General features: G+C 64.2%; 53 protein-coding genes and 1 pseudogene (1 of these 54 cut by a window edge). 24 read left to right on the top strand and 30 right to left on the bottom strand.

Going from position 1 to position 55,924, the window contains the following annotated elements:
* The 4 genes and pseudogenes from JNA92_RS16325 to JNA92_RS16340 all read left to right on the top strand — a co-directional run.
* Positions 1-107, top strand: a pseudogene (locus JNA92_RS16325) (IS110 family transposase); the annotation flags it as partial.
* A gap of 198 nt (positions 108-305) precedes the next feature.
* Positions 306-1,955 carry an MFS transporter gene (locus JNA92_RS16330; protein WP_241805707.1) on the top strand — a complete coding sequence of 550 codons (1,650 nt, stop codon included), beginning with the start codon at positions 306-308 and terminating at the stop codon, positions 1,953-1,955.
* Complete coding sequence (locus tag JNA92_RS16335; protein WP_241805708.1) at positions 1,952-3,085, top strand: HlyD family secretion protein; 1,134 nt, start codon at positions 1,952-1,954, stop codon at positions 3,083-3,085. The genes JNA92_RS16330 and JNA92_RS16335 overlap by 4 nt, the downstream gene beginning before the upstream one ends.
* 128 nt (positions 3,086-3,213) lie before the next feature.
* A complete protein-coding gene (locus JNA92_RS16340; protein WP_241805709.1) occupies positions 3,214-3,846 on the top strand; it encodes a hypothetical protein in 633 nt (210 codons plus the stop codon).
* A 34-nt stretch (positions 3,847-3,880) separates the two neighbouring features.
* On the opposite strand, the gene JNA92_RS16345 is transcribed toward JNA92_RS16340, so the two are convergent.
* On the bottom strand, positions 3,881-4,756 hold the full coding sequence (locus JNA92_RS16345; protein ID WP_241805710.1) for an AEC family transporter: 876 nt from the start codon (positions 4,754-4,756) through the stop codon (positions 3,881-3,883).
* Between the two features lie 438 nt (positions 4,757-5,194).
* Here JNA92_RS16345 and JNA92_RS16350 point away from each other — a divergent pair, with 438 nt between their 5' ends.
* The 5 genes from JNA92_RS16350 to JNA92_RS16370 all read left to right on the top strand — a co-directional run bounded on the left by JNA92_RS16350 (position 5,195) and on the right by JNA92_RS16370 (position 9,239).
* Positions 5,195-6,487 carry an MFS transporter gene (locus JNA92_RS16350; protein ID WP_241805711.1) on the top strand — a complete coding sequence of 431 codons (1,293 nt, stop codon included), beginning with the start codon at positions 5,195-5,197 and terminating at the stop codon, positions 6,485-6,487.
* 111 nt (positions 6,488-6,598) lie between these two features.
* Positions 6,599-6,910, top strand: coding sequence for a hypothetical protein (locus JNA92_RS16355; RefSeq protein ID WP_241805712.1), 312 nt, complete (start codon positions 6,599-6,601; stop codon positions 6,908-6,910).
* Between the two features lie 48 nt (positions 6,911-6,958).
* Positions 6,959-7,510 carry a YbhB/YbcL family Raf kinase inhibitor-like protein gene (locus JNA92_RS16360; protein ID WP_241805713.1) on the top strand — a complete coding sequence of 184 codons (552 nt, stop codon included), beginning with the start codon at positions 6,959-6,961 and terminating at the stop codon, positions 7,508-7,510.
* A 44-nt stretch (positions 7,511-7,554) separates the two neighbouring features.
* Positions 7,555-8,226, top strand: a complete 672-nt coding sequence (locus JNA92_RS16365) for a class I SAM-dependent methyltransferase (RefSeq protein WP_241805714.1) — start codon at positions 7,555-7,557, stop codon at positions 8,224-8,226.
* Positions 8,227-8,402: 176 nt separating this feature from the next.
* A complete protein-coding gene (locus JNA92_RS16370; protein ID WP_241805715.1) occupies positions 8,403-9,239 on the top strand; it encodes a bifunctional allantoicase/(S)-ureidoglycine aminohydrolase in 837 nt (278 codons plus the stop codon).
* Between the two features lie 99 nt (positions 9,240-9,338).
* Here the strand turns inward: JNA92_RS16370 and sodC are convergent, their stop codons facing one another.
* Entirely contained in the window at positions 9,339-9,854 is a 516-nt protein-coding gene (gene sodC, locus JNA92_RS16375; protein WP_241805716.1) for a superoxide dismutase [Cu-Zn] SodC, read from the bottom strand.
* Between the two features lie 200 nt (positions 9,855-10,054).
* Here sodC and JNA92_RS16380 point away from each other — a divergent pair, with 200 nt between their 5' ends.
* The 4 genes from JNA92_RS16380 to JNA92_RS16395 all read left to right on the top strand — a co-directional run bounded on the left by JNA92_RS16380 (position 10,055) and on the right by JNA92_RS16395 (position 13,429).
* On the top strand, positions 10,055-10,972 hold the full coding sequence (locus JNA92_RS16380; RefSeq protein WP_241805717.1) for an AEC family transporter: 918 nt from the start codon (positions 10,055-10,057) through the stop codon (positions 10,970-10,972).
* Between the two features lie 48 nt (positions 10,973-11,020).
* The gene (locus JNA92_RS16385) at positions 11,021-11,632 is read left to right on the top strand and encodes a cell wall hydrolase (protein ID WP_241805718.1); all 612 of its coding nucleotides are present in this window, start codon (positions 11,021-11,023) and stop codon (positions 11,630-11,632) included.
* A 245-nt stretch (positions 11,633-11,877) separates the two neighbouring features.
* On the top strand, positions 11,878-12,729 hold the full coding sequence (locus JNA92_RS16390) for a CAP domain-containing protein (RefSeq protein WP_241805719.1): 852 nt from the start codon (positions 11,878-11,880) through the stop codon (positions 12,727-12,729).
* A gap of 88 nt (positions 12,730-12,817) precedes the next feature.
* On the top strand, positions 12,818-13,429 hold the full coding sequence (locus tag JNA92_RS16395; protein ID WP_241805720.1) for a LysE family translocator: 612 nt from the start codon (positions 12,818-12,820) through the stop codon (positions 13,427-13,429).
* Between the two features lie 3 nt (positions 13,430-13,432).
* Here the strand turns inward: JNA92_RS16395 and JNA92_RS16400 are convergent, their stop codons facing one another.
* Positions 13,433-14,641, bottom strand: coding sequence for an MFS transporter (locus tag JNA92_RS16400; protein ID WP_241805721.1), 1,209 nt, complete (start codon positions 14,639-14,641; stop codon positions 13,433-13,435).
* Between the two features lie 113 nt (positions 14,642-14,754).
* Positions 14,755-15,654, bottom strand: coding sequence for a LysR family transcriptional regulator (locus JNA92_RS16405; protein ID WP_241805722.1), 900 nt, complete (start codon positions 15,652-15,654; stop codon positions 14,755-14,757).
* Positions 15,655-15,771: 117 nt separating this feature from the next.
* Here JNA92_RS16405 and JNA92_RS16410 point away from each other — a divergent pair, with 117 nt between their 5' ends.
* The 3 genes from JNA92_RS16410 (at position 15,772) to JNA92_RS16420 (ending at position 17,647) form a co-directional block, all read left to right on the top strand.
* Entirely contained in the window at positions 15,772-16,125 is a 354-nt protein-coding gene (locus JNA92_RS16410; RefSeq protein WP_241805723.1) for a cupin, read from the top strand.
* A 41-nt stretch (positions 16,126-16,166) separates the two neighbouring features.
* Positions 16,167-16,811, top strand: a complete 645-nt coding sequence (gene alkB, locus JNA92_RS16415) for a DNA oxidative demethylase AlkB (RefSeq protein WP_241805724.1) — start codon at positions 16,167-16,169, stop codon at positions 16,809-16,811.
* 113 nt (positions 16,812-16,924) lie between these two features.
* Complete coding sequence (locus tag JNA92_RS16420; RefSeq protein WP_241805725.1) at positions 16,925-17,647, top strand: ribonuclease T2 family protein; 723 nt, start codon at positions 16,925-16,927, stop codon at positions 17,645-17,647.
* Positions 17,648-17,736: 89 nt separating this feature from the next.
* On the opposite strand, the gene JNA92_RS16425 is transcribed toward JNA92_RS16420, so the two are convergent.
* The 19 genes from JNA92_RS16425 to mnxG all read right to left on the bottom strand — a co-directional run bounded on the left by JNA92_RS16425 (position 17,737) and on the right by mnxG (position 39,027).
* The gene (locus JNA92_RS16425) at positions 17,737-18,588 is read right to left on the bottom strand and encodes a CsgG/HfaB family protein (RefSeq protein ID WP_241805726.1); all 852 of its coding nucleotides are present in this window, start codon (positions 18,586-18,588) and stop codon (positions 17,737-17,739) included.
* Between the two features lie 33 nt (positions 18,589-18,621).
* Complete coding sequence (locus JNA92_RS16430; protein WP_241805727.1) at positions 18,622-19,035, bottom strand: curli assembly protein CsgF; 414 nt, start codon at positions 19,033-19,035, stop codon at positions 18,622-18,624.
* On the bottom strand, positions 19,032-19,439 hold the full coding sequence (csgE, locus tag JNA92_RS16435) for a curli production assembly/transport protein CsgE (RefSeq protein WP_241805728.1): 408 nt from the start codon (positions 19,437-19,439) through the stop codon (positions 19,032-19,034). Before csgE ends, JNA92_RS16430 begins: the two co-directional genes overlap by 4 nt.
* Positions 19,436-19,963, bottom strand: coding sequence for a type II secretion system protein (locus JNA92_RS16440; RefSeq protein WP_241805729.1), 528 nt, complete (start codon positions 19,961-19,963; stop codon positions 19,436-19,438). The genes csgE and JNA92_RS16440 overlap by 4 nt, the downstream gene beginning before the upstream one ends.
* Entirely contained in the window at positions 19,938-20,312 is a 375-nt protein-coding gene (locus tag JNA92_RS16445; RefSeq protein ID WP_241805730.1) for a type II secretion system protein, read from the bottom strand. Before JNA92_RS16445 ends, JNA92_RS16440 begins: the two co-directional genes overlap by 26 nt.
* A 5-nt stretch (positions 20,313-20,317) precedes the next feature.
* Positions 20,318-20,791, bottom strand: a complete 474-nt coding sequence (locus JNA92_RS16450; protein WP_241805731.1) for a type II secretion system protein — start codon at positions 20,789-20,791, stop codon at positions 20,318-20,320.
* Entirely contained in the window at positions 20,788-22,665 is a 1,878-nt protein-coding gene (locus JNA92_RS16455) for a secretin N-terminal domain-containing protein (protein ID WP_241805732.1), read from the bottom strand. Before JNA92_RS16455 ends, JNA92_RS16450 begins: the two co-directional genes overlap by 4 nt.
* Complete coding sequence (locus tag JNA92_RS16460; protein ID WP_241805733.1) at positions 22,662-23,159, bottom strand: hypothetical protein; 498 nt, start codon at positions 23,157-23,159, stop codon at positions 22,662-22,664. The genes JNA92_RS16455 and JNA92_RS16460 overlap by 4 nt, the downstream gene beginning before the upstream one ends.
* Positions 23,159-23,722, bottom strand: a complete 564-nt coding sequence (gene pilO / locus JNA92_RS16465) for a type 4a pilus biogenesis protein PilO (protein WP_241805734.1) — start codon at positions 23,720-23,722, stop codon at positions 23,159-23,161. Before pilO ends, JNA92_RS16460 begins: the two co-directional genes overlap by 1 nt.
* The gene (locus JNA92_RS16470) at positions 23,709-24,251 is read right to left on the bottom strand and encodes a PilN domain-containing protein (RefSeq protein ID WP_241805735.1); all 543 of its coding nucleotides are present in this window, start codon (positions 24,249-24,251) and stop codon (positions 23,709-23,711) included. Before JNA92_RS16470 ends, pilO begins: the two co-directional genes overlap by 14 nt.
* Before the next feature lies 1 nt (position 24,252).
* Positions 24,253-25,047 (bottom strand): hypothetical protein, encoded by a 795-nt coding sequence (locus tag JNA92_RS16475; protein WP_241805736.1) that lies wholly within the window; start codon positions 25,045-25,047, stop codon positions 24,253-24,255.
* Positions 25,028-26,707 (bottom strand): GspE/PulE family protein, encoded by a 1,680-nt coding sequence (locus tag JNA92_RS16480; RefSeq protein ID WP_241805737.1) that lies wholly within the window; start codon positions 26,705-26,707, stop codon positions 25,028-25,030. Before JNA92_RS16480 ends, JNA92_RS16475 begins: the two co-directional genes overlap by 20 nt.
* A gap of 57 nt (positions 26,708-26,764) precedes the next feature.
* Positions 26,765-27,298 (bottom strand): response regulator, encoded by a 534-nt coding sequence (locus JNA92_RS16485; RefSeq protein WP_241805738.1) that lies wholly within the window; start codon positions 27,296-27,298, stop codon positions 26,765-26,767.
* A 237-nt stretch (positions 27,299-27,535) separates the two neighbouring features.
* Positions 27,536-28,177 carry a SurA N-terminal domain-containing protein gene (locus JNA92_RS16490; RefSeq protein ID WP_241805739.1) on the bottom strand — a complete coding sequence of 214 codons (642 nt, stop codon included), beginning with the start codon at positions 28,175-28,177 and terminating at the stop codon, positions 27,536-27,538.
* 12 nt (positions 28,178-28,189) lie between these two features.
* Complete coding sequence (locus JNA92_RS16495; protein WP_241805740.1) at positions 28,190-29,716, bottom strand: cytochrome c/ABC transporter substrate-binding protein; 1,527 nt, start codon at positions 29,714-29,716, stop codon at positions 28,190-28,192.
* A 110-nt stretch (positions 29,717-29,826) separates the two neighbouring features.
* A complete protein-coding gene (locus tag JNA92_RS16500; RefSeq protein WP_277818191.1) occupies positions 29,827-30,462 on the bottom strand; it encodes an SCO family protein in 636 nt (211 codons plus the stop codon).
* Between the two features lie 26 nt (positions 30,463-30,488).
* Positions 30,489-31,142 (bottom strand): SCO family protein, encoded by a 654-nt coding sequence (locus JNA92_RS16505; protein ID WP_241805742.1) that lies wholly within the window; start codon positions 31,140-31,142, stop codon positions 30,489-30,491.
* The gene (locus tag JNA92_RS16510) at positions 31,139-33,121 is read right to left on the bottom strand and encodes a cytochrome D1 domain-containing protein (RefSeq protein WP_241805743.1); all 1,983 of its coding nucleotides are present in this window, start codon (positions 33,119-33,121) and stop codon (positions 31,139-31,141) included. The genes JNA92_RS16505 and JNA92_RS16510 overlap by 4 nt, the downstream gene beginning before the upstream one ends.
* A 17-nt stretch (positions 33,122-33,138) precedes the next feature.
* Positions 33,139-39,027, bottom strand: a complete 5,889-nt coding sequence (gene mnxG, locus JNA92_RS16515; protein WP_241805744.1) for a manganese-oxidizing multicopper oxidase MnxG — start codon at positions 39,025-39,027, stop codon at positions 33,139-33,141.
* Positions 39,028-39,337: 310 nt separating this feature from the next.
* Here mnxG and JNA92_RS16520 point away from each other — a divergent pair, with 310 nt between their 5' ends.
* Positions 39,338-39,625, top strand: coding sequence for a hypothetical protein (locus tag JNA92_RS16520; RefSeq protein WP_012314315.1), 288 nt, complete (start codon positions 39,338-39,340; stop codon positions 39,623-39,625).
* A gap of 85 nt (positions 39,626-39,710) precedes the next feature.
* On the opposite strand, the gene JNA92_RS16525 is transcribed toward JNA92_RS16520, so the two are convergent.
* The 5 genes from JNA92_RS16525 to JNA92_RS16545 form a co-directional block, all read right to left on the bottom strand.
* Positions 39,711-39,971: a DUF1652 domain-containing protein gene (locus JNA92_RS16525; protein ID WP_241805745.1), complete on the bottom strand. Its 261-nt coding sequence runs from the start codon at positions 39,969-39,971 to the stop codon at positions 39,711-39,713.
* Entirely contained in the window at positions 39,925-40,101 is a 177-nt protein-coding gene (locus JNA92_RS16530) for a hypothetical protein (protein WP_241805930.1), read from the bottom strand. The genes JNA92_RS16525 and JNA92_RS16530 overlap by 47 nt, the downstream gene beginning before the upstream one ends.
* A gap of 90 nt (positions 40,102-40,191) precedes the next feature.
* A complete protein-coding gene (locus tag JNA92_RS16535; RefSeq protein WP_241805746.1) occupies positions 40,192-41,067 on the bottom strand; it encodes a pirin family protein in 876 nt (291 codons plus the stop codon).
* Positions 41,068-41,168: 101 nt separating this feature from the next.
* Positions 41,169-42,041, bottom strand: coding sequence for an alpha/beta fold hydrolase (locus tag JNA92_RS16540; RefSeq protein WP_241805747.1), 873 nt, complete (start codon positions 42,039-42,041; stop codon positions 41,169-41,171).
* A 21-nt stretch (positions 42,042-42,062) separates the two neighbouring features.
* Positions 42,063-42,683 carry a LysE family translocator gene (locus JNA92_RS16545; RefSeq protein ID WP_241805748.1) on the bottom strand — a complete coding sequence of 207 codons (621 nt, stop codon included), beginning with the start codon at positions 42,681-42,683 and terminating at the stop codon, positions 42,063-42,065.
* Positions 42,684-42,820: 137 nt separating this feature from the next.
* On the opposite strand from JNA92_RS16545, the gene JNA92_RS16550 reads away from it, so the two are divergent.
* Entirely contained in the window at positions 42,821-43,300 is a 480-nt protein-coding gene (locus JNA92_RS16550) for a GNAT family N-acetyltransferase (RefSeq protein WP_241805749.1), read from the top strand.
* A gap of 87 nt (positions 43,301-43,387) precedes the next feature.
* Here JNA92_RS16550 and JNA92_RS16555 read toward each other — a convergent pair whose 3' ends face one another.
* Complete coding sequence (locus tag JNA92_RS16555) at positions 43,388-44,509, bottom strand: MFS transporter (protein ID WP_241805924.1); 1,122 nt, start codon at positions 44,507-44,509, stop codon at positions 43,388-43,390.
* Positions 44,510-44,739: 230 nt separating this feature from the next.
* Between JNA92_RS16555 and mexE the strand changes: the two genes are divergently transcribed.
* The 5 genes from mexE to JNA92_RS16580 all read left to right on the top strand — a co-directional run bounded on the left by mexE (position 44,740) and on the right by JNA92_RS16580 (position 53,546).
* On the top strand, positions 44,740-45,981 hold the full coding sequence (gene mexE, locus JNA92_RS16560) for a multidrug efflux RND transporter periplasmic adaptor subunit MexE (protein ID WP_241805750.1): 1,242 nt from the start codon (positions 44,740-44,742) through the stop codon (positions 45,979-45,981).
* A gap of 12 nt (positions 45,982-45,993) precedes the next feature.
* Entirely contained in the window at positions 45,994-49,173 is a 3,180-nt protein-coding gene (locus JNA92_RS16565; RefSeq protein ID WP_241805751.1) for an efflux RND transporter permease subunit, read from the top strand.
* Positions 49,170-50,585 (top strand): efflux transporter outer membrane subunit, encoded by a 1,416-nt coding sequence (locus JNA92_RS16570; RefSeq protein WP_241805752.1) that lies wholly within the window; start codon positions 49,170-49,172, stop codon positions 50,583-50,585. The genes JNA92_RS16565 and JNA92_RS16570 overlap by 4 nt, the downstream gene beginning before the upstream one ends.
* 199 nt (positions 50,586-50,784) lie before the next feature.
* The gene (locus tag JNA92_RS16575) at positions 50,785-51,840 is read left to right on the top strand and encodes a tetratricopeptide repeat protein (protein WP_241805753.1); all 1,056 of its coding nucleotides are present in this window, start codon (positions 50,785-50,787) and stop codon (positions 51,838-51,840) included.
* Between the two features lie 92 nt (positions 51,841-51,932).
* A complete protein-coding gene (locus tag JNA92_RS16580) occupies positions 51,933-53,546 on the top strand; it encodes a response regulator (RefSeq protein WP_241805754.1) in 1,614 nt (537 codons plus the stop codon).
* A gap of 5 nt (positions 53,547-53,551) precedes the next feature.
* Here JNA92_RS16580 and JNA92_RS16585 read toward each other — a convergent pair whose 3' ends face one another.
* Positions 53,552-55,540, bottom strand: coding sequence for a hybrid sensor histidine kinase/response regulator (locus JNA92_RS16585; protein ID WP_241805755.1), 1,989 nt, complete (start codon positions 55,538-55,540; stop codon positions 53,552-53,554).
* Positions 55,541-55,821: 281 nt separating this feature from the next.
* On the opposite strand from JNA92_RS16585, the gene JNA92_RS16590 reads away from it, so the two are divergent.
* Positions 55,822-55,924, top strand: partial view of a type 1 glutamine amidotransferase domain-containing protein gene (locus tag JNA92_RS16590; protein ID WP_241805756.1) — the beginning only. It continues 581 nt past the right edge of the window; the window shows 103 of its 684 coding nt (coding positions 1-103); it begins with the start codon at positions 55,822-55,824; its stop codon lies beyond the right edge, outside the window.

The raw sequence follows: 55,924 nt of genomic DNA on the forward strand, positions 1-55,924 counted from the left end.
CGACCCAGGCGTTGGTAATTCTGGCCAGGAAGCTCGCACGAGTGGCATTCGCCCTGATGAGAAATCAGGACGAATACGTTACCAAAGGCGGGAAAATGGCTTGCTGAGAACCATAGAATCTCCCACAGGGGTCGCGCCAGCTTTTAGACGTTGAGCAAGACAGTTGCGACCAAAGATATGTGGGTTGCTCCTCAAAAATGGACAGGTTCAAGCTGCAGTATGAGCTCTGTGCTGCTCAGGGCTGAGCCAGCAGTGGCGCTGCCGGCGGCTTGCCGGACATAGGGCCTGTGGGTACAGTCTGCGCCATGGATAAATACACCCCTCACCAGTGGCTGCCGCACGAAAAGCCCAGCCTGCCCGGTTCCCCTTCCACGCCCCTGCATACACCGGCCAAACGCCTGGCCTTCGGCATGGTCGGGCTGCTGGTGGCGATCACCGGCGGCCTGGGCAGCGCGCTGGTCACCGCCAACCTGGTGTTTCTGCAAGGGGCCCTGGGCGCGACCACTGCGGAAATGGCCTGGTTACCCGCCGCCTATGTCATGACCAACGTGTCGATGAACCTGCTGCTGGTCAAGTTTCGCCAACAGTTCGGCCTGCGCGCCTTCACCGAAGTATTTCTGGTGCTTTACGCACTGGTCACTTTCGCCCACCTGTTCGTCAACGACCTCAACTCGGCCATCGCCGTGCGGGCCGCTCACGGCATGGTAGGGGCCGCGCTGAGTTCGCTGGGCCTGTACTACATGATTCAGGCGTTCCCCGCGCAGTGGCGGCTTAAGGCCATGGTGCTGGGCCTGGGCGCCTCGCAGCTGGCCCTGCCGCTGGCGCGGATTTTCTCCGAAGACCTGCTGCAGATCGCTGAATGGCGCGGCCTGTACCTGTTCGAACTGGGCCTGGCACTGGCCGCGCTCGGTTGCGTACTGCTGCTCAAGCTGCCCCCCGGCGACCGCTTCAAAACCTTCGAGCCGCTGGACTTTCTGACCTTTACCCTGATGGCCAGCGGCACCGCCCTGCTCTGCGCCGCCCTGTCCCTGGGGCGCATCGACTGGTGGCTGGAAGCGCCGTGGATAGGGGTCGCCCTGGCCGCGTCGATCGCCTTGGTGTTCAGCGGCCTGGCCATCGAGCACAACCGCCAGAACCCGCTACTGATGACGCGCTGGCTGGGCAGCGGCGCGATCATCCGCCTGGGCCTGTGCGTGATCCTGATTCGCATGGTCACCTCCGAGCAGTCCACCGGCGCCGTGGGGTTTCTGCAGGTGCTGAACATGGGCAGCGAACAGATGCGCACGCTGTACTGGGTGATGCTGTTCGGCGCGGTGGCGGGCCTGGCCACCAGCGCCCTGACCATCAGCCCCAACCACCTGGTGATCCCGCTGTTCATCTCGTTGCTGGCCATGGCCACCGGGGCGTTCATGGACAGCAGCTCGAGCAACCTCACCCGGCCGGCGCAGATGTACCTCAGCCAGTTCCTGCTGGCCTTTGGCAGTACCTTCTTCCTCGGCCCGTCCATGGCCCTGGGCATCAGCCACGTGCGCGCCAACCCGCGCAACCTGGTGAGTTTCTCGGTGCTGTTCGGCATCTGCAACAACCTCGGAGGCCTGATCGGCGCCGCGCTGCTGGGGACCTTCCAGACCTGGCGCGAAAAATTCCACTCCAGCCACCTGGTCGACCGCCTGAGCTACCTCGAACCGCTGGTCAACGCCCGCGTGCAAAGCGGTGGCAGTGGTTATGCCGGTATCCTCGCCGACCCGGCGCTGCGCAGCGAGGCCGGCCTGCGCGTATTGGCCAACGCGGCCACGCGTGAGGCCAACGTCATGGCCTACAACGATGTGTTCATGCTGATCGGCAGCATCGCCATCCTCACCATGATCTGGATTTGCATCCGCGGTTCCTGGCTGTGGTACACAGCCCGCCAGGCCGCTTCACCCGATTCCTCCAGCGGTACTACCAACCGATGACCGACCAAAGCCGCACTACCACCACCACTGCGCTTGCCGAGACCCCGGAAGGCGCCACACCGCCCAGCGAACCCACCAGCCCGGTGCGTACGCGACGGGTGCGTATCCTGTCTTCGATCATGTTTGCCTGCGTGGCCCTGGCCGGCATCCTGCTGGTGCTCTATGCCTGGCGCCTACCGCCGTTCGGCAGTGCCATCGAAAGTACCGAAAACGCCATGGTACGCGGCCAGGTCACCATCATCGGGCCGCAACTGAGCGGTTATGTGGTCGCTGTGCCTGTACATGACTTCCAGTTCGTCAAGGCCGGCGATTTGCTGGTGCAACTGGACGACCGCATCTACAAACAACGCCTGGCCCAGGCCATCGCCCAATTGCAACAGGAGCAAGCGGCGCTGGCCAACAACCTGCAGCAGCGCAACAGCGCCGAAGCCACCATCGCCCAACGTCAGGCCGCCATCGGCGATGCCAAGGCCCAGGCGGACAAGGCCCGCGCCGACCTCAGCCGCAACCAGGCACTGGTCAGCGATGGCTCGGTGTCGCGCCGCGACCTGGACGTCACCCGCGCCAGCCAGGCCGCTGCCGTCGCCACCCTGGCCCAGGCCAAAGCCGCGCTGGCCATCGCCCGTCAGGACCGCGAGACGGTCATCGTCAACCGCGCCGCACTGGAGGCCTCGGTGGAAAACGCCAAGGCAGCCGTGGAGCTGGCGCGCATCGATCTGGACAATACCCGGGTCACAGCCCCGCGCGATGGCCAACTGGGGCAGATCGGCACGCGCCTGGGGGCCTACGTCAACTCCGGCGCTCAACTGATGGCGCTGGTACCCGATACCGTGTGGGTCATTGCCAACATGAAGGAAACCCAGATGGCCAATGTGCGTATCGGCCAGCCGGTGACCTTCACCGTCGACGCCCTCAACCACCTGAAGCTGCGGGGCCATGTGCAGCAGATTTCACCGGCCACAGGCTCCGAGTTCGCTTTACTGCAAGCCGACAACGCCACCGGCAACTTCGTCAAGATCGCCCAGCGAATACCCGTGCGCATTACCGTCGATGCCGACCAGCCAGCGGCCAGGCGTCTGAGCCCTGGGATGTCGGTGGTGGTGAGTATCGATACCCAGGATGAAAGATGACTGGACCGGCCCGCGATGAATCTGAGAACTACGTCGAGATGCCGTCTTGCCACGATTGCGCCGCTCTAGCCCGTGGGTTCTAATTCTGACCAACCGGTTTTATCTTCGCCATCCAAGGACGCTTGATCATGTACAGGAAGCTCGTACCGCTGGCGCTGCTGGCCACTATGGCTGGCTGCTCGGACACCACGGACACCCGCGAAACCCATTTCCAGAACGCAGCGCAAGCCTACCTCGACACCCAGTACCCCCACTGCTTCGTGGTCACCTCTTTCCCCGCCAAGACCCAGGATTTCGACACCAGTGGCACCAACAAGGCGCTGCACGCGCTGGCGCAAGTCGGCGTGGTCAGCGAGAAGGAAATTTCCCGCACTGAAGTGCCAGAACGCCTGTGGCAGCCGGCACGCACCGACATCTATTACGCCTACGACCTTACCGATGAAGGCCGCAAGTACTACAAGGCTGACGCGCAGAAAACGCTCAACGGCAAAACCCGCGGCGGATTGTGTTTCGGCAAGGCGCAGGTCACTGCGATCGAGCGCTTCACCGAACCGGGTGAGGTGATGGGCCAGACGATTTCCAATGTCACCTACGCCTACAAGATCACCGGCCTGCCGGCCTGGGCGGCGGACGACGAAGTGCAAGCGAACATTCCCACGCTGCATGAGGCCGTGGCCACCAACCAGGCGCCGGTCAAGGAAACAACAGCGATGGTGCTGACCGACAAGGGCTGGGTGCACGAGCGCTTGTTCGACAAGTGAGGTGCCTACCGGCCCCTTCGCGGGGCCGGTCAAGTCAAAGCCACCAGGCCAGCACCAGCGGCAACCAGGCAAACGACAACACGGTCGAGCACATCACCAGGTTGGCCACCTGCTCCGGCTCACGGTTGGCGCGCACCGCCATCAAGTAGTTGAACACCGCCACCGGCATGGCCGACTGCAGCATCAGCACCGCCCGCTCCATCTGCTCCAGCCCCAGCGCCATGCCCACTGCCCAACCCACACCCGCCCCCAGCACGATGCGCACGCCGCCCAGCACCAGGCCGCTGGCGATGTGCTGCGCGCGGATGCTCGCCAACGACACGCCCAGGGTCAGCAGCATCAGCGGAATCGACATGCCACCGAGCAGGTCTGCCGTATTGGCCAGCCAGCGCGGCAGTTCGAAGTCCAGGAAGATGATCGGCATGGCCCCAGCCAGGCTGATGACGATGGGGTTGCGCAGCAGCGCCTTGAACGAGGCTGCCGTACCGGAGATAGCCATGCCAAGCGTGAACTGCACGATCGACAGGGTAAGGAAGAACGCTACCGCCAACGCCAGCCCATGCTCACCGAAGGCATACAGGCTGATGGGCAGGCCCATGTTGCCGGTGTTGGGGAACATGAACGCCGGCACCAGCACGCGCCAGTGATGGCCCGAGGCGCGGCACACCAGCCAGCCGCCCACCGCCATCGCCAGGGTGCACAGCAGGCAGGCCATTGCCATGCTGGTGAAAGCTGCCGGGTCCAGTTCGGTACGGCTGAGGGTCGACAACACCAGCGAAGGCGTGCCCACGGTCATGACCATGCGCGCGACGAATGCGGTGGGGTAATCCAGGCCTTTGCGGGCCCAGGCGTAGCCGATGCCGGCGACGATGAAGACCGGGGCCAGAACGGCGAACAGTGAAGCGAGCATGGGGTAAGCCTTCCTTGGAAAGGGTGCAGGGCGACATTATGCAGCAGGCGTCAAGGCCCTGCGGCTGATTTGCTGCTCTCTTGAATACCGGGTAAGGCTCAAAATGGCCCCCTTCCGACCTGCGGCGTCGCGTCGCAGCCCCTGGCCCCTTGGGTAAATCGTGCGCAGGCCGTAGAATCGCGCCTCCTTTTCGCCCGTCGCCTTGAACGGTGGCAACCGGCAGCAACGACAGAGTCCGTGCCTGACCACATGCCCGTCATGTGAAATAGGCTCAACCGACCCCGCCCGGCCCAGCGCTTCATGCTGCCAGCGGTTGAGTCTTGCCCAGGTCGCATCCAGCCCAGGCACACCCGTGCAACCTCGCGGCCCTCATTGGGCCTGTTTGGCGTGCGCGTTCGAAAAGGCGCTCTCTCACCGCCACTCCAACTTGAGGTTTGTATGTCTGCGCGTTTGCTGGCCATGGCGCTGGCGCCCCTGCTCGGGCTGTTCATCATTGCCCTGGGCAACGGTTTCATGTCTTCCCTGACTACCCTGCGCCTTGGCGCTGCCGGTGAATCGGCAACGATGATCGGTATCGTTTCGTCGAGCTACTTCCTGGGCCTGACCCTGGGCGCAATCTTCAACGACCGACTGATCCTGCGCATCGGCCATATCCGCGCCTACTCCAGCTTCGCCGCGCTGATCGCCGCGACCATCCTGCTGCAGGGCCTTTTCTACGACACCACCTGGTGGTCGATCCTGCGCCTGATCAACGGCTGGGCTGCGGTGGGCGTGTTCCTGGTGATCGAGAGCTGGCTGCTGCTGGCGGGCGACGCGAAGATCCGCGGCCGGTTGCTGGCGCTGTACATGATTGCCTTCTACGGCGCCGGGGTGATTGCCCAGGCCGGTTTGGGCGAAATCACGCACCTGGGTGACAGCGCACCGTTCATGCTGGCCGGCATGCTGGCCGCGTTGTCGGTGCTGCCGATCGTGATCCTGCCGCGGGTATCGCCGCTGCTGGACCAGGTCGAACCCTTGAAGCCACGCCAGTTGCTGGGTGTGGCGCCGTCCGGGCTGGTCGGTTGCTTCGGTTCGGGCGTGGCCATCGCCGGGATCTACGCCTTGCTGCCGCTGTACCTGCAGCGCATCGGCCTGGACGTGGGCGAAGTCGGCAACATGATGGCCTGGGTGATCCTGGGCGCCATGCTGTTGCAGTATCCGGTGGGGCGCTGGTCCGACCGCAAGGACCGCCAGGACGTGCTGATCGCCCTGGCAGCGCTGTGCGTGGTGCTGTCGTTGATCACCGTGTTCCTGCCCTCGCAGTCACCGTTACTGCCGGTGATGCTGTTCCTGCTCGGTGGTGGGGTGTTCGCGCTGTACCCGGTTGCGGTCAGCCATGCGGCCGACCGGGCCCCGTCCGATGCGCTGGTGCCGATGATCCAGGGCCTGCTGCTGATCAACTCGCTGGGGTCGGCCATGGCCCCGCTGGCGATTTCGCCAGCCATGACCGAGTTTGGCGAGGCGGGGCTGTTCTGGGCCTTCGCCGTGGTCAACCTGGGCATGGTGTGCTTTTTCCTCTGGCGCCGCGGCAAACGGCCAGCGGCGGAGCACCCGGCACCGTTTACCGCCTCGACCACGTTCTCGCCGACTGGCGCAGAATTGCGCGTGACCGAAGATCTGAAGCAGGCGGCGCAGGAGCACCCGCCGCTGGAGCCAGCAGAGGCTCCGGCCCCAGGCGTCAACGCCCACTGAAGCCAGGGGGCTGCCGGGCGGCCCCCAGGGTGACCGCCCGTCGCCCCAAGGGCACCCGGCCATCATTGGCCAGCCAAACGAATGACAGATCATCCGCACAGGAGATTCGCCATGATCCGCATTCGCCCCCTCCCCCTGCTCTTCACGCTCGCCCTGGGCCTTGGCTCGGCTACCAGTTTCGCCGCTTCTGACACCTCTAATACCAACACCGACGCCTACCCGAAAACCGACCAGCAAGGCGGCAAGACTGCCGGTGACGGTAGCAGCGTCAACAGCCCCGGCAGCAGCCGGGATAACGACAGCGCCAACACTGGCGGCGATGCGGCCGATGGCGCCGCAGGCGGCTCCAACAGCACTGGCGAAGCGACGGGGTCTGGCGCTGGGCATACCGGCGGCACTGCCGAGGACCAGGACAGCCGCTGACGGCAGCCTGGGCTACACTGCGGCGAGTCGCCCTGCCAAGGAATCGCCATGAACCTCAAACCCTGGCTGCTCGCCGCGCTGCTGCCCTGCACCGCCCTGGCTGCGGGCAGCGACTCCGGTGCGCTGTCGATCAGCTCATCATCGTTCACCGATGGGGGCGTCATCGCCCTGCAGCAGGTCGGGCCCGACCCGGCCTGCGGCGCGGGCGAGGAGCTTACCCCGCAGTTGAGCTGGATGAATTTGCCTGCCGGCACGCGCTCGCTGGCTTTGGTGATGTTCGACCCGGACGGCGGCAAGGGTATCGGGGTGGTGCATTGGGTCGCTTATAACATCGACCCTGAGCTGGGTAGCCTCAAAGAAGGCAAGTACGCCTTGACCACCAAGGGTGTGACCGTGGGCCGTAATTCGCGCGGCACCCTCACCTACCGCGGGCCGTGCCCCCCAGCCGGGGACAACCCGCACCACTATGCCTTGACCCTGATAGCCACGGACATACCCATCGGCATCTTGCCCGAGGGGCTGGATCGCAATGGCCTGATGGAGTTGCTGCAAGGGCATGCATTAGGTGCGCAGAGCCTGGTTGGCAAGTATGGACATTGAGTCTGAGCGTACCGGCGTTGTCGCAGGCAACCCCGGAGGCCACCATGCCCTCACCTGAAGCAGCCCTGCGCCTTAGCTGGCAGCAAAACGCCCAGCGCTGGATCGAAGCCGTGCGCAGCGGGGCTATCGAAAGCCGGCGGCAAGTCACCGATCAAGCCATGCTGTTCGCGATACTGGGCCGCCAGCCTGAGCGCGTTCTGGACCTGGGTTGTGGTGAGGGGTGGCTGCTGCGCGCCTTGGCCGACCGCGGCATCGATGCCACCGGGGTGGATGGCGATGCCGCGCTGGTTGAGGCAGCACGCAAAGCAGGCTCGCCGAAGGTGCACCTGGCCAGCTACCAGCAACTGTGCGATGGCGCGGCCCAGATCGGTACGGGTTACGACCTGATCTGCAGCAACTTCGCCTTGTTGCATCAGGACATCATCCCGCTCCTGGTGGCGATCAACGGGCTGTTGGCCCCTGGCGGCGCGCTGGTGATCCAGACACTGCACCCCTGGAGTGAGGCGCACGGGGATTACCAGGATGGCTGGCGTGAAGAGTCGTTTGCCGGGGTAGCCGGGAAGTGGCAACCCATGCCGTGGTATTTCCGCACCCTGGCCAGTTGGTTGAACGCGTTGGACATGGCAGGTTTCAAGGTGGTGAGCTTACAAGAGCCGCAACACCCACAAAGCACAGCGCCGCAGTCATTGTTAATGGTGGCTGATCGGGTGGGTTGACTCTGGACCAGGCAGGCACAGCGAAGCAGCCTGCCATTCAGCAATCAAATACTGCGCATTCCAACATTTAATTTGTGGATGTGCAGCGCAGGCCCCTATGCTGTCCATGCATCCCCTGCACGCACCGGCCGGTGTGGTCCAAGGCATGGGGAGAGAACAACAAGTCGAGATCGTTCATGTCGAATCACTCCTACTTCGCCCCCCACGGTGGGCACCCGGCTCAAACCGAGCTGTTGACTGACCGTGCCATGTTCACCGAAGCCTACGCCGTTATCCCTAAAGGTGTGATGCGTGACATCGTCACCAGCCACCTGCCGTTCTGGGACAAGATGCGCATGTGGGTCATCGCACGCCCACTCACCGGCTTCGCCGAAACCTTCGCCCAGTACATCGTCGAAGTGGCCCCCGAAGGCGGCAGCGAGCGCCCTGAGCTGGACTCTAACGCCGAAGCCGTGGTATTCGTCGTCGAAGGCGAAATCGACATCACCGTCGAAGGCAAGCATCACACTCTGGGCCAGGGCGGTTACGCGTTCCTTGCCCCGGGCGCCGAGTGGAGCCTGCGCAACAACAGCAAATCCAATGTCACCTTCCACTGGCTGCGCAAGCACTACCAGAAGGTCGAAGGCCTGGACATCCCTGAGTCGTTCGTCACCCACCGTGACAATGCCACTGTCATCGAAATGCCGGGTACCGAAGGCCGCTGGGTCACTACCCGCTTCGTCGACATGGCCGACATGCGCCACGACATGCACGTCAACATCGTCACCTTCCAGCCCGGCGGCGTGATTCCGTTCGCTGAAACCCACGTCATGGAACATGGCCTGTATGTGCTGGAAGGCAAGGCGGTGTACCGCTTGAACCAAGACTGGGTCGAAGTGGAAGCGGGCGACTTCATGTGGCTGCGTGCATTCTGCCCGCAAGCCTGCTACGCCGGCGGCCCCGGCAAGTTCAGCTACCTGCTGTACAAAGACGTCAACCGTCACGTGCACCTGACCCTGAACCCACAGCGTTAAGCCCTCGATGTTGTCGCAGAGCCCGCCACCTGGCGGGCTTTGTGTTTGCGGCACACCGGGTCAAGGCCTGCCGACGTCGCCCTCAACGCTTAAGGCAGCCTACTGAACCACCCCGCAAGCCACCCGCGCACCACCGCCACCGAGCTTCTCGGGGTGGTCACTGTGGTTGTCGCCCCCGGCATGCACCATCAGCGCGTGCCCTTTGAAGTCCGACGCCTTCAGGCGTGGGGCCAGTACCGGGTAGGTGGCCTTGCCATCCGCGCCCACATACAGCGCCGGCAGGTCACCGCGGTGGCCGCTGTCGTCGTAAGGGCCCTTGTGTGCATTGGTCGAGTCCGGATCCCAGTGGCCGCCCGCTGCACCTGCAGGCACAGGCTTGCCATTTTCCTCGGCAGGTGCGCATGAAGGCTTCTGGTGCAGGTGGAAGCCGTGGATACCCGGTGGCAAGTCTTTGAGGTCTGGGGTGAGCACGGCGCCGTACTTGCTCTGTTCGATGCTGACGGTGCCAATCGTTTTGCCTGGGCCATCCGGAGTGGCCAGTTGCAGTTCCACGGTCTGCGCAGCCTGGGCCAGGCCGGCCGTGGCCAGCAAGGCACTGAATACCACTGCTTTCATGATGTATCTCCATGGTTTGAGGTGAACGGTTACCCACATAACAGGTGGGACTGCACAGGTTGGCAGGCATTCAATCCGGCCACAGAATGAAATACTTCCACCCAAACCCAACAGCGCATCCTTCAGAGCCAAAACAAGCGTTTCATCCAACCCGCCAGCCACGCTAACCTGTGGCCGTTACCCGGCCACGGATCCCGCCCATGCTCCACCTCCTGCTGACCACGCTGGTTCCCATCATCCTGCTGATCGCCCTGGGCACATTCCTGCGCGTACGCGGTTTTCTTGCCGAAACCTTCTGGCCTGGTGCCGAACGCCTGAGCTACTACGTGCTGCTGCCATCGCTGTTCCTTCATGGCCTGGCGACCGCCAACCTCGAAGGTGTGCCGGTGCTGGGCATGGTCGGTGTGCTGATGCTCTCCACCGTGCTCGGCGCCGCGCTGCTGGTGCTGTATCAAGCTGCGGTGAACCACGATGGTGCAGACTTCACCTCGGTGTTTCAGGGTGGTGTGCGGTTCAACAACTATATTGGCGCTACCCTGGCCGCCGGGCTCTACGGCAGTGCGGGCATTGCCCTGGCAGCGGTGGCCAATGCCGCCATCGTGCCGTTGGTGAACCTGCTCTGCGTGCTGGTGTTCGCCCGCTTCAGCGCACGCCACAGCTCCCCGGCCACCGTGCTGCGGGCGATCTTCGCCAACCCGCTGATCGTTGGCTGTGCCGGCGGGCTGCTGCTGCGCGTCACGGGGTTGGGGCTACCCGCGGGCATCGAGCCAACGATCAAGGCGCTGGGCCAGGCCGCCCTGCCCCTGGGCCTTTTGTGTGTCGGCGCGGCACTGGGCGGCGCCAGCGTCGGCCAACAGGTGCGCCCGCTGCTGGCGGCGTCGACCTTCAAGTTCCTGGTCATGCCGCTGACCACCTGGGGCCTGTGCCGCCTGCTCGGCCTGAGTGGCCAGGCGGCGGTGGTGGCGGTGTTGTTCCAGGCATTGCCTACAGCATCGTCGTCCTATGTCATGGCGCGGCAAATGGGCGGCAACGCGCCGTTGATGGCGACCATCATCGCCTTGCAGACCGTAGCCGCCGCGGTAACCCTGCCTTTGGTGTTAATGCTTTCGCTCAATTGAATACGCTTGGCTAGACTGAGGATCAGCCCACACCTCGGAACCTGCACCATGCGCCTATCGTGGATGGTAATCGGCTTCACCTCAGCCCTGCTCGCAGGCCCATTGAATGCTGCTGACACTGCCAAGGCCACCGTTGCCGAGGACAAAGCCGAGGTGCTTGAAGAGAAGGTGGTCGACGATGCGCCTGCACCGAAAAAAGCCGAAACCCTGACGCCCAGCGAGGTCAAAGCAGTCGACCCCGCAGGCCAGGCACCGCTGGACGACAGCATCACCTGCCTGGCACGCACGATCTACTGGGAAGCCAAAGGTGCCGATGAACAGGACATGAGCGCTGTGGCCAGCGTGGTGCTCAACCGCCTGGGCAAGGACGGTTTCCCCGACACCATCTGCGGTGTGGTCAAGCAAGGGGTGGAGAGCAAGTCCTGCCAGTTTTCCTGGTGGTGTGACGGGCGCGCCGACCAGGTCGAGGAGCCGCAACGCTACGACATCGCCAAAGAGATCGCGCGCAAGGCGCTCAACCAGCAGCTCAAGGACACCACCGGCGGCGCGCTGTACTTCCACGACCGCACCGTGCACCCCGACTGGGCCAAGGCCTACCGCAGGACCGCCCAGACAGGGCGCTTCTTGTTCTACAAACCCAACCAGGCGTTGGCACGCTGAGCCGGGTGATCGTCGCGCCCTGACGCCAACGAACGTTTACCCACGCCGTGCAGTCAAACTCAAGCCCCGGTAATGCGTGGCAACTCATCGCACTTTTACGGCGGCCCGCGGTCTACCACCTCTTTTGTCGCCTGCAAGCCATTGCTGGTGTTTTCATTGCTTTGCACGACACCGGGCCAAAAGCCTTGGGCTTGTGTAGGATGAGCAGCGCATACCAAGACGCTGCCAGTCACAGGGAGATCCACATGCGCGTCCTGTCATCCGTTGCCGCCTTGTCGTTAAGCCTGGCCGTTTCGACTTCGAGCCTGGCTGCCAACGGCGAAGAAGCGCAACTGATCGATTCGATCAATGCCTACCGCAGCCAGGCCCAACCCTGCGGCGATGAAGCATCGCTTGAGCTGCCGCCGTTGAACAGCGACACCCGCCTGGCGCTGTCGCCCGAAGGAACGCGCGACCTCCAGCAGGCCATGACCCGCGCGGCCTACCCCATGGTCAACGTTCAGGCCATCAGCCTGTCCGGCCCGCGCGATGCGCGCGCCGCCATGCATGCCATCCAGGAAAGCTTCTGCCAGGTGGTGCTCGACCCACAGTTCGTCGACATCGGCGTCAGCCAGGAAGGCCGTGACTGGCGCATCGTACTGGCGCGCCCATTGCTCAGCGGGCGCCTGGGCGACTGGCAGGCTGAGGGGCAAAAAGTCCTGCAGGCGATCAACACTGCGCGCAAGGCACCACGGCAATGCGGCGGCCAACCTTTTGCCCCGGCACCCGCGCTTGGCTGGAGCACTGTGCTGGCGGGGGTGGCGGCCAACCATACCAGGGCCATGGCCAACCAGAATTTCTTCGACCACATCGACCGCGACGGCCGCACCCCAGGTGATCGCGCTGAACTGGCCGGCTACCTGTACCAGCAGATTGGTGAGAACATCGCAGCCGGGCGCGACTCGGCGCAGAAGGTGGTGGATGGCTGGTTGGCCAGCCCCGGGCATTGCGCAACCTTGATGAACCCAGACTTCCGCGAAATGGGTGCCGCCTATGCCGTGGACCCAAAGAGCGATGCGGGCATCTATTGGACGGGGTTGTTCGGCACACCGCAGTGAGCCCTGTTATGCAGCACCTACGCGTTGCGGCTGGCGAACGGTCGCTGGACTGAACAGCTGAACACACCGATAAGAAAAGGCGCACGACATGGCTCTTGATACCTGGCTCATTTACCTGCTGGCAAGCATCGGCCTGTCGCTGACCCCAGGGCCGAACAGCTTGCTGGCACTGACCCATGGCGCGCTGTATGGCGCTCACCGCACCTTGTTCACCATCGTTGGCGGCGTGTTCGGCTTCAGTGCGCTGATCGCCCTGGCCATGTTCGGGCTGACGGCCCTGCTGCAAACGTCAGCGGCGCTGCTGACGGTGTTGAAGTGGGTCGGTGGCGCCTACCTGGTGTGGTTGGGGATCGCGCTCTGGCGCAGCCCCGCCTTGCACCTTGAGATGGACGCGCGAGCCGCGCAGCTGAGCAATGTCGGCCTGTTCCGCCAAGGCCTGCTGTCGGCCATGGCCAACCCCAAGGTACTGCTGTTCTACGGCGCGTTCCTGCCGCAGTTCATCGACCCCCAGCGCGGCTTGCTCATGCAGTTCCTGATCATGGCTGCCACCTTCGCCAGCGTGGAATTCATGGTCGAATACCTGCTGGCGCGGTTGGCGTTTCGTATCAGGCCCTGGCTGGCCAGAGGTGGCAAGGGTTTCAATCGCTGCTGTGGGGGGATGTTCGCATTGATCGGGGTGGCACTGCCGCTGGGCCGCTAGGGCTCAACGGGCAGGTTCGCGGCGTTCCACCAGAAGGAACACCAGCAACGCCAGGCCCGGTAACGCAGCCCCCAGTACTGCCACACCCTGCCAGCCATAATCGGCAAACACCGCGCTGGCCGCTGCCGAACCCAATGCACCGCCGAGGAAAATGCTCGTCATGTACAGCGCATTGAGCCGCCCACGGCTGGCCGGGTCCAGCGCATAGACCTCGCGCTGGCCGATGACCATGTTCATCTGCACGGCAAAATCCAGCAGTACCCCGGTCGTTGCCAGGCCGATGACGCTATAGCCCGGTGCGGTCAACCCCAGCAGCAACGCCACAGGCGCCAACACCAAGGCCAGCAGTGAAGCGGCGCGGGCATGGCCGGCATCAGCCAGGCGCCCGGCCAGTGGCGCGGCAATGGCCCCGACTGCACCCACCAGGGCAAACAGCGCGATCTGGCTCTGCGAAAGGCCATGCTCTGCCACCAGGAACAGCGGAACCGCCGTCCAGTACAGGCTGAACGACGCGAACATCAACGCTTGGTACAGCGAGCGCTGGCGCAACACCGGGTACTGTCGCAGCAGTGCGCTCAACGAGCGCATCAGTGCCGCGTAGCTGGCCTTGTGGTCGGGTACCCGGCGCGGCAGGGTCAGCACCAATAGCAAGATGATCGCCAGCATCAGGCCCGCAGCACCGATGAACACCATGCGCCAGCCGAAATGGTCAGCCACCAGGCTCGACAGCGGCCGCGCCAGCAGGATGCCCAGCAACAGGCCGCCCATGATGTTGCCGACCACACGCCCGCGCTGCTGCTCCGGTGCCAGGTGCGCTGCCAGGGGAATGAGCATCTGCACGGCGACCGAACTGAAACCGATCAGCAGCGCGTACCCCAGGAACAACAGCCCCTGGCCAGCGCTGCTGGTCCCTGCCAACACCAGGCTGGCGCAAGCGAGCGCGGCGGTGAAGATCATCAGCCGGCGGTTTTCGACCAGATCGGCCAGCGGTACCAGCAACAGCAGGCCCAGCGCATAACCCAACTGGGTCAATGAGACGATCAGGCTGGCGCGCTCTGCCGACAGCCCAAGGTCCGGGGCAATCAAACCGACAATCGGCTGGGCGTAATAGATATTGGCGACGATAGCACCGCAGCAGAACGCCAGCAGGGTGATCAGGCCACGACTCAGTACTGGAGCTGTAGCCTGCGCAGCGGCTAGGGAGGGATTCATGCGAAGTTCCTCGGCATCAGTTGGAATATGCAGGGCACCTTAGCGGTAGATCCCCGGCAGGAGAATCCGGCCTGGGCGCAACGGGGCTTTGCACCCTGCGCAACGCCAGTGCCTCAGGGCACCAGCAGCGCTTCGCAGAACCTGACGAAGGCCTGCACGCGGCGCGAACCGCGATGGTTGGGCAGGTACAAGGCATTGATGCTGGCGTTGGCGGTGCCTGGGCTGACCTGCCAGGTATCGAACAGGCGTTGCAGGCGACCGGCCGCGACATCTTCGCGCACCAGCCAGTCAGCCAGCAGCGCGATGCCGCTGCCGGCCAGCGCAGCTTCACGCAGCAGATCCGCATTGGCGCTGCGCAGGGGGCCCCTGACATCCAGCTCCAGCACCTCATCGCCCAGCCGCAAACGCCAAGGCCGCACCACCTGCCCATAGCTGAAGCGCAGGCAGGCGTGGTCGAGCAACTCACCAGGGTGCTGCAAGGGCTGGCGACCGGCCAGATAGTCAGGGCTTGCTACCAGCCAGCGCTCGAAGCGGCCCAGTTGCCGGCACACCAGTTCATCGCTGGGCGCAGGGTCGCCAAGCCTGATGGACACGTCGTAACGGCCGCCCAGCAGGTCATCGACCCGGTCACTCATGTCGATGTCCAGCTCCAGCGCGCGATGGCGCGCCAGAAACTGCCCCAGGTGTGGGGCAATCACCCGGCGGCCGAACTCAACCGGCAGGCACAAGCGCAGCACACCCACCGGTTCCTCGCCCCGGTCGGCGACACTGGCATCGGCTTCATCCAGCGCGTCGAAGATTTCACGTGCACGGGCGTAGTAACGGGCACCGGCTTCAGTCAGGGTGACCTGGCGCGTGGAGCGGTTGAGCAAGGTTGCCCCCAACGCCGACTCCAGCGCATCGACCAGCCGGGTGACCGACGAAGTGGCAACGCCAAGCTGGCGCGCTGCGGCGGAAAAGCCCTGGGCGTCGACAGTGGCAGCGAACATCTTCATTGCCAGAAGCTTGTCCATATGAGTCCTTTGGCGTTTTGTCTCAGAAAAGTCTTACATTCGAGATAGGTGGTCAAGAAGCGCGCCGCATTTCGATCCAGTCCATAGTGCAACACCTCCCCTACAGCGAGATCTGCCATGACACCTGCCAACGTCCTGACCCACCTCCCGCCGTGTGACCCTGGCGCACCGGAATGGGTCGATGACCTGCTGAAACGCCCGGGCCTGCGCATCGAACGTATCGTTTCCAGCGGCCAGTGCAGCCCACCCGGGTTCTGGTACGACCAGCCCGAAGGCGAATGGATCGTGCTATTGAGCGGCAGCGCCGGCCTGCGCCTCGAGCACGAAGCCTACACACGCTTGCTGGGGCCGGGAGATTGCCTGGACATCCCGGCCCATTGCCGCCATCGCGTGGAATGGACCGCCAAAGGCACGCATACCGTGTGGCTGGCCGTGTTCCATAGCAGTGAAAAACCCTGGCCGGCCTGCTGAGCGCGTTAGAATGGCCACACACATCCCTCGACGTCACGACCATGATCCAGTCCGATCTCGACCTGTTCGGCCCCCAGCCACAACGCTTGGCCAGCCACACCGTGCTGCTGCCCGGCTTTGCCCTTGCGCACGTCGAGCAGCTGCTCGACGCCCTGCGCCCGGTGCTTCGCGCAGCCCCCTTCCGGCACATGCGTACGCCCGGCGGGCTGCACATGGCGGTGGCCTTGACCAACTGCGGTGCGTTGGGCTGGGTCAGCGACGCCCAGGGTTACCGATACAGCCCGACCGACCCCGTCAGCGGCGAGCCTTGGCCAGCCCTGCCTGAAGCGCTGCTTCAACTGGCCGGGCGCGCTGCGGCCGCGGCAGGCTTCGACGGGTTCGTGCCTGATGCCTGCCTGGTCAACCACTACCTGCCCGGCACCCGCCTGAGCCTGCACCAGGATCGCGATGAAGCGGACTTCGGCCAGCCAATCGTGTCGGTATCGCTGGGCTTGCCGGCAGTGTTCATGCTGGGTGGTTTCCAGCGCTCGGACAAGACCAGCCGCATAGCGTTGAGCCATGGCGATGTGCTGGTCTGGGGCGGTGAGGATCGCTTGCGCTTCCATGGGGTATTGCCGATCAAGCCGGGCGTGCACCCACGGATGGGCGAGCGGCGGATCAACCTGACGTTGCGCAAGGCGGGGTGATGCAGTCAAAAAGCCACCCGACATTTCTGCCAGTAGACGCGCGCCGTCCTGCTCCCGGTTAATTGTGCTGACGCCGCCACTCCCCGGGCGGCCTGGTTCAAGGGAGCGAACCCATGCGTGTGATGACAACCACCCTGCTACTGCTGACCCTCGTCGGGGCAACCCGCGTCATGGCGCTGGATCGCAATGAAGAGGCCTATGTCGATGCACCGCCCTCCAGGTACCTGGTCTACTCCGTCACCTGGCAACCCACGTTCTGCATCATGCGGCCCTCGACAGAAGGGTGTGAACAGGCACCGCAACGCTTTCTCACCCACGGTATATGGCCCTACAGCGAAAGCATCGGCAAACTCACCAACCGTCACCCCCAATACTGCACCCAGTCCCCTGACTGCACCAACGGCGAGGCCTGTGCAATGAGCGCCGATGACATGAATGCAGTGCTTGCCAACAAAGCCCTGCGGGACATCGTCACCCGCGAGCCAAAGGGCATGTTCGCGCATGAGTGGCAAAAGCACGGTACCTGCTCAGGCAAGGGAAGGCAGGCTTACTTTCAGGACTTCGTCGACTTGAGAAAAGTCGTGCGTTTTGACAATGAAGCCTTCAATGCGATGGTGGGGAACGCTACCGCGTTCTCGAAGATTCGCGAGGCCTTCCCTGAAAACACGGCGTTCAGATGCTACCAGGATCCGCAGGGCAAACAGTACCTGCACGAGGTGTTCTACCTGGTCGACGACAACGGCACCCCCTACACGGAAGAAAAAAATCTGCAGATCGGCGTTCAATGTGAAGCGAAGCAAACCTGGATCCCGGCGGGTGCCAAGCCTGCGTCCTGAAGCCAGGGTTCAGGTGGGCAAAGAAGGCAATCCCAAGGTACAGCGCGCTCGTGGCGCTGTACCTGTGAAGGTCGGGCCCGTGTGCATGGTCATTTCGCCTGCGACTGGCTCAGGTACTTGTCCACCTCAGCCTTGCCCTCCCCTGCATCCCCTGCCACCTGCCACAATCGCCGCTCGATGCCTTGTGCCAGCAAATGCCCTACCGCCGACTCGATAGCTGACAGCACGCACAACTGCGCCGGTTCGTTGGTGGTGTAGCCCACTTCTGCCTCGAGCAGTTTCTTGAACTCGATGAACTTGAACACCCCAGCGCTACGCCCCACCGAGTAGATGGTCTTGCTGGTCATCACGTTGGCCAGTACCTGCCCGGTGCGCACGTCCACCGCCCGCAGGTTGACCGTGACCTGATCGACACGGTACTCGCGGGAGATATCGATGCCCAGGTAGCGCGCCCCTTCCCCGCCGCTGCGCACATTGGTGTCATAAGCGATGATGCCGCCTTCGAGCATCAGATTGGCCGCTTGCAACGGCGGTAGCTCGGTCTGGATGTTCTCGGGTACGTCGGCCTTTTTCTGCGAGGCGCGGATGATCTTGCGTTCGGTCAGCAGGTTCTGCAGGCCTTCACGCTCCAGCACCACGAACCAGCCACTGGCATTGAGGGCATCCATCAGCATGCTCGCCGCCCCTTGGGTGACGCTGGTGGAGAACGAGCTGGCCGGGGTCGGCTTGTATTGCCCCGTCTGGTCACGGAAGCCGTACACCACTGCCATCAGCCGGCCTTTGGGGCGTGGCATGTTGATCAGGTCATAGTAGGTCGAAGCGCGCGGGGTCAGGGTCGGGCTCTCCGAGTCCTGTTCAGCCGACATCGGCTCGCGCAGGCTGCAACCTTGGAGGCCTTGCAGGGCGGCGAGGATCAGCAAAGTGCTCAGCAGACGTTTCATGGTGTTCTCTCCCCAGATAACAACCCTTCCCTCTCAGGGGTTCAGGCCGCTGACCTCAATGATCGAAACTTCGCCTGTGACGCGGTCGGTGACCTTGATGCTCAGGGCACCGGAGTCATCGATCACATCGATCAGGAAGGCATCGGTGGCCATGCTGCCGGTCTGGCCATTGCTGATGTTGTCCAGCAGCTGCGACAACATCCGCGACTCCAGCTGGTTGCTGAAGCGCTCCAGGGCCGAGGTGCCGCCAAAAGCGGAGGTGCGGTCCTTGAGGTCGGGGTCGTCATAGTCGTTCTGCGCCTGGGCGTTGTTCAGCAGCCAGGTGCCGTTGAGCGGGTTGCCGCCGAACGCCGGGTTGACCGGGGTATACACCAGTTCAGTGGCCTGGGCGGTAACGGCGCAGGCCACGAAACAGGCGGCGATGCAGTGCGGAATACGCGTGTTCATAGCTCGTCCCTCTCCAGATCAGTGGTGTCCTGGAGCAGGCGTTGCAGCTTGCGCTGAATGACCTCCTGCTTGACCAGGTCGGCGGCCGCGACGGCCTCTTCTTTCAATTGGGTGACGTTGGGTGGCAGAAAGCGGCGGTACAACACGTCGCGCTCGAACTCCACCGTGATCAGGCTGCCCCAGCGGGCATCCGGGCGTTCGCGCACCACCAGGTTGAAATCCAGGCGGCTGGTGGCGCGCAGGCGGTCGGCGAAGTAGTAGTAAAAGTCGTGCCCGATGTGCGAGATGGTGTTATCGACGATGAAACCCTTCATCTCGTCTTCGGCATTGGCCCGCACCACATTGGGCACCCCGGCGGCCAACAGCAGGCCAAGGCTCAGGCAAAACACGTTCAGGCGTTTCATGGCGTGCCCCCCGGGCTGCTGTGGGTTTGTGCGTCAGTGGCGCTTTGGCTGAAGGCCTGCTCGGCGACGAACTGCCAGTCGCTGTAGCGCTCGAGGCCTTCGAAGCCCGACCACTGGGTGTCGAACCCACTGCGTTTGAACGCAGGGGCGTCGGAGCGGCTGTGCACACCCGTGATGCGCCCGTCGATCGAACGCAGCAGCCCCCATTCATCACTGCCGGTGACCGGGTCCGGGTACAGCCGGCGGATGTGCCGTTTCGGCTCGGGGAAACGGTTGTCCTCCACCAGGTCGGCCAGCGCCTGCGGGTACTGCGCCAGGCCTGGCGAAGCGCGGTAGTAACTGCGCAGGGCCTGGGCATACTGGCCCCCCACCCACAGCAACTGGCGCTCCTTTTCGCGCTGCGCCGCGCTGGCCCACAGCGTGCCGCTGGACGCCAGGGCCACGCTGCTGGCTGCGATCAGCAGCAATACACCCAGGTAGGTGAAGCCTTCGCAGGCCTTACCATTCAGCGAAGTGGCTGCCATCTCGTGCCCTCCCTGTTGCACCGCTCTTGATGTCGGCCACGCCACCGGCCACGCCTTCAGGCGGCGGCAGCAGTTGCCAGGCATCACCGCGTTCGGTGATCGGGTCGACCGGGGTGTTGCGCAGGTAGCGCTGCTCGACCAGTTGCTCCAGCGAGTCCGGGTAGCGACCGGTGTCGCCGTAGTAGTGGTCCAACGCCTCACGCAGTACCGCCAGGCTCTGGCGCAGGGCAGCTTCACGGGAGCTTTCCAGGCTGTTGAAGTAACGCGGCATGGCAATGGTCATCAGCGTGGCGATGATTGCCATCACCACCAGCAGTTCGATCAGCGTGAAACCTCGGCTGCGCTTCATGGCCGTCACCATTGCCCGTAGGGGATGTTGTTGAGGCCTTTGCCGCGGGCCTTGGAGTACACGTCGTAAACATCTTCGCCTTCACGCGGGTCGTCCGGCCCGCTGTCATAGGCGCGCACGCCCCAGCCACCGCCGTCATCGTCCTTTGCCGCCACCAGCGGGTCGTGCGGGATGCGCCGCAGGAAGTAGAACTTGTTGCCCTTGGCGCTGCGCACATCGCGCACCCCGTCGACCAATACCTGCAGGTTTGGCGGGTAGCCACTGGCGTCCAGGCCTTTCTCGATGAAACCTGCGTCGAAGGCACGCTTGTAGGCATCGATGGCATCGCGGATCTGGTACAGCGCCTGACGCAATTGTTGCTCCTTGGTGCGGCGCACCACGGTTTCGGTCAGCGGTGCCGCCATGCTGGCGAGCAGCCCGAGCAATGCCAGGGTCAGCACCACCTCGATCAGGCTGAAGCCTTGCACGCGGCGTTTCATGGCCGTGGGCCCTTGCTGGCAGGCACCACCGCCATCTGGCTGTCGACAACCGGTGCATCGCCAGGCGCTTGGCCCGGCTCATCGGCCGGCAGCGCGCCGGCCGGCAACGGCTGGGCCAGTTGGCGCACCTGCATGCTCGATTCGGTACCGGTGGCGAACTCCATGTCCGAGGGGCTCTGGTAAGGCAGGTTGCGCACGATCCGCGGGGTGATCGCCAGTACCAGTTCGGACTTGCTCATGTCATCGCGGTTGCTGCCGAACAACCGGCCCAGGCCAGGGATATCGCCCAGCCCGGGGATCTTGTTGCCGCTGGAGGTCTTGTCGTTGCGCACCAGCCCCGCCAGCACCTGGGTTTCGCCGTCGTGCAGGCGCAGGCTGGTCTGGGCATTGCGGGTGTCGACCTGGACCGGGATGGTGCCCTGGCGGGTAGGCTCCAGCGGTGTGGCGTTGCTGACCTCCAGCGCCACCTTGATCGCCACCTCGTTGTTCAGGTGCACGGTAGGCTGCACTTCTAGCTTCAGGCCGACATCCAGGTAGGTGACGCTTTCGGTGATCACCGGCCCTTGGGTGGAGGGGACCGAGGTGGCGCTGATGATCGGCACACGCTGGCCGATGTGGATGCGCGCCTGCTCGCGGTTGCTGACGCGGATCACCGGGCTGGCCAGGGTGTTGATGTCCTTGTCCTGGGCGTTGATCTTGGCCTGGGGCGCCGGCGAGATGCTGATACGCCCGGAGTTGATGCCGCGCAACTGGTCCAGCACGCTCACCGGGTTGCCCTCATCGCTGAGCACCCCGAAGGTATTGGGCCATTGCAGGCCAAGGTCGAGGATGCGCGAGCGGGCCACCTCCATCACCTCCACTTCCAGCACCACCTCAGGGTTGGACTGGTCCTGCGACTGCAGCAGCTTTTCAGCCATGCGCACGGCGTCGGGGGTGTCGCGCATGGTCAGGGTATTGAGGCGCTCGTCAACGAATACATCGCGGGTCTTGAGCATGGTCTTGACCATGTTCAGGGCGGTATTGGCATCGATGCTGGTCAGGTAGAAGGTGCGCATGACCAGTTCCTGGTAGTCCTTGGTCTTCTGCGGCGAGTCGGGGTAGACCAGCAAGGTGTTGTCGTTGACGATCTTCTGGCGCAGCTGGTTCTGCTCCAGCAACAAGGCGATGGCATCCTCGATGCGCACCTCGCGCACGAAAATGGTGGCCTTCATGTCCGGGCGCAGGTCCTTGTCGAAGATGAAGTTGATGCCGGCCACCTGGGACAGCACTTCGAAAATGATCTTCAGCTCGGCGTCACGAAACTCCAGGGTCACCGGGCGTTCCAGCTTGCTGCGCAGTTGCGGGAAGGGCTGCGCCGTACGCGCCTGGACGTTCTCGATATCGCTGCGCAGCATGATGCCCTTCTGGTTTTGCGGGTCCAGGCGCAGGACTTCACGCATGTAGCGCTCGGCGCCGAACAGGTCGCCCTGGCGCAGCGCAGCCTGGCCCAGCGCCACGCGGTCATCGAGGGTGCGCATCAGTTCCAGCTGGCGGATGCCCTCCTGGGCGCGGCGGTTGTTCGGTTCCAGGGTGAGCACGCGGCCGTAACCCAGGCGCGCACTCGCAAAATCGTGGCGCATGCGGTCGCTGTCGGCCTGGCTCAGCAGCGCCTCGACCGCTTGCTGGCGGCCTTGGGCCAAGGCAATGTTCAGTTCGGTGTCGCGTGGGTCGTCGCGCAACGCCTCTTCCAGGCGAGCGATACCGGCCTCGTACTGGCCTTCTTTCATCAGCGCCTGGCTGTCTTTGCGTACCGCGCTCGACCCGCAGCCGGCAATGGCCACGCAGAGCGCCAGCAGCATGAACGGAGCAGGCTTGCACAACTTCGATGGCTTCATGGTGCGCTCCCGACAGACAACGTCTGTGACTGGTGCAAAGGCAGGTAGACCAGGCCCAGCTCATTGGCCGAAACCCGATCGAGGCGGTAGGTGTCGTCAATCACATCGCCCTGGCGCACGACGTAGAGTTTTTCGCCGCTGCGCAAGAAGATCTGCAGGTCGTCGCGATCACCCAGGCGGCCGACGAACTGGAACGGCAGCGCCGGCGCTGCAGGGGCAGCGGCGACCACCGCGGTGGCGACCACAGGTTTTTCGGTGACAGTGGTCACGGCCTTGGGTTTGGTCCACTGCTGGCGCGGGAACAGGTCACGGGTGGCCTGTTCTGGCTTGGTCGCTGGTACGCTCGCCCCCTCGGCAACCGTTTGTGTGGGCGCCTGCTTGCCAGCGCTCAGGGCCACCTCGCTGTTCTCGCCGAACCAGTGCCCCGGCGCCCAGGCCAACGCACCGGCAAGCCCCAGAAACCCCACCCACACCACTGCACGCTGAGTGTTCATCACGACCTCGACAGGTAAAGGGTCATGCGCAGGCGGCCATTGAGCTCACTGTCGCCAATGCGCTTGCGCTGCAGCTCCATGTCTTCGAGCACCAGGGTCGGCAACTGGCCCAGCAGGCCGCGGACGAAACCGCGGATCTGCGGGTAGCTGCCGCGTACCGGCAGGACGATCTGGTAACGCGCCAGCTGGGTCTTGGGGTCGATACCCAGGGCGTACTCACCACGGGCCAGGCTGATGCGTTCGGCGCTGGCCAGGCGGTACAGGCGCTCGATCAGTTCGCTGGCTTCAGGTTGCCCTGGCAGTCGCTGACGCAGGCTGTCCAGCGCCTGCTGCTCTGGCTTGACGGCGATTTTCAGCTCGCCGCGCCGCACCCGCTCGACCTGGGCGCTGGCATCGGCCTCGCTGGCGCGCAGCTCGCGCAGGGCCTGCCACTGCGGCAGCACCCCGGCCAGCGCCAGGGCGACTGCCAGCACGGCCACTGCGGCGCCGGCCAGGCCGACCGGGCCAATACGGCGCAGCTGCTCCTGCAGGATCAGGGGGCTTATCGAGTCAGGGGCGCGCATGGCCGGTCTCCCAGGTGGCAGTCAGGGTGAAGCGCACCGGGTGCTCGGGTTGGCCCGCCACCACCTCATGGTTGAGCAGCGAGACATCGCTGAGCTCGGTGCTCTGCTCCAGGCGGTGGTGGTATTGCAGCATCGCTTCCAGGTTACGGGCCTCGGCGGCAATGCGGACCTGGCCCTTGCGGGCATCAGGGGTCAGGCTGAGCAGGGCCACGTCCGCCTGGGGTTGCGCTTCAAGCATGGCGAACAGTTGCTGCCAGGGCCGTTGCAGTTGTTGGGAAACGCTACGCATCTGCGCCAGGCGTTCGGCCTGCTCGCGGCTGGCGGCGCTGCTCTGCGGGGCGGCCGTGGCCGAGCGGCGGCCCAGTTGCAGCTCCAGGCTGTGCAGCCGGGCCTCAAGGTGGACCTGCTCGGCTTGCAGGTGCTGTTGCAGCAGCACCATCACGGCCACCACGGCGCCGCCCAAGGCCAGCAGTGACCAGGCCAGCGGGCTGCTGCGCCGGGGTTGGAATTCCAGGTCGAGGCGGCGCATGTCAGGCCACCGCCCGCCACATGGCGCACAGCGGGTCGGTTTCGCTGGCCGGCTGGCACAGCTGCACCGCCGCCAGTTGCGGCACGTCGCCCCGCCCAGGGGCATGCAGGTAGACCTGCGGCATGTGCTCGCCATACAGCTCGCACGTCCGCTCGATCAGCGCCTGCAGGGCTTGGTCGCTGTCGGCGCAGCCTTGGGTCAGCACCTGCTGCCAGGCACCTCCGGCGGCCAGCAGCAGCACGCTGCGCCGTGGCTCGGCGAGGACAAACAGGAAATCCCCTGCCTGCAATTGCGCTGAGCAGCGGTTGTAGGCAGCCATCAGGTACGGCTGCACCGAGCGCAGGCGCAAGCGGTTGTCCTGGGCCAGTGTCTGCAGGCCCTGCAGCAATGCCTCGGGCAACGCCGTGGCGATACGCGCGGCACCGGCTGGCTCTGGCGAGAGGACGATGCGCCAGCCGTCGAGCGGCTGGGCATAGAGGTTCTCGAAGCAGGCTTGGGCGTAGGCCTGCAGCTCGCGTGGATGGCTGATGGCAGCGCTCCATGGCACCAGGCAGAAGCGGCTGTAACGCGCCGACAGCAACACCTGGCATTGGCCTGCGCGTACGGCATGCTCGCCCAGCAGCGCAGCCAGGGCCGGCAGCGCCGCTGCCCAGGCCGGTTCGCCGGCGTCACTGGTGAAGGCGCGGCTGCCCAGCCACTGGTGCTGGTTGCCGTGCCAGCGGCCCACACCGACGCCTTCGGCGCCGAGCACGATGCAATAACGGGTAGAGGCATGATCACGCAATGAATGTGACACGGTTGATCTCCTCAAGCGTGGTACGGCCCTCGCGGACCAGGTCCAGGGCGGATGCGCGCAGCAGCCGCAGGCCGCGCTGGCAGGCCAGCGCCTTGATCTGCGCCAGTGGGCGACGTTCGACGATCATCTGCCGCAGGTCATCGTCCAGGTGCAGCAGTTCGGCGATGGCACTGCGGCCGCGGTAGCCACTGCCGCGGCACTGGCCACAGCCCGGGGCACGGACGAACGTCCAGCCCTGCACGGCGTCACGGGTAAGGCCAGAGGCGGCCAGGGTTTCGTCATCGGCCTCGCACGGCGTGCTGCAATGCGGGCAGGCCAGGCGGATCAGGCGTTGGGCCAGCACGGCGTTGAGGGCGGAGACGAAGCTGTAGGGGTCGACCTGCATCTGGCTGAAGCGGCCGATCACATCGAACACGTTGTTGGCGTGGATGGTGGTGAACACCAGGTGGCCGGTGAGTGCCGACTGCACGGCGATTTGCGCGGTGTCGGGGTCGCGTATTTCGCCGACCAGGATCTTGTCCGGGTCGTGGCGCAGGATCGAACGCAGGCCACGGGCGAACGTCAGGCCTTTCTTCTCGTTGACCGGGATCTGCAGCACGCCGGGCAGTTGGTACTCGACCGGGTCTTCGATGGTGATGATCTTGTCCACCCCGTGGTTGATCTCGCTGATCATGGCGTACAGGGTGGTGGTCTTGCCGCTGCCGGTGGGGCCGGTGACCAGGATCATCCCGTAGGGCTCGGCGGCCAGGCGGCGCAGGGCGCGCAGGGTTTCATCGGCAAACCCCAGGGCCTGCAGCTGTACGCCGCTGACCCGGTCGGACAAATCCTGCTTGTCGAGCACCCGCAGCACGGCGTCTTCACCGAAGATGCTGGGCATGATCGACACGCGGAAATCGATCTGGCGTTCGCCTACGGCAACCTTGAAGCGGCCATCCTGTGGCACGCGCTTCTCACCGATATCCAGCTCGGCCATGACCTTGATGCGCGAAATCACCTGGTCGGCGAAGGCGCTGCCACTGGCCTTGCCGGCCGCATTGAGCACGCCGTCGATGCGGTATTTGATGGTCAGGCCCTGGCCGGTCATGCCCAGGTGGATATCGCTGGCATGCTGCTTGAGGGCGTCGTAAAGGGTTGAGTTGACCAGCTTGACCACCTTGCTCTGGTCTTCGCTGATGCTGGTCAGCGACAGCCGTTGCAGCGGGTCGCTTTCGCTGTTGGCTTCGGCGTCGTGATCCAGGGCATCGACGGCGTGAAAGCTTTCTTCGTGGCGGGCCAGGAACGTGGCCAGGTCGGCGGCGTGGGCCAGGTACAACGGCGCCCCTTGCAGCACATCGTCGATCCAGGCCAGGCGGGCGTGGTCGAAGGGGTCGGCGAACACACCCCACAGTTCACCGCCCTGCTCTATCAGCACGAACTCGCGCTTCAGGCATTGGGCCAGGCTGATCTTGTCGAACCGGGGGCTGCTGGCCAACAGGCGCTGGCTGTCCAGCACCGGGTAATGCAGGGTGCTGCCCAGGCGGCGGATGAAGGTGTCGGGGGTGTCGCAGGCGAGGCGCTCCAGGCAGTTGAGCAGGCGCTCGTCGCCGGCTTGCAAGCGGGCCTGGGCCAGCAGGTCGCGGGGGTATCCCGAGATTGGCAGAGGTTGTACTGCATCGGACATGGCCTGCGACTCCGCTCAGGGGGCGCGTCGCAGGCTCGGTGAGGGCTGCGGGCGCCGCTATTCCCCGGTGAGCAGTTGGTCGTCGTCGGGTCCAGGGGGCTTGGCGCCATTACGGCGGCGGTCGGCCAGTACCCAGCTACCATCGTACAACTGCAAGGGGAACGATTCGTTCCTGTTCTGGCGTCGTTCGACGAACCCTTCTGCCGGGTTGTCCGTGGCCCTGCGCCGGCGCTCGATGCCCATCAGGTCGAAGATCGGGCGCGCCAGTTCCGAGAGCGGGAACGGCTTGAACAGGACATGGGTCACGCCAAGTTCGGCGGCTCGCTCACGGACCTCGGCGGTCGGGTGGGCGGTGATGAGCACGAAGTGGCACTGCCTGTTCTTGCGCACGGTCTGCAGGACCTGAAAACCCTCCATATCGGGCAAGCGGTAATCCAGCACAATCACATCCGGTGCCAGGCGTTCAGCCAGGCCGATACCACTGGCACCGTCGTGGGCAACATGGACTTCCAGGCCTTGCGCCTGCAGGTACGCTTGCAGGTTTTGCGCAAGGGTCTGTTCGTCATCGACTACCAATACTCTGTTCACCAAGGTCGACTCCCAAGAACTGCCCGGTTCCCCGGTCTGCGAAGTGCGGCCTTGGGAAGGCTTGAGCAGGCTTCGTGCCAGGCATGAATAGTCATGTTGCACCACGTCAAGTTGTTGATTTTCAAAGCACCTTTGATAGCCCTACGAACAGGCCGAGGCCCGCTGCCCCACATCCGGGGCAGTTGATGGCACTTTGCCAAGCCGTTATTCCCCAGGTTTGGGGAAACGCCATCGCAGGCTTCAGTCAGCGATTTCCACTTTAGCGGATTCGCGCAAACGTTGGCGCGCCGCTTGCCGTGCCTGCGCCTGCAATTGGCTGATGAGCGAAGCCCTGGCCAGCACCAGGCCCTGTTCGCGTATGACCGAAGAATTATCACTTTGGTTCTGCGCTCCTTGCAGCCTCTGTTGGTTGGCCTGATAAAACGCTTCCACCTCGGCCTGGGTGGGTTCGGCTACCGCGCTGAGCTGGGCATACACCTGTTGCGCTGCCAGCTCCCGGTGCAGGTAGTCAGCGTATGCTGCGCGGTCGAACCCTGCATCTGCAAGCCGTCGTTCAAACAGCGCCGGGTCACCGAATGCTGCTTCCACTTCACCTAGCTGCGCCGACACCTGCTCATCGCTGATGGCGATGCCGCGGCGCTGGGCTTCTTGCCAAAGCAATTCCTTGTCGATCAGTTCATCCAGCGCCTGGCTACGCAGACGCTTGTACAGCGTGGGGTTACGGATGCTGGTCACAGCCCGCCCCTGTGCCTGCAGATATTCACTGAAATAGCGCTCCAGGCGCATCAGCCCGATGTCCACACCATTGACCCGCGCCGCCGGGCTATCGGCCCAGCCCGCCTTGGCGATCAGCAGCAACAGGCACAGCATCACGATACGCATGGCAACCTCCATTCATGGGCTGACCGGCACAGGCCGATAGGGTGCGACAGCGGTAAAGCGTGGCCCAGGCAGCGCCACTGCCACCACATGGGCACCGGCCAGGCCCTGGCGCTGGCCTGGCCCGAAACCCAGCGGCGGGGTCAGGCCGGTATCGATGTCATGCAAGCCCTCCAGCGCCGCGACCAGGCGTTCGCGGCTGGCATCACGGCCGATCTGCTTGAGGGCTTCGCCAAGCAGGCGCAGTGCGCACAGGGTACTGACCTGCAACGAGGCCTGGCGTGGGTCGAGGCCTTGGCGCTGCTGCAGGCCGGCCAAGGTCGCCATGCCTTGTTCGGTCCAGTCGCTTGGCACGAACGGATAGGCCAGGAACACCCGCTGCGACCACTGGACCGGCAGCGAGGCGACGGCGCCGGCCACCTGGCTGGAGGTGGCGAACAGGTAGGGTTTACGGCCTGCCGCTTGCAACGCCGCAGCCAGCTCGGCAAAGGCCTGGGCGCGGCCGACGAACACAATGCCCTGCCCCTGCACCGCCTGGCCACTGAAGGCCTCGATCGGCCCCGGCGCCCAACCCTGCTGCTGCAGGCGCCCGCGCACCTGTTCGGCCAGCATTGCCTGGTCATCGCCGGCGTACACAACGCGCAAGCCATCTGGCGCCAGGCCCAGCGTTTCGCGGGCATGCACGGCCAGGCTCAGCAACTGCGTGGCAATGCCTGGCAAGGGGTCGAAGATGTGCGCGTTGCCGCCGCTACGCGGTGCACTGCCAACCAGGGGCACGCCGTGTTGTTCGAGCAGCAGCGCCAGGCGCGAGTCGAGCATCGGTGCCAACGGGCTGATCAGCGCAAATACCCGCTGCTGCCCGAGCAACTGGTGCAGCGCATGCTCGGCACTTGCCGCGTCGCTGCCGGGGTCGACCACCACCAGCGCCAAGCGCCGGCCATGCACGCCGCCCTGTTGATTGAGTTGGGCCACCCCGTCTTCGAGCACCGCGCGCACCACGTGCCCGGCCTCGGCCAACGGCCCGCTGGCGGGCAACAGGGTCCCCAGGCGTAGCACCCCTTCTTCCACGCCGGGGTCGCGCTCGTCAGCCAGGCGCTTGAGGTAGGCGGTTAGGTTGCGCTGGTCAGCCAGGGTGAGCTCGAAACGAGGCATGGCTGGGTCCAGGCGGTTGCCGGCGGGGTCCAGACCGTGCTGGATGGCGCGGGCCAGGCTGTTATCGGTGTAGGCCGGGTAGCTGCGGCCGTTGCTTTGGCGTGCACCCTGGCCCAGGGCCAGGCGCTGCCAGTCGAGGCTGGGCGGGCGCACCCCGCCTTCGGCGCGGCCTCGGCCGTCATTGCCGTGGCAACTGGCACAGGGCAATACACTGGCGGGGACGCTCATGTCACTGGCACCTACCCGGGCCATCAACTGTGCATCGCTGCTGGATACGCCTTCGCGGTACAGGCGTTTACCGGCTTGCTCGTGGGCGGTGAGGTCCAGGGCAAGCACCTGAACGCAGCAGGTCAGGCCTAGCGCCAAGCAAAGTGATCTCGCTGTGTTCATTCTGGCCTCATCGCCGGCAAGCCGGCTCCCACTTTGTTCTGCGCCGCTGCACAGATCCTGTCAGTGTTGCCACTGCGTTCTGCGCCGCTGCGCACAGGCTGTCAGTACATTCAGCGTCCGGCCAACGGCTGGGCCAGCAGCTTCATGCGCTGGGCAATCGCCGCTGGCGGTGCATCGGGGCGGATCTTGCTCCAGCGCTTGCCCGCCACGTCACCGGCTATCAGCTGGGTCGAGTGCTGCTCGGGGCTGGGCAGGAACTGGCCGATACGCCCCAGCACCACGTCGACGCTGGCTTTGTCGCCGGTCAGGAACAGCCAGTTGGCGCTGTCCACCCCTTGTTTTTCAGCAAAGGCCTTGAGCGCAGCGGGGGTGTCGTTGAGCGGGTCGCTGCTGATGGACACGAAGGTCACCTGGCTGGCCAGCTCAGGGCCCATGGCCTCGCGCACCTCACGCAGTTTGCGGGTGATCAGCGGGCAGGCATCGGTGCAGTGGGTAAAGATGACGTTGAGCATCACCACCTTGTCTTTGAGCACATCGCTGTAGAAGCGCAACGCGCGGCCGTTCTGGTCCTGGAGCACGGTGTCGGTGAACCAGGTCTGCGCGTCGCGGGTGCCTTCGCCACTGGCCATCGCCGGTGGCGAAGGCTGAGGGCTGGGCGCGCTCGGTGCGTGGCCTTCATGGGCCAGGGCCACCGACGCGAAGATCCACAGGCAACCGGCCAGGGCCAGCCAGTCGAAGCTGCGCATGCCGACACGACAGGACGCTTGGCTGCTCACGGTTGCACCTCCTGGTGTTCGGCGATGGCCGTGCTCTTGGCATGCACCCGACGTGCGCTGAGGCGGTTGATTTCGTCGATCAGCACGGCCGGGTCGGTGAAGCCGTAATAACGCGTCCAGTGCCCGCTGTGCCCGTCACCCACCAGAATCAGCGGCGGGTGCTGGCTGAGGTCGGCACTGAAGCTACCCAGGCCTTTGAGGGTCTCGGTGATGGCATAGGGCGAGCCGGTCAGCCAGCTCCAGCCTGGGCCATGCTGGAAGGCCTTGGCGTAACTCTGCAAGCGTTTGGAGTCGTCACGTTGAGGGTCCACGCTGATCGACACCAGGCGCACTTCCTCGCCTACCCGCCCCCCCAGTTGCTGCTGAACCTTGCCCATGATCGAAGACACCACCGGGCACACCGTGGTGCAACTGGTGTAAATGAAGCCCATCACCACCAGATGATCGCCGACCAGGTCCTTTTCCAGGCGCACCGGCATGCCATCCTGGTCAAGCAGTGAAACATCGGCGAAACGCACGCTGGCTTTCTCCTGATGTGCCGCTGGCGGCTGCGCATGCCCACTGTGGTCATGGCCCGCGTGGGCCAGGGCGAGTTGGCTGGCCATGGCCATGGAAAGTACGAGCAGCTTGCAAGAATGTCTGGCGTTCATTGCACATTCCTCACTTCAGTCTGGGAGGCGGTAGACGCTGCGGCCGGCAGGACACGCAGGCTGGTGTAGTTCTCTTCGGCAAACTTGTGCCCCAGCGATGGCGACTGCACATGCAGGTACCACGCGCCGGCTTCAGGCAGCATCAGTGCAGCCTGGTAAACCCCCTCGCCCACCTCTTCCAGGCGCAGGTTGCGCGGCATCGATGACGGCGCCAGGAAGTAGCGCAGGGTCAGGTCGTCCAGGCCCACCCGGGGGCGGCCGTCGTCACCGAAGATGCGCACTTTGGCGGTGATGGCGCGGTGCTGCGCCAAGGGCTGGTCGAGGCCGATGAACTCGGCATGCGCGCCCTTGCGCTTGGCCGCATCCGGCACGGCGGCCACGTCGGTGCTGAAACAGTGAATGATCTGCGGCTGGTTGAGCAGGAACGCCACGTCGAACTTGCCCGACGCCGGCATCTTCACCGTCGAGCCATACACCCCCGGGGCCAATTCGCGCAGGCTGCGGTCGATGACGATGGCGGCGCGGGCCTGGTGGCCGCGGTTGTTGTAACCCGACATCGGTGCATTCATGCCTTCGGTATAGAAGTACGTGGTGTTGTCCACCGGGTTGACCACGAACACCGAATTGTCATCGCGTGACACCGACAGCGCCTGGGCCAGCGGCAGGTCGCCGGCCTGGCGCGGCGCGGCGGGGCCGGCATCGAAACCCTGGACGATCGGCTGACGGCCTTCGCCCAGGCTGCTCAGGTTGATCATGCTGACCTTCGAAGACGCCAGGCCGCGCACGTAGGCATAAGCTTTGGTGAACGTCAGTTGGTACGGCTCGGCGGCCACCGGGATGCGGTGGATCAACCTGTCGGTACTGGCATCGATCACCAGGGCCTGGTTTTCCAAGGTGTTGAGGACGATGCCGTAACGGCCATCGCTGCTGAAGCGCATCGGCCCCAGGCCTTGCTCGGCCTGGACGGTATGGCGCAACTGATGGCTGCGGGCATCGTACACCCGCACCGTGCCCTCTGAACCATCGCTGACGTACACCGCCTGCGACAGCGCCGAGTAGGCCACAGCCAACGGATGCGGGCCGACTTCCAGGGTGTTCACCAAGCGCATCTCGGGGATGTCGATAATGCTCAGGGTGCCGCCGTCGCGGTTGCTGACGAAGGCGTAGCGCGAATCGGCGCTGAAAGCGATTTCGTGGTGCCCGGAGCCGGTGGCGAAGCTTTTCAGCATGCTGCGGCTGTGCACATCGATCACCGTCACCCCGCCCTTGGCCGGGTCATCACTGTTGTTGCCGACCCACAACCGGCGCTGGTCCGGCTGCAGGGCTACACGCAGCGGCATCTCGCCAGCCTCCAGGTTGGCCACACGGGTAAAGGTTTCGGTGTCGATCACCGCGACCTCGCCGCGCTCAGGTATCGACACGAATACCTGCTTGTCATCGGCGCTAGCTACCCAGTCCATGGGTCGCCCCGGCAGTTCGATGCGTGCCAGGGTGCTGGTGACACCGCCCACCGAGACGGTCGGGTCGATCACCGTCAGGCTGGCATCCTTGTTCAGCACCAGCAGGAAGTAACTGTTCAGATCCAGCAGCGGCCTGGCACCGATGCTGCTCTTGAGAAACAGCGCCACCCGGGCCTTGCAGCTCTGGTCACGGCTGCTTTCCTGCGGTGCCGCTTGTGCCGGGTCGATCCACGCCCCTGGCGCCATCCCCGACAGCGGTTGGCCGCTGTTCTGGTCGGTGACCTTGAAGCGAATATTGGCGAAGGCGCCTTCGCGCAACTCGCTCCCGGCCAGCGGCCGGGCCTCGAACTCCACGGTCACCCCATCCCGGCTGAGCCGGTGCAGCGCCTGCGGGTCGGCAGGCGCCTGCAGCAGCTCGCGCGGGTCGCACCAAAGCTCCTCGTAGGCCACGCCCAGGCCGATCAACGCCGCGCCCAGCAATACCCCCAGCACGGCGGGGCGGGTTTTCTTGTTATGCATGTTCGTACGCCCCTTTCTTATTGTGCTGGCGCCGTTGCCGGCGGTGCGTCGTCGGTAACCCGCAGAATCCCCCACAGCCCCGATGTATTGCCGTAGGCGGCGTAGTCACGGAACAGGTAGTCGCCCGGTACGGCGTTGGCGCCCCCGGCGCTGGGCAACATGAAGCTGAAGTGCGCGGCGGGCAGCACGCTCTCCTGGGCACCGATGTACATCGACATCGGGTTGTAGCCAAAGCGTACCGAGCCGATACCAGGCTGCTTCATTGGGTAGCCATCGAGGTCATTTTTCTCGGCCTGGAAGGCATGCAGCGGCCACAGGTGCCCATCGAGCTGGTAGGTGATGCCACGGCTGCCGCCACTGGGCATCACCACATGGCTGCGCACCGGTTGGCCGGGTTTGGCGTACAGCACCGGGGTTTGCGGGTCGCTACCCACCAGGGCATTGCTGTAGGCCATGTGCGCGTTGGGTACATCGCCGAAGCCAAAGCCATCGGCACGGCCGAACGGAGCGTCCGGTGCCAGGCCGAAGCGCAACCACAGCGGCTCGGTCTTGTAGTTGATGGCCATGTTGCCGTTGTCTTTCGGGTCACCCGGCACACCGTTGCCTTCGGTGGCGATACCCTCTACCGGGCGGCCGTCGGCCCAACGCATGTTCAGCGCCCGCTGCCAGACGGTGACGAAGTCACGGTAGTCTGGCTGGCCACTGACCTTGACCGAGGCTTGCGCCCGGCTGGCCGCGTCCTCGGTAAAGGTAGCGGTCTGCGGCAGGATGCTCATGGCACCGACCAGGCCTTTCTGCGGTTGCTTGATGACATCCGCCGGGGTCAGGTTGAGAGCGCCGAACTCGATTGCCGTGGTGCGGATGTTGTCCACCGTGCGGCCCAGTTGCAGCACCGGCTTGCCTTCGCGCTCCAGGTGGCCGGCATAGTACTGGTACACCCTGGTCGGGTAGGCACCGCTGTTACCGCTGCGCGGCGGTACGGTCTGCACCGGGTTGAGGCCGACGTTGACGCCATCGGACTTGGTGATGTCATAAGCCAGCAGTTGGGCGTGCAGGCCGACGTGGCTGGAGGGCCGCATCAGGTTGTTGTTGAAGGCGGTGGAGCCTTCGCTGTCGTTGCGGTCGCGCTTGACCACGTTCTGCATCACCGCCGTGCTGGGCAGGTCCGGCATCACCAGCGGCAGGCGGTTCTCCAGGGTGATGCTGATGCAGTCCCCGGCATTGGCGCGCAACACCAGAGGCTCGACCGGCACCCCAGCCTTGAGCTTGCCGGTGCTGGTATCCAGGTCGGCCTTGCGCACGTACAGCACGGCGGTGGGGTCGTGCAGGGGCGCGCTGTGGCCACCCACGGTGAAGGTGGTGCCATCCTCCTCGTCGGTCACCGTCACCTGCGGGATGCTGGTGGTACGGCTGTTGAATACCAGGGTGCCGCCATCGGCCTTCAGCGGGCCGCCGACGTGCTGGCCGATACCGGCCGGGTCGCTGATGCTCACCCCATGGCGGTTTTCCAGGATGTCGTTGGCCAGCGCGGCGACCACTTCGTAGTTGCGCTTGACCGTTGGCCGGCTGCCGACGCCGCTGGGGTTGGCCGTGGTTCTCGGGCAGATACCGTCGAAGTTGATGGTGTTGCGCATGGCTACCGGCTGCGGGTTGTTCGGCAGCGCGAACAGGTCGGCCCGTTGCGCGGTGTAGTTGCGCATGACGCCCCAGATGCCGTTCCAGTAGCCTTCCAGCGCCGCGTCCAGCGAATACAGGTAGTCACCATTGGTGGCTGCCGAGCTGGAGATCATCGATACCGGCGCCAGGAAGCCCAGTTGCTCGGAAATGCCGATCATCTGCGAGGCCTTCCACCCCGAGTTGGAGCTGCTGCCGTAGCCGGTGCCGTTCTGCAGCCATTTGACGCCGTGCATCGTGACGTTGTGCTCCTCCTCATAGCCGCCAGCATGCATACGCAACCGCACGTTGTCGCCAGAGTAGGTGCGCAGCATCGGGGTGAACGGGTCGCCTGGCTCGCTGCCTGCTGTGTTGATGTGCGGTGGGAACAAGGTGGTGCCACCCGTGGGGCCAACCGCCGAGTTGATCGCCGAGGGGGCCAGGTTCATGGCCGGGATGGCTCGGTCGGTGCGGCTCTGCAGGGCATACCCCAGGTCGCCCCCCAGGCCGTCGGCCTGCATGCCGCGTTTGCCATCCGGCGCCACCTTGTTCGGGTCGAAGACGCGCAGGGCCAACGGCTCGTTGCGGTAGTTGACGACGAACATGCCCGGGTCATCCACCGAGATCGCCTGTGGGCATGGCCGGGTCGGGCAACCCGGGTTGAGGCCACCGCGTGATTCGACGATCGACTCCAGCAGGTTCGAGGCTTTCTGCCGCACGGGCGGGTTGATGGCGTAGCGGAAGCTGTCGGCCGAGGCTGGGTAGGCCTGGGCGTTGGGCACGCCATCGGGGCCGGCGCCCACATACACGCCTGCTTCATAGGCATGCTGGAAGTCGCTGTACTCGAGGAAGAACTCGCGATAGCTGTCGTTCTTGCCATCGCCGTCATTGTCGCCGGTATTGATCACCGCCTGCCACGAGGTCGGGCCACCGTCCTGGCGCAGTGCCGGGTTGTACAGCTGCTCGCCGGTTTCGGCGTGGTGCCAGGTAGAGCCGGCAGGCTCGGCCAGCACAGTGGCGTACAGGCCCAACTGCTGGTGGGTCGATGGGCCGAAGTGGTCATGGGTGAAGATGGTGCCCAGGCCCCGGTCGACGTTGTGCACGTTGACCAGCGGGTCGGCGAACCAGCGCTGCATGGCCGTGCGCGCGCCCACCCAGTCGGCCCGGCCAAAGCGGCCGAAGTACGGGTGCGGCTTGGCCGTCGGGCAGGCTGCAGTGCCGTCGCGGCTGTCGCCCTCGGAACAGCCATTGAACGCACGGATGGCACGCACGCGTTCCACCACGCTGCCGGGCGAGAGGACACCGTCTTCGTAGTTCCAGCCGTTGGCCGAACCATCGGCTGAGGTCAGGTCCCACTTGGGCAGGTGGATGTGCTGGCCGATCACATCGGTCGGTGTACGCACCTGGTAGTCGTCCATTTCATAGAACGCCGGGATCAGGTTGGTCTGCTGGTACATGGTGCAGTCGAAGGTGTTCATGCGCATCACCAGCGGCTCTGGCGGGCGCTGCTTGGTGATCACCGGCCAGGCGTCTTCCCACAGCGCAAGGATGCGCGTCTGCGGGAAGTGATAGCCGACCTTGTTGAACACCGCGTCGAACTGGATATTGGCCGCCTTGTAGATGCGAGGACGGTCGGCAGTGAACGTGGAGGCACCCCGGAAGCTGATGCTGCTCAGGCTTTCGCCGCTGTTGTATTCGCCCGTGGACGAGGCTTGGGTCAGACGTTTGCCGCGGTCATCCATGCACGGCTCGAAGAACGGGGCGCCGGCGGTTGGCAGAGCACCATTGGTGCGAAACGCCTTGGCCACCGGCTGGCTGCCAGGGATCAGGGCAAAGCTTGGGTGCTCGGCCTTGGCGTGGAACTGCATGGCGGCCTGCTCGACCTCGGTGCCCTCCTCGGGCAGGTAGATCGGTTTGGCCTTTTCTACCACCTTCGAGAAATCGAGCTTGGTGGTGGTGGTCACGGCTTCGCCCCCAGCGGAGACGCCATCGAGCGCATGTCGGCCCAGGCCGCCGTCCCATCCGTCGACCTGGTTGCCGTCGAGGTTGGCCCACAGCGCTGCGCCGCTGTCCTTGAGCTGGCGAGCCATGGCCGGGTCGAGCATGTCCAGCGGCGGGGTCGGCGGACGCTGGCCGACGCTGCTTTCCATACCGCCGATCCAGAAGGGGTAGCCTGGGTTTTTCAGGGTGCCATCAGCGTTGCGGTTGGTTTCACTGCGGTCGACCAGTGCCAGCGAGCCTATAGCCTTGGCCGCGCCCGGCGCACTGCTGTGATCGTCATCGCCATGATCTGGGTCTTCGTGATCGTCGTCACCTTCGGCGACCAGCTCTTGCGCCAGTTTCGGCACGACCACCACCTTGCCCGGCATCGGCGCCATGGCTTTGCCTGGCAGCGGCACGATCGCCGGTATCGGCGTACCCGCGATGATTTCGCCGTCAGGCAGCGCACGTGCCCCGGCCGCCGGCTTGCCGCTGCGCAGGGCGAACGGCGTGTCATGGAAGCCATCCTGCCCCTGCCCGCTGACTTCCAGGCGGGTCCCCTCCTCGAACACATCGTGCACCCGCCACATGGCCCACATGCCTTGGGCGAAGTGCGGATAGAAGTGGCAATGGTAGATGGCATCGCCCGCCACACGGTTACGGTTGCCCGAGCCGCCGTTGGCTATCTCATAGGTGTACCCCACACCTGGGCCTATGCCCTGGGCATCGATGTAGTCGGAGTTGTCGTCATTGGGGTTGAACAGCCACTGGTGGCCGTGCAGGTGGAAAATGTGCTGCTCATGGCCGTTGTGGGTGTTGCGGAACTTGGTGAAGTCGCCAATGTAGCTGTGGTGCACGTTGGACGGCTCGGATGGGTACAACGCCATGCTGGCCTTGACGCCAGTGGCGCTGGCCGGTGGGGTATCGCCTGGGCGAATGTGTTCAAGGCCGACGTTGGCTGGCACGTCCACCAGGGTGCCGATATCACCCACGGTGTGCGCGCTGAGGAAGAACTCCTCGAAGGCGCAGGACAGGCAATCGTGCATTGGCCCGACACCCAAGCGGTTGGCAACGACTTCAGCACCCATACCGCCCGAGCCGTAGTTGATCATGAAGGCGTCGCGCGCAGGCTCCAGCACATGGCCCATCACAGGGTCAGCCCAGTAGCCGGGGAAGGCCTGGGTGGAGGCCACTTCATCGGCAAACTGCGAGGCGAAATCGCGAAACGCTTCCAGCCGGTTGGGCAAGGCCGGGTTGCGCTTGTTGATGCTTTCCAGTGGGTAGGTGGAACGTGGGAAGCTACCGTCCGGGTTGGGCCCCATGACGATGGCATCGGTTTCACTGCTGAGGATTTCGTTGCCGTCGACCATCGCGATGATCGGCTTGCCCGCCTTGCCTTCGGCGATCCACGGCTCAACCTGAGGGTAGCGGGCCTCATAATCGACCACGGGCTGGCCGGTGGCGGCACGGCCGGTACTGGCCAGGCGCATCTCCTCTTCGCTCAGGGTGTTGCGGTAGGTGCGCCCACCTTTGGGCACCACGACCACTTGGCCAAACAGGCCATTGGCTACGTTGCCTGCGTTACCCTGGCCGCCGAAGGTAGCGCCCTGGCTGGTGGCGGCGAAGGCACCTTCGCGTTCGGCATAAAGGGTGTAACTGCGGGTGGCGCCTGGGGCGATCAGGAAGTTGCCGTTGCGGCCGGTGTTGGCGGCAATGTCGCCGATGCTGTTGACCGCCTGCAGGCCATTGACCTGAAAGCCGACGTGGCGATCAGTGACCTGCTCGTCGACAACGAAGTTGTCGCCGCCCTCATTTTCCACCTCTGCGGCTTCTTCGCCTTCTTCGCCTTCTTCGCCTTCTTCTTCCTCTACACCTTCGACCTCGTTTTCATCATGGTCGATACCGTGTTTATTGGGATTGGCCTGGTAAGCCAACAGGTTGGTCAGGTTGACCGTCAGGCAATCCCCCGCGGCCACCCGCAGCACTATCGGGCGCGGGCGTTTGTCCGGGCGCAGGGTTACCTTGCCCGGCACTGCGGCGCCCCCCTTGCTCAGCGGTACCTGGTGTTCGTCCACCACATCCTGGCGCAGGGCGAACATCATGCCGTTGGCGTTTTGCGCACCAAGGCGGTTGAACATCAGCGGCTGGTCCAGGGCAATCACGTTGGCCACCAAGGTGCGCTGGCATTGCACAGCCGCTTCGCTGGTTGCTGTAACGCTCAGCAGGGCCAATACAAGTGATGTGAGGACGGGGCCTCTATTGGGGGTCGACATGCTGCACCTCCGGGACACAAAAACTGTGCAAGAGGGTCAGCAAGGTGTATGCCAGAAGAAAATTTTCTTTTAGATCAACGCCTTGGATTGGCAATTGAACCAGATTGGGGAGGATTCCCCGCTGCGATCCCCACATCAGGGGATGGTATTGGTTGTCATTGCGGGGGTGGCTCACCAGGCAATGGGTATTCACTGATAGCTGGGGGGCCGGCGTGAATGTCCTGTCAACAACCTTAGAAAATAATTGAACGTCCGCGCTCACCCGCTTTCAAGATGATGATTGAGACCAACTCCCTGGAGCCCCGCAACGATGAAGATGCCCGGCCGCGCCCCGAACGCCAATGTGCAACTCGATTATGTGCGCGACACGCTGTTTGGCCCGGTCGCCCTGAGCGTTGAATGCCAGTGCCAGCTCGCCGCGCTTAATTTACAGGGCCGCCCTGCCCTGCGCTTGCACATCTGCCCGCCGCTTCCGGACAAAGTCGAGCGCGCGCACAGTGTGGCTTTCGTGTGGGATGGCCGCAGTTACCACGGCGTCGTTCGTGACAAGGGCAAATGCGGCGATGGCGGGCTTAATCTGCTGGTTGAATTGCAATGAAGCGGCGGTAAGCCAACTTGAACTGGCATGGGACTGACCTATATGTGCCACGGCCAGCCTCGGCTGACCTTGGCACACCGTGTGGTCAGGCAGTGGCCCTTAGCGACGCTGGCTGACGGTCGCGCAGCGCATGCAGCTGATCGACCAGTTTCACCACGTCACGGCAACTGTTCAGGTCCTGCAATGAGACCCCACTGAGCGTCACGCCCTGTTCCATGTTCTGCCCATGAGCCAAACGAATGGTCAGGCTGGTGCCGTCCAGGCAACTGACTTCACAGTGATCAGGCAGGCAGGCCTGTTCAATCATTTGCCTCATTTCCAGCATCGAAACGCCTATCAATGACATTGTCGCGACCCTCTCTTGAGTGGATGGCCTGTTTATTGGAATACGCCTTTGGCAGGCGCGGTGCCAATTGATAATGAGCATGCCAGGGCGGCCGTCCATGCGCCGCGGCAATAGTGATGCGGAGAATCATCTAGCACCTTAGTAAAAGAACGGGCGCGCCCTGCTACCGTTCGATCCAATCACGGCACTTCACGACAGGCGGTCAGCGGTGCAAGGCCGGTCAGTGTGGCTCAGCCGCCATCTGGCCGAAGCGCCCGGCATGGAAATCATCGAAGGACTCGGCAATTTCCGCCTGGGTGTTCATCACGAATGGCCCGTAGCCCACGATCGGCTCGTCGATCGGCTCGCCGCTGAGCAGCAGCACATTTGCGCCTTCCAGCGCCTCGATGGCCACGTCTTCGCCCGCTCGCTCCAGCAATACCAGGCTGGCCGGCCCGGCGTCACGCTCACCATTGACCCGCACAGTGCCACGCAACACCACAAGTGCAGCATTGCGGCCAGCAGCGACAGGCAGTTGCAGCGCAGCACCTGCACCCAGGCGCAGGTCCCAGACATCCATCGCGGTGAAGGTGCGCGCCGGGCCTGGGTGCCCTTGGTAGCTGCCGGCGATGACCCGCAGGCTGCCTGCCTGGCCCTGCAGCGGCACTTGCGGGATATCCGCTGCCAGTAGCGTCTGGTAACCGGCAGCGGCGCGTTTGTCCTGGGCAGGCAGGTTGACCCACAGCTGCACCATTTCCAGTGTGCCGCCACTGCGGGCGAACGCCGGGGAATGGAATTCCTCGTGGAGGATGCCGTTGGCGGCCGTCATCCATTGCACATCGCCAGGGCCAATCAGGCCGCCGGCGCCGGTCGAATCACGGTGCTCCAGTTCGCCCTGATAAACGATGGTCACCGTTTCGAACCCACGGTGAGGGTGCTGGCCTACGCCACGCCGGGCACTGGTGGGGGGGAAGGCATGCGGGCCGGCATAATCCAGCAGCAGGAACGGGCTGATCTGGCTGGCCAGGTTGTCGTAGGTGAACAGGCTGCGCACCGGGAAGCCATCCCCCACCCAGTGGGTGTGGGGGCTGCGGTGAATACCCAGGATCTTTTTCATGATAAGTCTCCTCTCTAAGGCTAAGTTAACCTTACCAATGAGACCAATCGGCCGGTAGCCCGCGCAAATGGCATGCATCGTCCCAGCGATGGAACAGTGGTTCAGCCCTGCAGGTATTCCAGTACCTGCTGCGTTGCCATGCCGGGGTCTTCCTGCATGAAACAATGGCCTCCGGCGACCTGGCAGGCTTCGACACGGGGGTTGATCGACGCCAGCCGCTGCACCGAACGTGGCACGAAGGGATAGGTCTGCTCGCCATACAGCACCCGGGTGGGCGTTTGGATGGCGGCAAGATGCGCCCACATGCGCGTGGGGAACGAACTGAAAATTTCCACTTCTCGGCTCGGCCGGCACTTGAGCACCACGCCTTCACCGCACTCACCGATGGCATGTTCGATGTAGGCCTGCAGCGCGGCATCGCTCCAGCCCTTGAAGATGCCCCGCCCCTGCAGCGAAGCCAGTGCCGCTTCGCGGTCGGGCCAATGGCTGCGGCGGTTGGCGGCCTTGCGTGCCAGGGCGTGCCGGCGGTGCAGCCCCATCAGCGCGGCAGCCCCCATGACCCCGATCATGCGCCGGCTGAACAATACCGGGTCGAGCAATACGGCGCGCTCGAACAACGCAGGCCTGCTGGCCAGGATGAGCCCCGTGAGCACGCCGCCAAAACTGTGCCCCAGTGCATAGCGAGGTACCTCGCCGTACTCGCCACGGCCTGCTTCGAAAGCCTCAACCGCCAACTCAGCCGTGCGGTTCCAACCGCGGAACACACCGCCATGGTCACTGTCGCCATGCCCCTGCACATCACTGAGCCACAGGTCGAAGTGCTCGCCCAGACGCGCCAGCATCGGCTGGTAGGCCAGGCAGCAAAAGCCATTGCCGTGCAAAAAGTGCAGCAGCGGCTTGCCGCTGGCCGGCGAGCGCCAGCCGCGCAAGGTGAAACCTTCGGAGCATTGGTGAGACCAGGGGATCAACTGCATGGGTGTGCCGTACTCGACGCGTTACGAAAACGCCGATTCTACAAACAGCAGCGGGTAAAGCGATATCACCAGCAGCAAGGCCATCAGGACATTGAACAGCATCAGCCAGCGCGGGTTTTGCAGCAGGTTACGCAGCGCACTGCCAAACATCACCCACACGCCGACGCTGGGCAGGTTGACCAAGGCGAACACAGCCGCGATGACGATCACGTTCATCACATAGCCCTGGGCCGGTGTGTAGGTGGTGATCGCCCCTACCGCCATGACCCACGCTTTGGGGTTGACCCACTGGAACGCTGCAGCCCCCCAGAAGCCAAGTGGCTTGCGGGCATTGGGCGAATTGGTGCTCAGCGGGCCGGAAGTGGCGATCTTCCACGCCAGGTAGAGCAAGTAGGCAGCGCCCACGTAACGCAGCACGGTGTACAACGCAGGCCAGGCCTTGAACACCTCGCCCAGGCCCAGGCCAACGGCCAGCACCAGGACCATGAAGCCGATGCTGATGCCCAGGGCATGAGGGATGGAGCGCCGCACGCCAAAGTTCACCCCTGATGCCAACAGCATGGTGTTGTTGGGGCCCGGGGTGATGGAGGAAACGAAGGCAAACAGCACAAAGGCCATCAGCAGGTCGAAAGAGGCAAGCATGGCAGGCGTTCCAGAATCGTTATGAGTGCTGTCACACTACGGCAGTCGCCTTCCGCGCGACCGGTACAGTTACATTAAATTACGCAGATACACATGACTGTATCGATGAAACACACTGCATTTCAAGGAAGCCCAGCATGAGCCTTACCATTCGCCCCGCAGTACGCACTGACGCCGCGCAGATTCTTGCTTTCATCACCGAACTGGCCGATTACGAGCGGGCACGCCACGAAGTCATCGCCACCCTTGCCGACATCGAGCACAGCCTGTTCGATGAAGGCAGCACGGTGCACAGCCTGATCTGCGAGCGCGATGGGCAGGCAGTGGGCTTCGCCGTGTATTTCTATAGCTATTCGACCTGGCTGGGGCGCAACGGTATTTACCTGGAAGACCTGTACATCACGCCAGAACAGCGCGGCGGTGGCGCAGGCCGCGACCTGCTGCGGCACATTGCCCGCGAAGCCGTGGAGAACCGCTGCGGGCGGTTGGAGTGGAGCGTGCTGGACTGGAATGAGCCGGCGATCGGGTTCTACAAATCGCTGGGGGCCGAGCCGCAGGATGAGTGGGTGCGCTACCGATTGGATGGGGACAAGCTGCTGCAGTTTGCCCGGGGTTGAGCGGTAGCCTGGATGCCCTTGCCGGTTGGTCGGTCGCTGGCAGTGCCGGCGATGGGGCCAGTATTGCCTACATCAGTTTCACGCCCGTCAGGCGTCGCTGCGCACCCGCTGCATCACCATCCCCACCAACACCACATTGACCAAGGCCAATAGGCACAAGGTCACCAGCACCCCCATCGCGCCGAAGTGCTCGAACAGGTAGCCCCCCACCACGGGCGTCAACGCCTGCCCGATCAGCGAAGGCCGCGACATGCGCCCCATCAACAGCACGTATTGCGCAGGCGGCATCATCGCCAAGGGTAACAGCCCGCGCACGATCGCCCGCAAGCCATTACCACAACCGAACACCAGCAGGCCCACGGCCGTGGCCGCCGGGACCAGCGTCACCAGCAGCAGGCCGACCAGCACCAGGCTGACCCAGGCCAGCGCCGTCCAGATCGGATGGCGTTGGCCGGCCAGAATCTGCAACACCCTGGAGGCCACCTGGCTGGGGCCGAGCATCGCCGCCAGGCCGATGGCCACAGGCAACGAATGCCCAAGGCCCTGGAGCACGGCCACCAGTTGCACCGCAATGGCGGTCATGATGATCGCGCCAATGGCGAACATACCGGTCAACAGCAGGTAAAGCTGGCGATCGACCCCAATCGCGGTGCCTTGGCCCTGCGCCCTGCGTACCTCCACCCGCCCTCCGGCCGGCAACACTCGCCAATACAGCGGCGCCACCACCAACAGCAGCACCAGCGCATAGCAACCGCACGTGGTGCGCCAGCCCAGGTGTTCGATGGCCAGGGCCACGGTGGGCCAGGACAGGGTCGAGGCGAAGCCGGCGATCAGCGTGATCCCCGTGATGGCTTTGCCCGCACCCTCGCCATACAAACCGCCAAGGGTGGCGAACAGTGCCTCGTACAGCCCCATTGCCATGCCAATGCCGATCACCACCCAAGCCAGCAAGAACAGCGCCAGGCTCTGGCTGGTGGCCATGATCAGCAAGCCCACCGCGACCACCGCGCCGCTGGCGGCCATCTGTGGACGGCCACCGAAGCGTGCGATCAGGCGGCTGGACAGCGGGGCGCACAGCGCCGAGACCATCAAGCTCAGCGATAGCGCACCGTACACCCACTGGCTGGGCCATCCCGTATCGTGGCTGATCGGCTCGGCCATCACCGCCATGAGGAAGAACGAACCGCCCCACACCAGGATTTGCAGAATGCCCAGGCAGACGATGCCAAGGGGCCCGGGGAGTTGGGGGGAGCTGTTCACGATCGGGCCTTGGGTCACATGCGGGGAAGGATCAGAACGGGCACCCTACCATGCTCGCCATCGATGAAATATCCCGACATATCATTGCGCGTGATATTAACCTTCGCTGCGTTCGATTCGTGCGTCACGCGCAAGGCACTCACACTCCGCCCACTACTAATACTTTGGCGGAGTTCTCCATGGACCACTCACTCAAACCCCTGCGCTTTCCCCTCGCTGCCCTGGCAGTGGTGGTGCTCAGCGCTTGTGGCCGCACCCCAGATGCCGTGCAGGCTCCCGCCGCGCCCAAGGTCACCGTCGCCAAGGTGATCGAGCAGCCGATCAACGAATGGGACGAATTCACTGGCCGCCTCGAAGCACCGGAAACCGTCGAAGTACGCCCGCGCGTGTCCGGCCAGATCGACTTGGTGGCCTTCACCGAAGGCGCCAAGGTCAAGAAAGGCGACCTGCTGTTCCAGATCGACCCCCGCCCGTTCCAGGCTGAAGTGCGCCGCCTCCAAGCCCAGTTGCAGCAGGCCAAGGCGACCGCGGTGCGCAGCGCCAACGAAGCCCGCCGCGGCGAGCGCCTGCGTGACAGCAACGCCATCTCCGCCGAACTTGCCGAATCGCGCAGCAGCGCAGCCGCTGAGGCCCGCGCCGGTGTCGATGCGATCCAGGCTCAGCTCGACCTGGCACGCCTGAACCTGAGCTTCACCCGCGTCACCGCGCCAATCAGTGGCCGCGTCAGCCGCGCCCAGTACACCGCCGGCAACATCGTCACCGCCGATGTCACGCCGCTGACCAGCGTGGTCTCCACCGACAAGGTCTATGCCTACTTCGATGCCGACGAGCGCGTGTACCTCAAGTACACCCAGCTGGCGCGTGAAGGCCAGCGCGGCCAGGCCACCCCGGTCTACCTCGGCCTGACCAACGAAACCGGCAACCCGCACCTGGGCCACATGAACTTCGTCGACAACCAGGTCAACCCGCGCACCGGCACCATCCGTGGCCGTGCCGTGTTCGACAACCGCGACGGCCAGTTCACCCCTGGCCTGTATGCCCGCCTGAAGCTGGTGGGCAGCGCTCAGTACGACGCTGTGCTGATCAACGATGAGGCGGTGGGCACCGACCTTGGCAAGAAGTTCGTGCTGGTCATGGACAAGGACAACAAGGCCAACTACCGCGCCGTTGAATTGGGGCCCAAGCTCGAAGGCCTGCGTATCGTGCGCAGCGGCCTGGACAAGGACGACCGCATCGTGGTCAGAGGCCTGCAGCGGGTGCGCCCCGGCTCGCCAGTCACCCCCCAGGAAACACCGATGGCCAGCGAACAGACCCTCGCTGCCCTCGCCCAGCAGCGCCAGGCGCTGGAGGCCAGCAACCCGGCGCCAAAGGTGGCCGGCACCAATGCAAAAGTCGCCGGCGCCCAAGCGCCGCGCGGTTAAGGGACAACACCGATGAACTTCTCCAAATTCTTCATTACCCGGCCAATCTTCGCCGCGGTGCTGTCGCTGGTACTGCTGATCGCGGGCTCTATCTCGCTGTTCCAGCTGCCAATCAGTGAATACCCGGAAGTGGTGCCGCCTACCGTGGTGGTGCGCGCCAACTTCCCGGGCGCCAACCCCAAAGTGATCGGCGAAACCGTCGCCGCACCGCTGGAGCAGGCGATCACCGGTGTTGAGAACATGTTGTACATGTCCTCGCAATCCACCGCCGACGGCAAGCTCACCCTGACCATCACCTTCGCCCTGGGCACCGACCTGGACAACGCGCAGGTACAGGTACAGAACCGTGTCACGCGCACCCAGCCCAAGCTGCCGGAAGAAGTGACCCGTATCGGTATCACCGTCGACAAAGCCTCGCCCGACCTGACCATGGTGGTGCACCTGACCTCGCCGGACAACCGCTACGACATGCTCTACCTGTCCAACTACGCCATCCTCAACATCAAGGACGAACTGGCACGCCTGGGCGGCGTGGGTGATGTGCAACTGTTCGGCATGGGCGACTACTCGCTGCGGGTGTGGCTCGATCCGAACAAGACCGCTTCGCGCAACCTGACCGCCGGCGACGTGGTCGCCGCCATCCGCGAGCAGAACCGCCAGGTGGCGGCAGGCCAGCTGGGCGCCCCGCCCGCCCCCGGCTCCACCAGCTTCCAGTTGTCGATCAACACCCAGGGCCGGCTGGTCAACGAGGAAGAGTTCGAGAACATCATCATCCGCGCCGGTGCCGATGGCGAAATCACCCGCTTGAAGGACATCGCCCGGGTCGAGCTCGGCTCCAGCCAGTACGCCCTGCGCTCGTTGCTGAACAACCAGCCCGCAGTGGCCCTTCCGATCTTCCAGCGCCCTGGCTCCAACGCCATCGAGATCTCCGACGAAGTGCGGGCGAAGATGGCCGAGCTGAAGAAAGACTTCCCCGAAGGCATGGACTACAGCATCGTCTATGACCCGACCATCTTCGTACGCGGCTCCATCGAAGCGGTGGTGCACACCCTGTTCGAAGCGCTGGTGCTGGTGGTGCTGGTGGTGATCCTGTTCCTGCAGACCTGGCGCGCCTCGATCATCCCGCTGCTGGCTGTGCCGGTGTCGCTGATCGGTACCTTCGCCGTGATGCACCTGTTCGGCTTTTCGCTCAACGCCTTGTCGCTGTTCGGCCTGGTATTGGCCATCGGTATCGTGGTGGACGACGCCATCGTCGTGGTGGAGAACGTCGAACGCAACATCGGGCTGGGCCTCAAACCGCTGGAAGCCACGCAAAAAGCGATGGGTGAAGTGACCGGGCCGATCATCGCCACCGCCCTGGTACTGTGTGCAGTGTTCGTGCCCGCCGCATTCATCTCCGGCCTTACCGGGCAGTTCTACAAACAGTTCGCCCTGACCATTGCCATCTCGACCGTGATTTCGGCGTTCAACTCGCTGACCCTGTCACCGGCCCTGGCCGCAGTACTGCTCAAAGAGCACCACGCACCCAAGGACCGTTTTTCGCGGTTGCTGGAAAAACTGCTGGGCAGCTGGCTGTTCTCCCCGTTCAACCGCTTCTTCGACCGCGCCAGCCACAGTTACGTCGGTGGCGTGCGCCGGGTCATCCGCTCCAGCGGCATCGCCCTGTTCGTCTATGCCGGCCTGATGGGCCTGACTTACCTCGGCTTCTCGTCCACCCCGACCGGCTTCGTGCCGGCCCAGGACAAGCAGTACCTGGTAGCCTTCGCCCAGTTGCCTGATGCCGCCAGCCTCGACCGCACCGAGGCGGTGATCAAGCGCATGAGCGAAATCGCCTTGAAGCAACCTGGCGTGGCCGACTCGGTAGCCTTCCCGGGCCTGTCGATCAACGGCTTCACCAACAGCCCCAACAGCGGCATCGTGTTCACCCCGCTCAAGCCGTTCGATGAGCGCAAGGACCCAAGCCAGTCGGCCGCTGCCATCGCCGCAGCGCTGAACGCCCAGTTCGCCGACATCCAGGATGCCTACATCGCGATCTTCCCCCCACCGCCGGTCCAAGGCCTGGGCACCATCGGCGGCTTCCGTCTGCAGATCGAAGACCGCGGCAACCTGGGCTACGAAGCGCTGTACAAGGAAACCCAGAACATCATCGCCAAGAGCCACAACGTGCCGGAGCTGGCAGGCCTGTTCACCAGTTACCAGGTCAACGTGCCCCAGGTCGATGCAGCCATCGACCGGGAAAAGGCCAAGACCCACGGCGTGGCGATCACCGATATCTTCGACACCCTGCAGGTTTACCTGGGCTCGCTGTACACCAACGACTTCAACCGCTTTGGCCGCACCTACCAGGTCAACGTCCAGGCTGAGCAGCAGTTCCGCCTCGATGCCGAGCAGATCGGCCAGCTGAAGGTGCGCAACAACCTGGGCGAAATGATCCCGCTGGCGACCTTCCTGAAGGTCAGCGACACCTCCGGGCCAGATCGGGTGATGCACTACAACGGTTTCATCACCGCGGAAATCAACGGTGCGGCAGCCCCGGGCTACAGTTCCGGCCAGGCTGAAGCCGCGATCGAAAAACTGCTCAACGAGGAACTGCCCAACGGCATGACCTTCGAGTGGACCGACCTGACCTATCAGCAGATCCTCTCCGGCAACACCGCACTGTTGGTGTTCCCGTTGTGCGTGCTGCTGGCGTTCCTGGTGCTGGCGGCCCAGTACGAAAGCTGGAGCCTGCCACTGGCGGTGATCCTGATCGTGCCGATGACCCTGCTGTCAGCGATCACCGGGGTGATCGTGTCCGGTGGCGACAACAACATCTTCACCCAGATCGGCCTGATCGTACTGGTGGGCCTGGCCTGCAAGAACGCCATCCTGATCGTCGAGTTCGCCAAGGACGAGCAAGCCAAGGGGCTCGACCCACTGGCTGCGGTGCTGGAAGCCTGCCGCCTGCGCCTGCGGCCGATCCTGATGACCTCGATCGCCTTCATCATGGGCGTGGTACCGCTGGTGTTCTCCTCCGGGGCCGGCTCGGAGATGCGCCATGCAATGGGTGTCGCGGTGTTCTCGGGGATGATCGGCGTGACGGTGTTCGGCCTGTTCCTGACCCCGGTGTTCTTCTTCCTGATTCGCCGTTTCGTCGAACGTCGCCAGGCGCGCAAGGCCGAACGCGTTCAATCGCTGGAGAACCACGCATGAAGCTGCTCAAACCCCTGACCCCGAGCCTGCTGGCCCTGGCCCTCGCGGCCTGCGCGGTAGGCCCGGACTACAAAGCGCCAGCCACTGAGCCTGCGCGTATGGCCAGCGACGTGCAGGCCAGGGCCTTCGACCGTAGCCGCTTCGAGAGCGTGTGGTGGAAGCAGTTCGATGACCCGGTACTGAACCAGTTGGTGCAGGCTTCGCTGGACGGCAACCGCGACCTGCGCGTGGCCTTTGCCCGGCTCAAGTCGGCACGGGCGATCCGCGATGACGCCGCGAACGACCCGTTGCCAGTGGTTACCAGCCGCGCCAGCAGTGAGATCGGCAAGGGCCAGGTGCCCGGCCAGACCGATCAGCGGGTCAACAGCGAGCGTTACGACCTGGGCCTGGACATGGCCTGGGAGCTCGACCTGTTCGGCCGTATTCAACGCCAGATCGAGGCCAGCGACGCGCAGGCCGCGGCCGCCGAGGCCGACCTGCAACAGTTGCAGGTCAGCCTGATCGCCGAACTGGTCGACGCCTATGGCCAGCTGCGCGGTGCACAACTGCGCGAGAAGATCGCCGTGGCCAACCTCAAGACCCAGCAGGCGTCGCGCAGCATCACCGTGACCCTGCGTGACGCCGGGGTCGGCAACGAGCTTGACGTGGTACGCGCCGACGCCCGCCTGGCCGGCGTCGAAGCCACCGTGCCACAACTGCAGGCCGAGCAGGCACGGGCGCGTCATCGCATTGCCACCCTGCTCGGCCAACGCCCGGACGCCCTGAGCGTGGACCTCTCGCCCAAGGCCTTGCCGGCTATCGCCAAGGCCCTGCCGGTGGGCGATCCGGGTGAGCTGCTGCGCCGCCGCCCGGATATCCGCAGTGCCGAGCGCCAACTGGCCGCTGCCACTGCCAATGTGGGCGTGGCCACTGCCGACCTGTTCCCGCGGGTGAGCCTGAGCGGCTTTTTGGGCTTTACCGCCGCGCGCGGTTCGCAGATCGGTTCGTCGGCCGCCAACGCTTGGGGGCTGGGGCCAAGCATCACGTGGGCGGCGTTCGATCTGGGCAGCGTACGGGCCCGCCTGCGCGGTGCCAAGGCCGATGCCGAAGGCGCCTTGGCCAACTATGAACAACAGGTATTGCTGGCCTTGGAAGAGTCGGCCAACGCCTTCAGCGACTATGACAAGACCCAACAGCGGCTGCTGTCGCTGATGCGCCAGAGCGAGGCCAGCCGCAAGGCGGCTGACCTGGCCTCAGTGCGCTACCGCGAAGGTACGGTGGATTACCTGGTGCTGCTCGATGCCGAGCGTGAGCGGCTGAGCGCCGAAGATGCACAGGCGCAGGGCGAGGTTGACCTGTATCGCGGCATTGTTTCGATCTACAAGGCGCTGGGTGGCGGCTGGCAACCGGAAACGGTGGCCAGCGCGCGCTGAGTCCTCTCTCTTCAACGACTCCTTTGGTTGGTTCCTCCCCCAACCGTTTGCCCCGCTGGCCTTGGCTTGCGGGGCTTTTTTTGCCAGCTTTGCAGGCCGCTTTCGGCGCGGCCAGGCGCATGCTCCGATTGCCGTGGCGCCCTTGCAGCCCAGGTCAATCTGCCCCAAGCTTCCACTTCCTCCGCCATGGCCCCATCCGATGCCCACACGCCGCCGCTACCTGATCGCTGTGTTTCTGCTGATTCTGGTATCAGTCGGCATCGCTTACCTGCGCCGGGAAACCCCGCCAGCACAACCGACTTTACCGCCGCACAGCTACGCCAAAGCCCTGCGCCAGGCGCATGATGGCCTACCGGGCGCCGCCCGCATGCTCTACCAGCAACTGCAACGCAACGACCTGGCGCCGATCCGGCGCGCCGCCCTGTATGCCGAGCTGCCCAATTACCCCTCGCCGCAAGCGCTGAAACTGGCCCGCATGGGCCTGGAAAACGATGAGCCCTTGGTTCGTCGTGCAGCGATCGCCAGCATCCGCCGCCTGCTGCCTGCCGCACAACGCAGCCTGGTGCTTGGCCCACTGCTCGATGATGCCGAGCAAAGCGTTCGCTTTGCCGCCGTCGATGCCTTGCTTGGCCTGGACCCTGACGCCATAGGCCTGTACTTCGGCCCACTGCAGGCGGCGCTGGAGCAGTACCAGCAAACGCTGGAACAGCAGCCCCAGGATGCTGCGGCCCAGGTCCACCTGGCACGCCTGTACCTGCACGAGAATGACTACACCGGGGCCGCGTCCGCCCTGCAACGCAGCCTGGCGTCCGACCCTGACAACCTCGAGGCCCTGGCGACCCAGGTCCGCTTGCTCGAACGTCAAGGCCAGCATGACCAGTCCCGGCAGGTGCTGGCCCAGGCGCTGGCGCTGCGTCCGGATTCGGCCTTTCTGCAACACGAACTGGGCCGCTGGCTGATCCGCCATGGCCAGCGCGAGTTCGCCCTGCTCGCGTTGTCCCGCGCAGTCGAGCTGGAGCCGGACAATGCCGACTATCGCTATAACCTGGCAGTGACCCTGCACGACTTGGAACAGTCCGATGCAGCGCAAAAGCAGCTTGAGACGCTGCTCAACCGGCAACCGGCCAATCGCCGGGCGCGGGTGTTGCTGATTCAATACTGGAAAGAAACAGGGCAGTTGCAGAACGTCCAGGTGCTGCTTGCCGAACTGGAGCGGCAGAACCCGGACGATCCGTTTCTGCAACAAGGGCTCTAGATGCGTTGAACCCCAAGCGATTGCCTGTGGTCCAGTGGGTATCGGACCACTCACGGCTTGGCCAGACATGGCAGCCCCCAAGGAGAATCGCATTGGCCAGGTCGCTGTCGCTGGACGAACGTGCCTTGATTCTGGCACCCAGGCAACTTGCCACGCACGCCTCGACGTTTCTGACGAGCGCTGGCATCGACTGCCTGTGTTCGCGTGACATGAGCCACCTGCAAGATGGGCTGGGCAGTGGTGCGGGCTTGGTGGTCATCGACGAGCACATGCTCAACGGCAGCCAAAGCGGCCTGTTGCAGGCTTTCATCGACCACCAACCGCCCTGGTCGGACCTGCCCATCGTAATGCTCACGCAAAGCCCGCAGAACTCAACCAGCCCCCGCACGCCCGCCGACCATCCACTGGGCAACCTGACCCTGCTGGCCGTTCCGTTCGAAAATGAACAGCTACTGGCGCTGATCAAGGTGGCGCTTCGTCACCGTCGCCGCCAGTATCAGGCGCGCGACCAGTTACTGGACCTGGAGCAACGTCTGGAGGCACAAAGCGAGGCACTGCAGAGCGCCGAGCAAGCACGGCACCAGACCCGCAAGATGGACGCCATCGGGCAATTGGCCGGCGGTGTGGCACACGATTTCAATAACTTGCTGACCAGCATCGGGGGCAGTTTCGAACTGATCGACAGGCGGGTGAAACAGGGCAGCACCAAGGGGCTTGAAAGCCTGCTGCACAGGGGGCAGGAGGCCGTTTCGCGCGCAGCACGCCTCACTCATCGTCTGTTGGCGTTTTCCTCCCGGCAGTCGCTGCACAGCCGTCGCATCGACCTTCGGGCACTGCTGCAGCCCCAGCGGCTGGAGACCGTACTGCAACCGGGCGTGAAACTGCAACTGACAGTGCCGGAAGACACCTGGCCGGTGGCCGGCGACGACACACAATTGCAAGAAGCGTTGGACAACCTGCTGCACAACGCCTGCGAGGCGATGCCCAACGGCGGCACGGTATTTGTCGAAGCCAGCAATCGAAAGGTCACCGCGCAACCGTTCGCCGATGGCAGCCTGGCGGCGGGCGACTATACCTGCCTGAGCGTTACCGACGAAGGCCAAGGCATGTCGCAGAGCACACTCGAACATGCCTTCGAGCCGTTCTTCAGCACCAAGCCGGTGGGCCAAGGTATCGGCCTGGGCCTTTCGATGGTCTACGGGTTCAGCAAACAGTCTCATGGGCATGTGGTACTGCATAGCCATATCGGCCAGGGCTGCCGTGTGGACCTTTACCTGCCGCGCCACCTGGAGCAGGAACAAGCGCAGGCCCCCGCAGCGCCCCCTCCTTCACGGCGCAACGGCCGCACGGTACTGGTGGTCGAGGATGACCCGGATGTGCGCCAGCTTTTGTGTCAAACCCTTCAGGAACAGGGCTTCCCGTGCCGCAGTGCCTGCAATGCCAGTGAGGCCCTGCAAGTACTGCGTTCCTCCGAGGCGATCGACCTGCTGGTCAGTGACGTCGGCCTGCCAGGCATGAACGGCCGGCAACTGGCAGAAATCGCCCGTACCCTGCACCCGCATCTGCCCATATTGTTCATCACTGGCTACACCGAAACGGCAATGGCACGGGAGGGTTTTCTCGGCGCAGGCATGCAACTGATGTGCAAACCCTTCGAACTGGCACAATTGCATGCCCGAGTGAAACAGATTTTCGGTGAGGCCTGAGGGCCTCAGTCGTCCAGCAACAACAGCGCCTGGTTGGCCAAGGTCGACAATTCGAAGGGCTTGATCAACAGCGCCGTGCCTGGCACGTCCAATATGTGCGGCTCCAGCGGCTGATCCACATAGCCGGTAATGAACAGTATCTTCTGGTCAGGGGTGATGGCGCGCATGGCTCTGGCCATCTGGCGACCACTGAAGCCTTCAGGCAGCCCGATATCGGTGATGACCAGCTCGTACGGGCCCTTGTGACGAAAACACTCCAGCGCGGAATTGGCGTCTGTCACATCACTAACGGTAAAACCCCGCTCGCGCAGATACTCGGCCATGACTGCGCGCAGGCTGTGCTCGTCGTCGACCAACAACACCCGCTGCCCGCTTGCCCGTGACGCCTGCGGTACTGGCACAGCAGGGGCTTGCGGTATGGCTTCCAGGCATCGCGGGAACAGCATGCAGACCTTCGTACCTTGGTCGGGTGACGATTCGATCCACACGTAACCGCCTGATTGCCCGACGAAGCCATGCACCATCGCCAGCCCCATCCCAGAGCCCCGCCCAATCGGTTTGCTGGTAAAGAACGGCTCAAAGGCCCTGGCCACATCCTCAGCCGACATGCCGTGGCCATCGTCGATCACCTGCAGCCCCAGGTAGTCCCCCGGCGGGAGCCCTCCTTCTTCAGGAAACGCCGAGGCCAACCGTGTGTTGATCGTGCGAATCGCAACATTGCCCCGGCCCAGGCAGGCTTCACGAGCATTGGCGCACAGATTGATCAGGGTGGTTTCCAGTTGGCCGGCATCCAGGCACACGGTCCATGGCTCGACATCCATCTGCCACGACAGAGACACCTCAGCCCCAAGCACATGGCGCAACATCGGCTCCAGAGTGGTCAGGTGGGCATTCACGTTCAAAGGTGCCGGGGCAAGAGGCTGATGGCGGGAGAACGCCAGCAGGCGGTGGGTAAGGCTCATGGCCCGCTGCACCGAATCGCGCGCCATCTCCACGTAGCCTTCGATAGCCTCCGTCCGGCCTTGGCTCAGACGCCGTTGCAGCAACTCCAGGCTGCCGCCGATTCCTGACAACAGGTTGTTCATCTCGTGGGCCATGCCGCCAGCCACTTGACCGACAGCCTCCAGCCTTTGGGTGTTGCGCAACAGTATCTGGGACTGGCGCATGGCCTCTTCACGGTCGGCGGTAATGTCCCGCCCCACGGCAGTCAGCACCGAACCGTCGAAGCTGCCACTCCAGTGGAACCAGCGGTAATGCCCGTCGACATGGCGCACGCGTGTTTCAAGCTCTGCAGGCCCTGTACCGTTGACGAAATCGATTGCAGCTGCCTCGACTTCTTCCCTGTCGGCCGGATGAACCAAGTCCAGGATCGACAAGCCCTGTATCTGAAGCTCGCTCCAGCCCAGGGCGCGATGCCAGGCCGGATTTGCCCCGATCATCATGAGGTCCAGGCTCACCGTGATCATGACATCACGTGACAGGCGCCAGATGTAATCACGGTCAGCAATGTATCGCGCTATCTGTCGCTCGAATGACTGCGCCTGTTCGCGCCACCTGTCATGCACTGCAGCGCTGGCAGAGCTCTGGATCACCGTATGCAGCATGCCGACTACTTCATAGTGCTCGTCACGAATCGGCGCATAGCTGAACACGAACCACCCCTGGGCTCCCGTCTTTGCGCCTGTGATCTGATGAGGCTGATCCTCGACAAAACTGGTTGTACCTTCCAGCGCCTTGAACACCCACCGGCCGATATCGTTCCACACGCCCTTCCACAACGCATCGAAACGCATGCCCAGCGCGTGGTCCCGGTCACCGATCAGTGCGATGTAGGCATCGTTATGAACAACGTTCATGTTCGGCCCCCAGACCACGGCACTGGGAAATGACGACGTCAGCATCATGTCGATTGCAATGCGCAAGGTGGCATCCCAGTGCGGCAAAGGCCCAAGGTCCGTATCCCGCCAATCGAACTGCACGATCTTCTCTCGCATGCCAGCCGTCGACTGTGGAGGGGTAGACAATGCCATGCCACGCGGCGAGATATCGCAAGGTGTACTGTTATCGGCCAAAACGTGGGTTCCACCGTTGCTCAAGGTTCAAGGACGTGCTCCTGCATCATCGACTCCATGGTCAAGCGCTGCAATAGGCTGTATGCGGGTCGCAGCGATTTTGACAGCGATGCACCGCCAGTGTTTCCAACGCCAGCTATGCTTTATTGGCTTCCCGCGCCATGTGCTGGCTTCCCCGTTCGATTACAGGCAGGAGTGCCGTGATGAGCAAGAAAATTCTGGTGGTACTGACCAATACCGCCAAATATCCGACCCTTAATCGCGCAACCGGTTTATGGCTGGGTGAAGCTGTGCATTTTGTAGACG

The sequence above is a fragment of the Pseudomonas putida genome (assembly GCF_022627325.1).
Taxonomy (GTDB): Bacteria; Pseudomonadota; Gammaproteobacteria; order Pseudomonadales; family Pseudomonadaceae; genus Aquipseudomonas; species Aquipseudomonas putida_X.

Excerpts from the sequence above, each read along its gene's own strand:
- JNA92_RS16330 (WP_241805707.1), top strand. The coding sequence starts at position 306 with ATGGATAAATACACCCCTCACCAGTGGCTGCCGCACGAAAAGCCCAGC.
- JNA92_RS16335 (WP_241805708.1), top strand. The coding sequence starts at position 1,952 with ATGACCGACCAAAGCCGCACTACCACCACCACTGCGCTTGCCGAGACC.
- JNA92_RS16340 (WP_241805709.1), top strand. The coding sequence starts at position 3,214 with ATGTACAGGAAGCTCGTACCGCTGGCGCTGCTGGCCACTATGGCTGGC.
- JNA92_RS16345 (WP_241805710.1), bottom strand. The coding sequence starts at position 4,756 with ATGCTCGCTTCACTGTTCGCCGTTCTGGCCCCGGTCTTCATCGTCGCC.
- JNA92_RS16350 (WP_241805711.1), top strand. The coding sequence starts at position 5,195 with ATGTCTGCGCGTTTGCTGGCCATGGCGCTGGCGCCCCTGCTCGGGCTG.
- JNA92_RS16355 (WP_241805712.1), top strand. The coding sequence starts at position 6,599 with ATGATCCGCATTCGCCCCCTCCCCCTGCTCTTCACGCTCGCCCTGGGC.
- JNA92_RS16360 (WP_241805713.1), top strand. The coding sequence starts at position 6,959 with ATGAACCTCAAACCCTGGCTGCTCGCCGCGCTGCTGCCCTGCACCGCC.
- JNA92_RS16365 (WP_241805714.1), top strand. The coding sequence starts at position 7,555 with ATGCCCTCACCTGAAGCAGCCCTGCGCCTTAGCTGGCAGCAAAACGCC.
- JNA92_RS16370 (WP_241805715.1), top strand. The coding sequence starts at position 8,403 with ATGTCGAATCACTCCTACTTCGCCCCCCACGGTGGGCACCCGGCTCAA.
- sodC (WP_241805716.1), bottom strand. The coding sequence starts at position 9,854 with ATGAAAGCAGTGGTATTCAGTGCCTTGCTGGCCACGGCCGGCCTGGCC.
- JNA92_RS16380 (WP_241805717.1), top strand. The coding sequence starts at position 10,055 with ATGCTCCACCTCCTGCTGACCACGCTGGTTCCCATCATCCTGCTGATC.
- JNA92_RS16385 (WP_241805718.1), top strand. The coding sequence starts at position 11,021 with ATGCGCCTATCGTGGATGGTAATCGGCTTCACCTCAGCCCTGCTCGCA.
- JNA92_RS16390 (WP_241805719.1), top strand. The coding sequence starts at position 11,878 with ATGCGCGTCCTGTCATCCGTTGCCGCCTTGTCGTTAAGCCTGGCCGTT.
- JNA92_RS16395 (WP_241805720.1), top strand. The coding sequence starts at position 12,818 with ATGGCTCTTGATACCTGGCTCATTTACCTGCTGGCAAGCATCGGCCTG.
- JNA92_RS16400 (WP_241805721.1), bottom strand. The coding sequence starts at position 14,641 with ATGAATCCCTCCCTAGCCGCTGCGCAGGCTACAGCTCCAGTACTGAGT.
- JNA92_RS16405 (WP_241805722.1), bottom strand. The coding sequence starts at position 15,654 with ATGGACAAGCTTCTGGCAATGAAGATGTTCGCTGCCACTGTCGACGCC.
- JNA92_RS16410 (WP_241805723.1), top strand. The coding sequence starts at position 15,772 with ATGACACCTGCCAACGTCCTGACCCACCTCCCGCCGTGTGACCCTGGC.
- alkB (WP_241805724.1), top strand. The coding sequence starts at position 16,167 with ATGATCCAGTCCGATCTCGACCTGTTCGGCCCCCAGCCACAACGCTTG.
- JNA92_RS16420 (WP_241805725.1), top strand. The coding sequence starts at position 16,925 with ATGCGTGTGATGACAACCACCCTGCTACTGCTGACCCTCGTCGGGGCA.
- JNA92_RS16425 (WP_241805726.1), bottom strand. The coding sequence starts at position 18,588 with ATGAAACGTCTGCTGAGCACTTTGCTGATCCTCGCCGCCCTGCAAGGC.
- JNA92_RS16430 (WP_241805727.1), bottom strand. The coding sequence starts at position 19,035 with ATGAACACGCGTATTCCGCACTGCATCGCCGCCTGTTTCGTGGCCTGC.
- csgE (WP_241805728.1), bottom strand. The coding sequence starts at position 19,439 with ATGAAACGCCTGAACGTGTTTTGCCTGAGCCTTGGCCTGCTGTTGGCC.
- JNA92_RS16440 (WP_241805729.1), bottom strand. The coding sequence starts at position 19,963 with ATGGCAGCCACTTCGCTGAATGGTAAGGCCTGCGAAGGCTTCACCTAC.
- JNA92_RS16445 (WP_241805730.1), bottom strand. The coding sequence starts at position 20,312 with ATGAAGCGCAGCCGAGGTTTCACGCTGATCGAACTGCTGGTGGTGATG.
- JNA92_RS16450 (WP_241805731.1), bottom strand. The coding sequence starts at position 20,791 with ATGAAACGCCGCGTGCAAGGCTTCAGCCTGATCGAGGTGGTGCTGACC.
- JNA92_RS16455 (WP_241805732.1), bottom strand. The coding sequence starts at position 22,665 with ATGAAGCCATCGAAGTTGTGCAAGCCTGCTCCGTTCATGCTGCTGGCG.
- JNA92_RS16460 (WP_241805733.1), bottom strand. The coding sequence starts at position 23,159 with ATGAACACTCAGCGTGCAGTGGTGTGGGTGGGGTTTCTGGGGCTTGCC.
- pilO (WP_241805734.1), bottom strand. The coding sequence starts at position 23,722 with ATGCGCGCCCCTGACTCGATAAGCCCCCTGATCCTGCAGGAGCAGCTG.
- JNA92_RS16470 (WP_241805735.1), bottom strand. The coding sequence starts at position 24,251 with ATGCGCCGCCTCGACCTGGAATTCCAACCCCGGCGCAGCAGCCCGCTG.
- JNA92_RS16480 (WP_241805737.1), bottom strand. The coding sequence starts at position 26,707 with ATGTCCGATGCAGTACAACCTCTGCCAATCTCGGGATACCCCCGCGAC.
- JNA92_RS16490 (WP_241805739.1), bottom strand. The coding sequence starts at position 28,177 with ATGCGTATCGTGATGCTGTGCCTGTTGCTGCTGATCGCCAAGGCGGGC.
- JNA92_RS16495 (WP_241805740.1), bottom strand. The coding sequence starts at position 29,716 with ATGAACACAGCGAGATCACTTTGCTTGGCGCTAGGCCTGACCTGCTGC.
- JNA92_RS16500 (WP_277818191.1), bottom strand. The coding sequence starts at position 30,462 with ATGCGCAGCTTCGACTGGCTGGCCCTGGCCGGTTGCCTGTGGATCTTC.
- JNA92_RS16505 (WP_241805742.1), bottom strand. The coding sequence starts at position 31,142 with ATGAACGCCAGACATTCTTGCAAGCTGCTCGTACTTTCCATGGCCATG.
- JNA92_RS16510 (WP_241805743.1), bottom strand. The coding sequence starts at position 33,121 with ATGCATAACAAGAAAACCCGCCCCGCCGTGCTGGGGGTATTGCTGGGC.
- mnxG (WP_241805744.1), bottom strand. The coding sequence starts at position 39,027 with ATGTCGACCCCCAATAGAGGCCCCGTCCTCACATCACTTGTATTGGCC.
- JNA92_RS16520 (WP_012314315.1), top strand. The coding sequence starts at position 39,338 with ATGAAGATGCCCGGCCGCGCCCCGAACGCCAATGTGCAACTCGATTAT.
- JNA92_RS16525 (WP_241805745.1), bottom strand. The coding sequence starts at position 39,971 with ATGTCATTGATAGGCGTTTCGATGCTGGAAATGAGGCAAATGATTGAA.
- JNA92_RS16530 (WP_241805930.1), bottom strand. The coding sequence starts at position 40,101 with ATGATTCTCCGCATCACTATTGCCGCGGCGCATGGACGGCCGCCCTGG.
- JNA92_RS16535 (WP_241805746.1), bottom strand. The coding sequence starts at position 41,067 with ATGAAAAAGATCCTGGGTATTCACCGCAGCCCCCACACCCACTGGGTG.
- JNA92_RS16540 (WP_241805747.1), bottom strand. The coding sequence starts at position 42,041 with ATGCAGTTGATCCCCTGGTCTCACCAATGCTCCGAAGGTTTCACCTTG.
- JNA92_RS16545 (WP_241805748.1), bottom strand. The coding sequence starts at position 42,683 with ATGCTTGCCTCTTTCGACCTGCTGATGGCCTTTGTGCTGTTTGCCTTC.
- JNA92_RS16550 (WP_241805749.1), top strand. The coding sequence starts at position 42,821 with ATGAGCCTTACCATTCGCCCCGCAGTACGCACTGACGCCGCGCAGATT.
- mexE (WP_241805750.1), top strand. The coding sequence starts at position 44,740 with ATGGACCACTCACTCAAACCCCTGCGCTTTCCCCTCGCTGCCCTGGCA.
- JNA92_RS16565 (WP_241805751.1), top strand. The coding sequence starts at position 45,994 with ATGAACTTCTCCAAATTCTTCATTACCCGGCCAATCTTCGCCGCGGTG.
- JNA92_RS16570 (WP_241805752.1), top strand. The coding sequence starts at position 49,170 with ATGAAGCTGCTCAAACCCCTGACCCCGAGCCTGCTGGCCCTGGCCCTC.
- JNA92_RS16575 (WP_241805753.1), top strand. The coding sequence starts at position 50,785 with ATGCCCACACGCCGCCGCTACCTGATCGCTGTGTTTCTGCTGATTCTG.
- JNA92_RS16585 (WP_241805755.1), bottom strand. The coding sequence starts at position 55,540 with ATGCGAGAGAAGATCGTGCAGTTCGATTGGCGGGATACGGACCTTGGG.